At 65.1% G+C, this 56,341-nt stretch carries 53 protein-coding genes (2 of these 53 cut by a window edge); 16 read left to right on the plus strand and 37 right to left on the minus strand.

The window, feature by feature from the left end; all coding sequences use genetic code 11:
- From AC6LJY_RS04955 to AC6LJY_RS04980, 6 genes are all read right to left on the minus strand, one after another.
- Positions 1-566, minus strand: the 5' portion of a protein-coding gene (locus tag AC6LJY_RS04955; RefSeq protein ID WP_104144660.1) for a hypothetical protein. Its footprint begins 91 nt before the window's first position; only the first 566 of its 657 coding nucleotides appear in the window; its start codon is at positions 564-566; the stop codon falls past the left edge of the window.
- A 6-nt stretch (positions 567-572) separates the two neighbouring features.
- Positions 573-965 (minus strand): hypothetical protein, encoded by a 393-nt coding sequence (locus tag AC6LJY_RS04960; protein ID WP_498135407.1) that lies wholly within the window; start codon positions 963-965, stop codon positions 573-575.
- A gap of 119 nt (positions 966-1,084) precedes the next feature.
- On the minus strand, positions 1,085-1,960 hold the full coding sequence (locus AC6LJY_RS04965; RefSeq protein WP_498135408.1) for a leucine-rich repeat domain-containing protein: 876 nt from the start codon (positions 1,958-1,960) through the stop codon (positions 1,085-1,087).
- A 91-nt stretch (positions 1,961-2,051) separates the two neighbouring features.
- Entirely contained in the window at positions 2,052-2,459 is a 408-nt protein-coding gene (locus AC6LJY_RS04970) for an ASCH domain-containing protein (RefSeq protein ID WP_046804050.1), read from the minus strand.
- A gap of 215 nt (positions 2,460-2,674) precedes the next feature.
- Positions 2,675-3,922: an MFS transporter gene (locus AC6LJY_RS04975; RefSeq protein ID WP_498135409.1), complete on the minus strand. Its 1,248-nt coding sequence runs from the start codon at positions 3,920-3,922 to the stop codon at positions 2,675-2,677.
- On the minus strand, positions 3,919-5,073 hold the full coding sequence (locus AC6LJY_RS04980) for an alpha/beta fold hydrolase (protein WP_314355870.1): 1,155 nt from the start codon (positions 5,071-5,073) through the stop codon (positions 3,919-3,921). The genes AC6LJY_RS04975 and AC6LJY_RS04980 overlap by 4 nt, the downstream gene beginning before the upstream one ends.
- Positions 5,074-5,197: 124 nt before the next feature.
- Between AC6LJY_RS04980 and AC6LJY_RS04985 the strand changes: the two genes are divergently transcribed.
- The gene (locus AC6LJY_RS04985) at positions 5,198-6,088 is read left to right on the plus strand and encodes a LysR substrate-binding domain-containing protein (RefSeq protein ID WP_314355869.1); all 891 of its coding nucleotides are present in this window, start codon (positions 5,198-5,200) and stop codon (positions 6,086-6,088) included.
- A gap of 91 nt (positions 6,089-6,179) precedes the next feature.
- On the opposite strand, the gene AC6LJY_RS04990 is transcribed toward AC6LJY_RS04985, so the two are convergent.
- Positions 6,180-6,800, minus strand: coding sequence for a LysE family translocator (locus tag AC6LJY_RS04990; protein WP_498135410.1), 621 nt, complete (start codon positions 6,798-6,800; stop codon positions 6,180-6,182).
- A gap of 133 nt (positions 6,801-6,933) precedes the next feature.
- Between AC6LJY_RS04990 and AC6LJY_RS04995 the strand changes: the two genes are divergently transcribed.
- Positions 6,934-7,401 carry an Lrp/AsnC family transcriptional regulator gene (locus AC6LJY_RS04995; protein ID WP_485798226.1) on the plus strand — a complete coding sequence of 156 codons (468 nt, stop codon included), beginning with the start codon at positions 6,934-6,936 and terminating at the stop codon, positions 7,399-7,401.
- A 75-nt stretch (positions 7,402-7,476) separates the two neighbouring features.
- Positions 7,477-8,115, plus strand: a complete 639-nt coding sequence (locus tag AC6LJY_RS05000) for an ABC transporter ATP-binding protein (protein ID WP_498135411.1) — start codon at positions 7,477-7,479, stop codon at positions 8,113-8,115.
- 104 nt (positions 8,116-8,219) lie between these two features.
- Here AC6LJY_RS05000 and AC6LJY_RS05005 read toward each other — a convergent pair whose 3' ends face one another.
- From AC6LJY_RS05005 to AC6LJY_RS05040, 8 genes are all read right to left on the minus strand, one after another.
- Positions 8,220-8,771, minus strand: coding sequence for a type 1 glutamine amidotransferase domain-containing protein (locus AC6LJY_RS05005; RefSeq protein WP_046803960.1), 552 nt, complete (start codon positions 8,769-8,771; stop codon positions 8,220-8,222).
- A 129-nt stretch (positions 8,772-8,900) separates the two neighbouring features.
- Positions 8,901-9,275 (minus strand): glutaredoxin family protein, encoded by a 375-nt coding sequence (locus AC6LJY_RS05010; RefSeq protein ID WP_046803959.1) that lies wholly within the window; start codon positions 9,273-9,275, stop codon positions 8,901-8,903.
- A 62-nt stretch (positions 9,276-9,337) separates the two neighbouring features.
- Positions 9,338-10,573 carry an MFS transporter gene (locus AC6LJY_RS05015; RefSeq protein WP_498135412.1) on the minus strand — a complete coding sequence of 412 codons (1,236 nt, stop codon included), beginning with the start codon at positions 10,571-10,573 and terminating at the stop codon, positions 9,338-9,340.
- 275 nt (positions 10,574-10,848) lie between these two features.
- The gene (locus tag AC6LJY_RS05020) at positions 10,849-12,876 is read right to left on the minus strand and encodes an ATP-binding protein (protein WP_314355864.1); all 2,028 of its coding nucleotides are present in this window, start codon (positions 12,874-12,876) and stop codon (positions 10,849-10,851) included.
- Positions 12,877-12,947: 71 nt separating this feature from the next.
- Positions 12,948-14,555: a carboxyl transferase domain-containing protein gene (locus tag AC6LJY_RS05025; protein ID WP_046803957.1), complete on the minus strand. Its 1,608-nt coding sequence runs from the start codon at positions 14,553-14,555 to the stop codon at positions 12,948-12,950.
- A 230-nt stretch (positions 14,556-14,785) separates the two neighbouring features.
- Positions 14,786-15,967, minus strand: coding sequence for an acetyl-CoA C-acetyltransferase (locus tag AC6LJY_RS05030; RefSeq protein WP_046803956.1), 1,182 nt, complete (start codon positions 15,965-15,967; stop codon positions 14,786-14,788).
- A 2-nt stretch (positions 15,968-15,969) separates the two neighbouring features.
- The gene (gene aceK / locus AC6LJY_RS05035; RefSeq protein ID WP_498135413.1) at positions 15,970-17,901 is read right to left on the minus strand and encodes a bifunctional isocitrate dehydrogenase kinase/phosphatase; all 1,932 of its coding nucleotides are present in this window, start codon (positions 17,899-17,901) and stop codon (positions 15,970-15,972) included.
- A gap of 22 nt (positions 17,902-17,923) precedes the next feature.
- A complete protein-coding gene (locus tag AC6LJY_RS05040; protein ID WP_498135414.1) occupies positions 17,924-19,102 on the minus strand; it encodes an isovaleryl-CoA dehydrogenase in 1,179 nt (392 codons plus the stop codon).
- Between the two features lie 247 nt (positions 19,103-19,349).
- Here AC6LJY_RS05040 and AC6LJY_RS05045 point away from each other — a divergent pair, with 247 nt between their 5' ends.
- Together AC6LJY_RS05045 and AC6LJY_RS05050 are read left to right on the plus strand one after the other, a co-directional pair.
- Complete coding sequence (locus tag AC6LJY_RS05045; protein ID WP_498135415.1) at positions 19,350-20,528, plus strand: M20 aminoacylase family protein; 1,179 nt, start codon at positions 19,350-19,352, stop codon at positions 20,526-20,528.
- A 59-nt stretch (positions 20,529-20,587) separates the two neighbouring features.
- Positions 20,588-21,559 (plus strand): Bug family tripartite tricarboxylate transporter substrate binding protein, encoded by a 972-nt coding sequence (locus tag AC6LJY_RS05050; RefSeq protein ID WP_046803952.1) that lies wholly within the window; start codon positions 20,588-20,590, stop codon positions 21,557-21,559.
- Here AC6LJY_RS05050 and AC6LJY_RS05055 read toward each other — a convergent pair.
- From AC6LJY_RS05055 to AC6LJY_RS05065, 3 genes are all read right to left on the minus strand, one after another.
- Entirely contained in the window at positions 21,546-22,619 is a 1,074-nt protein-coding gene (locus AC6LJY_RS05055) for a hypothetical protein (protein WP_104144671.1), read from the minus strand. The genes AC6LJY_RS05050 and AC6LJY_RS05055 overlap by 14 nt on opposite strands.
- A 262-nt stretch (positions 22,620-22,881) precedes the next feature.
- Positions 22,882-23,214, minus strand: coding sequence for a YnfA family protein (locus AC6LJY_RS05060; RefSeq protein WP_185975325.1), 333 nt, complete (start codon positions 23,212-23,214; stop codon positions 22,882-22,884).
- A gap of 10 nt (positions 23,215-23,224) precedes the next feature.
- Positions 23,225-23,605: a MerR family transcriptional regulator gene (locus AC6LJY_RS05065; RefSeq protein WP_046803951.1), complete on the minus strand. Its 381-nt coding sequence runs from the start codon at positions 23,603-23,605 to the stop codon at positions 23,225-23,227.
- Positions 23,606-23,678: 73 nt separating this feature from the next.
- On the opposite strand from AC6LJY_RS05065, the gene AC6LJY_RS05070 reads away from it, so the two are divergent.
- Complete coding sequence (locus tag AC6LJY_RS05070; protein ID WP_104144672.1) at positions 23,679-24,746, plus strand: MBL fold metallo-hydrolase; 1,068 nt, start codon at positions 23,679-23,681, stop codon at positions 24,744-24,746.
- Positions 24,747-24,779: 33 nt separating this feature from the next.
- Here the strand turns inward: AC6LJY_RS05070 and AC6LJY_RS05075 are convergent, their stop codons facing one another.
- Positions 24,780-25,406 carry a LysE family translocator gene (locus tag AC6LJY_RS05075; RefSeq protein ID WP_046803949.1) on the minus strand — a complete coding sequence of 209 codons (627 nt, stop codon included), beginning with the start codon at positions 25,404-25,406 and terminating at the stop codon, positions 24,780-24,782.
- 114 nt (positions 25,407-25,520) lie between these two features.
- Here AC6LJY_RS05075 and AC6LJY_RS05080 point away from each other — a divergent pair, with 114 nt between their 5' ends.
- Together AC6LJY_RS05080 and metC are read left to right on the plus strand one after the other, a co-directional pair.
- Positions 25,521-26,342 carry a nitroreductase gene (locus AC6LJY_RS05080; protein WP_498135416.1) on the plus strand — a complete coding sequence of 274 codons (822 nt, stop codon included), beginning with the start codon at positions 25,521-25,523 and terminating at the stop codon, positions 26,340-26,342.
- A gap of 83 nt (positions 26,343-26,425) precedes the next feature.
- Positions 26,426-27,619 carry a cystathionine beta-lyase gene (gene metC / locus AC6LJY_RS05085; protein WP_498135417.1) on the plus strand — a complete coding sequence of 398 codons (1,194 nt, stop codon included), beginning with the start codon at positions 26,426-26,428 and terminating at the stop codon, positions 27,617-27,619.
- A gap of 85 nt (positions 27,620-27,704) precedes the next feature.
- Here metC and AC6LJY_RS05090 read toward each other — a convergent pair whose 3' ends face one another.
- From AC6LJY_RS05090 to argS, 5 genes are all read right to left on the minus strand, one after another.
- A complete protein-coding gene (locus tag AC6LJY_RS05090; RefSeq protein WP_498135418.1) occupies positions 27,705-28,724 on the minus strand; it encodes an alpha/beta hydrolase in 1,020 nt (339 codons plus the stop codon).
- The gene (locus AC6LJY_RS05095; protein ID WP_498135419.1) at positions 28,703-29,920 is read right to left on the minus strand and encodes an ABC transporter substrate-binding protein; all 1,218 of its coding nucleotides are present in this window, start codon (positions 29,918-29,920) and stop codon (positions 28,703-28,705) included. Before AC6LJY_RS05095 ends, AC6LJY_RS05090 begins: the two co-directional genes overlap by 22 nt.
- 167 nt (positions 29,921-30,087) lie before the next feature.
- Positions 30,088-30,720, minus strand: a complete 633-nt coding sequence (locus tag AC6LJY_RS05100; protein WP_046803945.1) for a thiol:disulfide interchange protein DsbA/DsbL — start codon at positions 30,718-30,720, stop codon at positions 30,088-30,090.
- Between the two features lie 81 nt (positions 30,721-30,801).
- The gene (locus tag AC6LJY_RS05105; protein WP_219991517.1) at positions 30,802-31,536 is read right to left on the minus strand and encodes an SPOR domain-containing protein; all 735 of its coding nucleotides are present in this window, start codon (positions 31,534-31,536) and stop codon (positions 30,802-30,804) included.
- A gap of 9 nt (positions 31,537-31,545) precedes the next feature.
- Entirely contained in the window at positions 31,546-33,231 is a 1,686-nt protein-coding gene (gene argS, locus AC6LJY_RS05110; protein ID WP_104144676.1) for an arginine--tRNA ligase, read from the minus strand.
- Positions 33,232-33,535: 304 nt separating this feature from the next.
- Between argS and AC6LJY_RS05115 the strand changes: the two genes are divergently transcribed.
- Positions 33,536-33,877, plus strand: a complete 342-nt coding sequence (locus tag AC6LJY_RS05115; RefSeq protein ID WP_314355853.1) for a DUF1840 family protein — start codon at positions 33,536-33,538, stop codon at positions 33,875-33,877.
- A gap of 79 nt (positions 33,878-33,956) precedes the next feature.
- Positions 33,957-34,274, plus strand: a complete 318-nt coding sequence (locus AC6LJY_RS05120) for a hypothetical protein (RefSeq protein WP_046803941.1) — start codon at positions 33,957-33,959, stop codon at positions 34,272-34,274.
- Between the two features lie 112 nt (positions 34,275-34,386).
- On the opposite strand, the gene AC6LJY_RS05125 is transcribed toward AC6LJY_RS05120, so the two are convergent.
- The 6 genes from AC6LJY_RS05125 to AC6LJY_RS05150 form a co-directional block, all read right to left on the minus strand.
- Positions 34,387-35,187 carry a carbohydrate ABC transporter permease gene (locus tag AC6LJY_RS05125; RefSeq protein ID WP_046803940.1) on the minus strand — a complete coding sequence of 267 codons (801 nt, stop codon included), beginning with the start codon at positions 35,185-35,187 and terminating at the stop codon, positions 34,387-34,389.
- Positions 35,184-36,059, minus strand: a complete 876-nt coding sequence (locus AC6LJY_RS05130) for a carbohydrate ABC transporter permease (protein ID WP_046803939.1) — start codon at positions 36,057-36,059, stop codon at positions 35,184-35,186. The genes AC6LJY_RS05125 and AC6LJY_RS05130 overlap by 4 nt, the downstream gene beginning before the upstream one ends.
- 13 nt (positions 36,060-36,072) lie before the next feature.
- A complete protein-coding gene (locus AC6LJY_RS05135; RefSeq protein WP_314355852.1) occupies positions 36,073-37,368 on the minus strand; it encodes an extracellular solute-binding protein in 1,296 nt (431 codons plus the stop codon).
- Between the two features lie 34 nt (positions 37,369-37,402).
- Entirely contained in the window at positions 37,403-38,458 is a 1,056-nt protein-coding gene (locus AC6LJY_RS05140; protein ID WP_314355851.1) for an ATP-binding cassette domain-containing protein, read from the minus strand.
- 137 nt (positions 38,459-38,595) lie between these two features.
- On the minus strand, positions 38,596-39,393 hold the full coding sequence (locus AC6LJY_RS05145; RefSeq protein ID WP_046803936.1) for a phosphodiesterase: 798 nt from the start codon (positions 39,391-39,393) through the stop codon (positions 38,596-38,598).
- 28 nt (positions 39,394-39,421) lie between these two features.
- Complete coding sequence (locus AC6LJY_RS05150) at positions 39,422-40,435, minus strand: substrate-binding domain-containing protein (RefSeq protein ID WP_314355850.1); 1,014 nt, start codon at positions 40,433-40,435, stop codon at positions 39,422-39,424.
- A gap of 320 nt (positions 40,436-40,755) precedes the next feature.
- Between AC6LJY_RS05150 and AC6LJY_RS05155 the strand changes: the two genes are divergently transcribed.
- Positions 40,756-42,084 (plus strand): amidase, encoded by a 1,329-nt coding sequence (locus tag AC6LJY_RS05155; protein WP_120153403.1) that lies wholly within the window; start codon positions 40,756-40,758, stop codon positions 42,082-42,084.
- 185 nt (positions 42,085-42,269) lie between these two features.
- Here AC6LJY_RS05155 and leuA read toward each other — a convergent pair whose 3' ends face one another.
- From leuA to AC6LJY_RS05170, 3 genes are all read right to left on the minus strand, one after another.
- Entirely contained in the window at positions 42,270-43,982 is a 1,713-nt protein-coding gene (leuA, locus tag AC6LJY_RS05160) for a 2-isopropylmalate synthase (protein ID WP_046803933.1), read from the minus strand.
- Positions 43,983-44,451: 469 nt separating this feature from the next.
- Positions 44,452-45,429 carry a tripartite tricarboxylate transporter substrate binding protein gene (locus AC6LJY_RS05165; RefSeq protein WP_498135420.1) on the minus strand — a complete coding sequence of 326 codons (978 nt, stop codon included), beginning with the start codon at positions 45,427-45,429 and terminating at the stop codon, positions 44,452-44,454.
- 189 nt (positions 45,430-45,618) lie between these two features.
- A complete protein-coding gene (locus tag AC6LJY_RS05170) occupies positions 45,619-46,263 on the minus strand; it encodes a hypothetical protein (RefSeq protein WP_046803931.1) in 645 nt (214 codons plus the stop codon).
- A gap of 16 nt (positions 46,264-46,279) precedes the next feature.
- Here AC6LJY_RS05170 and rpoN point away from each other — a divergent pair, with 16 nt between their 5' ends.
- The 4 genes from rpoN (at position 46,280) to bfr (ending at position 50,028) form a co-directional block, all read left to right on the plus strand.
- Positions 46,280-47,707 carry an RNA polymerase factor sigma-54 gene (gene rpoN, locus AC6LJY_RS05175; RefSeq protein ID WP_485132656.1) on the plus strand — a complete coding sequence of 476 codons (1,428 nt, stop codon included), beginning with the start codon at positions 46,280-46,282 and terminating at the stop codon, positions 47,705-47,707.
- 121 nt (positions 47,708-47,828) lie between these two features.
- Positions 47,829-48,110, plus strand: a complete 282-nt coding sequence (locus AC6LJY_RS05180; protein ID WP_006216781.1) for a (2Fe-2S)-binding protein — start codon at positions 47,829-47,831, stop codon at positions 48,108-48,110.
- Between the two features lie 154 nt (positions 48,111-48,264).
- On the plus strand, positions 48,265-49,173 hold the full coding sequence (locus AC6LJY_RS05185; protein WP_498135421.1) for a DMT family transporter: 909 nt from the start codon (positions 48,265-48,267) through the stop codon (positions 49,171-49,173).
- A gap of 378 nt (positions 49,174-49,551) precedes the next feature.
- Positions 49,552-50,028, plus strand: coding sequence for a bacterioferritin (gene bfr / locus AC6LJY_RS05190; protein ID WP_006216785.1), 477 nt, complete (start codon positions 49,552-49,554; stop codon positions 50,026-50,028).
- A 97-nt stretch (positions 50,029-50,125) separates the two neighbouring features.
- On the opposite strand, the gene AC6LJY_RS05195 is transcribed toward bfr, so the two are convergent.
- The 4 genes from AC6LJY_RS05195 to AC6LJY_RS05210 form a co-directional block, all read right to left on the minus strand.
- A complete protein-coding gene (locus AC6LJY_RS05195; RefSeq protein WP_104144683.1) occupies positions 50,126-50,812 on the minus strand; it encodes a hypothetical protein in 687 nt (228 codons plus the stop codon).
- A 24-nt stretch (positions 50,813-50,836) separates the two neighbouring features.
- Positions 50,837-52,444, minus strand: coding sequence for a peptide chain release factor 3 (locus AC6LJY_RS05200; RefSeq protein WP_046803926.1), 1,608 nt, complete (start codon positions 52,442-52,444; stop codon positions 50,837-50,839).
- A gap of 112 nt (positions 52,445-52,556) precedes the next feature.
- A complete protein-coding gene (locus AC6LJY_RS05205; protein WP_046803925.1) occupies positions 52,557-53,186 on the minus strand; it encodes a LysE family translocator in 630 nt (209 codons plus the stop codon).
- Between the two features lie 57 nt (positions 53,187-53,243).
- Positions 53,244-54,770: a DEAD/DEAH box helicase gene (locus AC6LJY_RS05210; RefSeq protein ID WP_046803924.1), complete on the minus strand. Its 1,527-nt coding sequence runs from the start codon at positions 54,768-54,770 to the stop codon at positions 53,244-53,246.
- A gap of 305 nt (positions 54,771-55,075) precedes the next feature.
- Between AC6LJY_RS05210 and AC6LJY_RS05215 the strand changes: the two genes are divergently transcribed.
- Positions 55,076-56,341 carry the 5' portion of a YdgA family protein gene (locus AC6LJY_RS05215; RefSeq protein ID WP_046803923.1) on the plus strand. 207 nt of this gene lie beyond the right edge of the window, so 1,266 of the gene's 1,473 nt are visible here — the first part of the coding sequence; its start codon is at positions 55,076-55,078; its stop codon lies beyond the right edge, outside the window.

Here is a 56,341-nt window from a genome sequence, read left to right on the forward strand (position 1 = left end):
GCAAGGCGTTCGAATTTCTCGTTGTTGCGCATCTCGTAATCAAGCAGCAGCCAGTCGCCTTCGCATGCCACGATGCCTTGCAGCGTGGCGCGTTCGGTCAGCCAGTCGTGGCCCAGGTCCAGCAGCCGTTCGGTGGCGATGTCCGGGCGCGCGTAACCCCGCGCCGACTGGATGCCGACTTGCGCATCCGCCGCTTCGATCCAGCCTTCGCCGCGATACACGGGCCGGGGCTGGCTGACGTCGCCACCCGTCATGTCGTCGCTGGCATTCTTGATCTTGAGCCAGCCGTCGCGCGCCTCGGTGACATCGAACGTGACGCTGTAGTAATCGATATCCGGATCGGGGCCATCGCCCAGCGTAGTGGGCAGGCTGCCCAGCACGTCGGACGTGGCGGACGCCTCGGCGCGCACCAGAATTTCGGGCTTCTGGTTGGTGGTCCAACCTGAAAAGGCGCATGCCGTCGGGCCTGGCGGCGTCCAGGCGGCAACGCTGGACGGGGCTTGCGCGCCCACAAGGGGCGGCAGCGTCAGCGCGGCAAGCAGCACAAGCGTACGTTGAACGGTCATTGGGAATTACCGCTGAAGGCAGCTGCCGATGTCCGAAGCTAGCCGGGCCATTTCCTTATCCACGCCCAGGTCCGTGCAATAAGCGCCCGCGCCGCGCAAAGACAGATTCAGGGTGGACGTCTTCTTTGAGACCTCGGCCCGCAGACGGAAGCCGCCGGTGTTGGGCGTGCTGTAATTTTTTGACTCCAGCACGCCGGATTGCGTGTCGCGGATGGCGTAGCCGCTGTCGAACAGCGAACCATGGTCTTTGCTGGAGACGCTTGCCTGATCGATGCAGGCGAACACCCCTTCAACGGATGCGTTCTGCGGCACCGCGATCGACGCGCTTTTGCTTGGACCGAATGCGTCGCACATGCCGGAAGACAGAGAACAAGCGCCCAGCAATACGGCAATACCCAACGTCAATGCCAGGCGGCCCGATCGCTGCCAGCTTGCCTACGCCTTGCGATTGCATTGCATATCCTTGATCTCCTGAAGTGCCATGACGTGCCATGACGTGCCATGAAGGGGCACCGTGGTTACCGTGTCGCAGCGATATTCGCGCGCCGCAACGAGGCGCGCAACGTGTGTTCCAGCTGGCCCAGACCCACATTGCCGCAGCCAACCAAGGTCAGTTCCTGCAAGCGTCGCAACGTTGCCAGCACGCTGATGTCCGCAATGCGCGCGCAGTACTGGATGTTCAGAAATTCCAACTCGGCAAGGGCTGCGATCGGGCTGATCGTATCCAGCAAGGGTAGGTTCTTCAGACGCAGCGAACGCAGGCCGGGCAGCTGTTCAATGCCGGAAAGCGTTGTCAGGGTCCGCCCACCCAACAGGCCAAGCGCGACCAGCGGCAGCGGCGCCAGGCGATTGAACAGCGACGAATCGAACGGCACGTTCCACAGGTTCAGTTCTTTCAACGCCAGCTGCAACGCGCTATCCACCAACGCGCCGCGCCGATCGGGAATGGCCGATAGCGATATCAACGCGGGGAAGTCCTGTGGGTCCAAGCGCAGCGTTGCGCCGACGGTCAGGGATTCCAGGCGGGGCATCGGACCCGCCTGCCAGGTATAGGTGCCCGATTGGGGATGCATGGACAAGTGGCGCAGGCTGGCGGGCAGCATATCGGCGCGCAGCCCCTTTACGACGCTGGGCAGGATGACGCCCGGTCCAATCGACAAATGGACCAGCGAGGGCAGCCGGGCGATGAGCTCGGGCAGGACTTGCAGGGGATCTTCGTGCGGCGCCCACAGGTGCACGTCTGTGATCTGGGCCAGCGTGGCCTCGTCCGGTGGCGCATCGTAGAACACGATGCGCGCATCGCCGCCGGGAAAGTGCGCGGACTGGCGGCTATGCATGAAGCGCCAAGTCTGATCCCGGCCGGGCAGGGGCGTCGAAAACGGGATGGGCGACATGCGGTTTTCCAAAGGAATTTGGATCGCCAGTTTACGACGCGAATCAAGGCCGCGATCACTCATGTGTAGCGCGGCCTGGGCTCTTTGGACCTTATGGAGCCGACCTGTCAAAAACGTGAACGACGCGGAAGCGCTCACACACCAGCATCATGTCCGGCGAGTAACCGCCATTGCGTTCGAAGTAGGCAATGTGTTCGTCGCGCCAGACCGGGTACGGGCCTTCGCCTTCGGCGACGGCGAACGCTTCGTCGACCTGGTCAAAGCGCTGGATCAATACGCCGGTCGTCTCGATGACGCAGGCGGGGCGGCCCTGGCCGTCCAGCACGACATCGCGCCGGCCCGCTTGGGGTACGGGCTCTTCGTCGCCGAAGTGGTGCAGCGCGCCGCAAGTGGCCGTTTTGGTTCCGGCCAGCACAAGGGCCAGCAAGGCGTCGGCAAGTTCCGGCGAATCGCCGAATTGAAACGTCACGGCGTCTTCGAAGGGGGCGGGTGGTTTCATGGTTGGCATGGGTGCTGCACCTGATTCGGGTCGGGGATGGACGTTGTGCGGTCCACGGCCAGGGGCGAATTTTCAACGCGGGCCGAGTACGAGACTGGAACGTGATGATGGCATTCTAGTGACTTTGACGCGGGCGAGCCGTGACCCCGCCGGCATGCCCATTACCTGCCACCGCCCAGAGGCCGCCCAGCCACCGCCTAGCTACCGCCCAGCCCCTACGCGCCTGCCGCCGCACGCGCGTGCGACCGTGACGTCAGAGTGGCCAGCATCGCCGCCACCAGCAGCACCACGGCGCTGACTGCAAAGGTGCTTCGATACCCGCTGTGGTCGAACAGCAGCCCCCCTATCGTCGACCCCAGCGCGATGGACAGCTGGATCACCGCCACCATCAAGCCGCCCGCGGCTTCGGCGGACCGGGGCATGGCTTGTGCCACCCAACTCCACCAGCCGACGGGCGCGGCAGTGGCCAGCAGCCCCCACAAGCCCAACAGTATCGCGACCACGGTCAGCGAGGCGCCGAACGGGATCAGCGCCAGGGCGATGACCGCCATCAACACGGGGATGACGATCAGGGGCGGATACAGGCCTTTTTTGAGGACCGTGCCAATCAGGCCGGTGCCCACGACGCCCGCCACGCCAATGGCCAGCAAGACCAGCGACAACGACGACACGCCCACGTGCGTGACGGTTTCCAGGAAAGGTCGCAAGTAGGTGAACAGCGCGAATTGCCCCATGAAGAACGCACCGCAAGCGGCCATGGCCAGCGCAACAAAGGGGCGCTTGAGCAGCGTGAAGGCGTTGCCCGACGCTCGCGTAGGCGGCTCGGCTTGCATGGCGGGCAGGCTGACCCATTGCCACGCCAGCGCCAGTGCCGCCACCGGCACCAGGCACAGGAAGGCGCCGCGCCACCCTATCGCCGCCGACAGGTAGCTGCCCAGCGGCGGCGCCACGACGGTGGCCAGCGCATTGCCGCCATTGAAGACGGCCAAGGCGCGGGGCACCTGGCGCGGCGGTACCAGCCGCATGGCGGTCGCCGCCGACATCGACCAGAAACCGCCGATGACCACGCCGATCAGCGCGCGGCCCACCATGTACACCGGGTAATTCGGCGCTAGCGCCACGGTGGCGCCAGAGACGGCCATCAGCGCCGTCAATCCCAGCAACAGCGACTTGCGGTTCATGCTGCCGGCCAGTCTGCCGATGGACAGGCTGGTCAGTACGGCGAACGCGCCCGAAATGGCAATGCCCTGCCCCGCCAGCCCTTCGCTGACCTGAAGGTCCGTGGCGATCAGGGTCAGCAGGCTGACCGGCATGAATTCCGAGGCGATCAGCGCAAAGACGCATAACGTCATCGCAAAGACGCCGCCCCAATGGGCCGGCGCATCGGGGCTGACGTGCCCAGCGCCGGGGGCGTCGTGATCCGGCGTGCCGGCCGCCGTGGCCTGCTGCGTGGATGTGGTCATGACGCCTCCACACGCCCCAGATGCTTGTCGAAGAATGCGTTCAACGTCGCCCACGGAATCAACGTGACGCGGTCGTAGAGGTCGACATGGCCGGCACCGGGAACGATGTGCAGGGTCTTGGGCTCGGCCGCCCGGCGATAGGCGTCTTCGCTGAACTCGCGCGAATGCGCCTGGTCGCCGGTGATCAACAGCAGCGGGCGGGGCGAAATCGTTTCAATGTCGTTGAACGGATAGAAGTTCATGAACTTGACGTTGCTGGTCAGCGTGGGGTGCGTCGTCAATGCGGGTGAGGAGCCGGCAGGCGTGAATTGCCCGCGCGGCGTGCGGTAGAAGTCGTAGAACTCGCGGTCCACAGGCGTCGAATCGGCAGTCAGCTGATGCACGCTGCCGCTGGTGTACTTTCGTTCGCCACCGGCGAATTCCACATCGCGCTGTTGCGCGGCGTCGGCAATGATGGCCTGGCGTTGCGCAGGCGTCAGCGTGCGGTTCAACGCGTGGCGGTTGGCGGCGCCCATGTCGTACATGCTGACCGTGGCAATGGCTTTGATGCGCGGGTCGATCTTGGCCGCGCTGATGACGAAGCTGCCGCTCCCGCAAACGCCGATGGCGCCGACATGGTCCCGATCAACCATGGGCTGCGCCCGCAGGAAGTCCACGGCCGCGCTGAAGTCTTCGGCGTAGATGTCCGGCGATACGGCGTTGCGCGGCTGGCCGGCGCTTGCGCCCCAGAACGACAGGTCCAAAGACAACGTGACGAAACCCTGCTCGGCCATCTTGGTGGCATACAGGTTTGCGCTTTGTTCCTTGACGGCGCCCATGGGGTGGCCGACCACAATCGCGGGCGTTTTTTTGCGGCGGTCCAGATCCTTGGGGGTGAACAGGTTGCCGGCCACCTCCATCTGGTATTGGTTCTTGAACGTCACCTTCTGGACCGTGACGCGGTCGCTGGTGTAGAAGTTATCGGCGCCTTCGGGCGTTGCGCCTGCCGGTTGCGCGGCAGCGGCCAACGCGGCGCTGCCCGTGGACGACAACGCGCCCAGCGCTGCCATGCCGGTGCCGATGCCGGCGGCCTTTAACAAGGTGCGGCGGTAGGCATCGGGTTGACGGGCCGGATCGACAGCGGCGGTTTCAAGGGGGTTGGACGCTTGCATGGCGGCTTCCTTCACGGGAATTGACGGGATGGTCTCCATTTTGAAGATGAGCGATAAGCTAGACTAGGTAATGAATCCTTAATTAGCCTATTAGCCCAGCTAATAAATAAGACGAGCCGCGCGCATGGCGAAACGCAACCTGAACGATCTGCTGGCCTTTGTTACCGTGGCGCGGGAACGCAGCTTCACGCGCGCGGCGGGCACGCTGGGCGTGACGCAATCGGCGTTAAGCCAGGCGGTGCGCGGCCTGGAAGAACGGCTGCAAATCCGGCTGCTGACGCGCACCACGCGCAGCGTGTCGCCCACGCCCGCCGGCGAACGGCTGATGCAGGCCATCGGCCACCGCTTTGACGAGATCGAAGCGGAGCTGGATGCGCTGACCGAACTGCGCGACAAGCCTGCCGGCACGGTGCGCATCACCTGCGGCGATCACATCCTGCGGTCCGTGCTGTTGCCCCGGCTGGCGCCGGTACTGCGCGATTACCCCGAAATCAATGTCGAGTTCGACGTCAGCTATGGGCTGCGCGATATCGTCGCCGACCGCTTCGATGCAGGCGTGCGCCTGGGTAACACCATCGACAAAGACATGATCGCCGTGCCGATCGGGCCGGTGCTGCGCATGGCGGTGGTGGGCTCGCCCGACTACTTTTCCCGGCATCCCATACCGTTGACGCCCGACGACCTGACCGCGCATCAATGCATCAATCAGCGCATGCCGACGTCTGGCGGCTTGTATGTGTGGGACTTTGAACGCCGGGGCCGGCAGTTGAATGTGCGCGTGGATGGGCAGCTGATCTTCAACACCGCACCGCCGCAGGTGGACGCGGCGCTGGCGGGGCTGGGCTTGGCCCTGCTGCCCGAAGATGAACTGATGCCGCACATCGAAGCCGGCGCACTGGTGCGCGTGCTGGAAGACTGGTGCCCGACGTTCACCGGCTATCACCTTTACTATCCCAGCCGCCGCCAGCCCTCGCCGGCGTTTTCCATCGTGTTGAAGGCGCTGCGACGCGGGTGATGTGTGATCGGCGCTGCGTTATCGATGTTGCGCTATCGATGTTGCTTTATCGACGTTGCGTTATCGGACCCACGCGCTTGGCGCGCTCGGATCAGCGCACGTCCGTCGCCAGCTTGACGCTCAGGCCGATCAACGCCAACCCGGCCAGCCGCCTCGCCACAGTCCGGGCGCCCGGCAATGCCGAGCAGCGCCGCGCCACCCGGTGGCCGATCGACACCAAGGCGGTTTGGTAAAGCAGGCTTAGCACCGTCACGTGCAGCATCATCGCCAACAGCGTTGCAGGGCTGGCTTGCGGCTTCAGGAACAAGGGAAAGAACGCAACAAAGAACAGCATGACCTTGGGGTTGGTCAGGCTGACCAGGAACGCGCGGCGAAAGGCGGCCCGCGCCGACACGCGCCTGGCAGGCGCCCCGCCATCCATCGCGGCCTGTTTGCGCAATAGCTGCACGCCCAGCCACAACAAGTACGCAACGCCGGACCATTGCAGCGCCCGGAAGATCAGCGGGTGCGCCTGCATGATGGCGGCCAGGCCCGCCACGGCCGCCACCATGAACAGCAGGTCGCCCACCAGCGTGCCCATCACCGCGGCCATGCCCGCGCGCTTGCCGTTGCGCGCGGTGGCGTCAAGAATGGCGATCGTGCCCGCGCCGGGCACCGCCTGGAATATCAGGATGGCAACGATGAAACTGCCGTAGTGCTGGATATCGAGCATGCTGTTTTGGTTCAGCCGTCTGCGTTGAGGAACTCAAATTATCGAGTTCACCCCAGGCTTCGATACAGTACATTCTTCTTCTGAAAAGCGATTTTCCTGTCGTTTTTTCTTGTGAAAACCGGGCTGCGCAAGAATGGATAAAAATGAACTGGATGACATCGCGTGGCGTCTGTTGCGCGCGCTGCAAGAGGATGCGCGCGCGCCGTTGAAGACCTTGGCCCAAGCGGCCGGTTTGTCGGTGGCGGCCACGGCGGAAAGACTTAAGCGCTTGCAGGACGCGGGCATCGCGCAGCGTTTTTCGGTTGAGGTGGACGCCGCAAAAGCGGGATACCCGGTAAAGGCCATCGTTGGCATCACGGCGACGCAGCCGGGCAAGAAGGCGCTTCTGGATCGCTTGCGCCAGGCGCCCGAAGTGCTGGAGTGCCATCACGTCGCCGGCGCGGATTCCTACATGATGACGGTGGTGGCCACTGGCCTGGCGGATCTGGAACGCTTTATCGGCACGATCAACGGCTATGGCGAAACCCGAACATCCATCGTTTTCTCCACGCCGATTGAGCGCCGGGGCGTGGTGCCGCCCGGCGTTGGCAAGCGAACCTAGCGCCCGGCCGCTGCCGCCTGCGCGCGCGGCACGGGCTTCTGGTCGAACGCCCGTTCCTCTGGCAAACTTCCCGCCATGCTACGCATCGACAACCTCAGCAAGCGCTACGGCGACTACCTTGTATTCCAAGGCCTGACTCATACGTTCGAGCCCGGCTGCATGGCGCTGTGCGAAGAAGACAGCACCGGAAAATCCAGTTTGCTGGGCATCATCGCGGGCGTGATCCCGCCTGACGGCGGAGACGTCTGGATAGACGGGCATTCCCTTGAGCAAGCACCGCGGCTCGCCCGGTCGCGCGTGGCTTATGTGCCGGACAACTGCCTGGAATTTCCCACGCAGACCGGGCGCGAGTTCCTGTTGAAAGCGGCGGCGGAAAAAAACGTCAGCCTGGATGACAGCGTGCTGGATCTGGCATCGCGCCTGGGCTTGGAGCCGCATCTGGACAAGCGCTTTGAGCAGATGTCCACAGGCACGCGCCGCAAGGTGTACCTGACGGCCGCCGGGCTGGGCGAGCCGGCCGTCGTGGTTGCCGACGGTGCCAGCAACGGGCTGGACGCGCAGGCGCGCGCCGTGCTGGCCGACGTGTTCAAGATCTGGGCGCGCGACCGCGTCGTGCTGTTTGCCAGCCACGACCCCGAACTCGTGCAAGCCTGCAACGCGCGCATGCTTAACGTGGCCGATCTGCGCCAGGCAGCGGGGCCAGCTAGCCGCTAGCCGCTAGCCGCTAGCCGCTGGATTTTGACTGTTCACCGCCAGCCGAAGCCGCAAGCCGTTAGCCGATAGCCGTTATCCCACAGCCCCCCACGCCTGGAAACACATCAGCGCTTGGACGCCTGCAAGACCTCGATGAACGCCTTGCTGAATGCAGGGATGTCGTCGGGTTTGCGGCTGGATACCAGCGTGCCGTCCACCACCACTTCCTGATCCACCCAGTTGGCGCCGGCGTTACGCAGGTCGTCCTGTAGCGACGGCCAGCTGGTCATGGTGCGGCCGCGCACGACGTTCGCGGACACCAGCAGCCACGGCCCGTGGCAGATAACGGCAACGGGCTTGCCCGCGTCCAACATCGCACGAACAAAGTCCTGCGCCTTGGGATGCATGCGGATTTCGTCCCCGTTCATTACGCCGCCGGGCAACAGCAGCCCGTCGAATACCGAGGGTTCCGCTTCGGCCTGCGTGAACGTCAGGTCCACGGGAAAGCGGTCGCCGGGTTTGTCGTGATGCATGCCTTGAATCGGCTCGCTGCGCGCCGATATCAACACGGTGCGGGCGCCTTCCGCTTGCAGACGGTCGCGCGGACCGGTCAGTTCTACCTGTTCGAAACCATCCACGGCCAGAATCGCGATGGTCATGTCGTTAAGAGTTGCCATGATTGCTCCCTGTGCGGGGCCCCGTGCGAGCGACACGCGGCGGGCCGGGGCCGCGCCCGCCGAGTCGTTGGCGCAGCAAGTGCCATGCCGACAGCGCGCGAGGGCTAGGGAATATCAGGCGCGGACTGCTCAGGCCACGTTGGCGAAACGCTGGTCCAGATACGCAATGATCTCGCTGGATTCATACATCCAGCGCGTGCCGGCGGCCTCGTCGATACGCAGGCAAGGCACCTTGATCTTGCCGCCGCCGGCCAGCAGCTGTTCACGCGCCTGGGGGTCGTTCTTGGCGTCGTGCAGCGTTACGGGCACGTTCAGGCGGTGCATGGCCCGACGCGTTTTCACGCAGAACGGGCAGGCCTTGAATTGGTAGAGCGACAGCGCGGCGGCTTCCGCGTTGACGCTGGCCTGGCCTTGGGCCGATCGCTGTTGCGGGCGCGGACGAGTCAGCGCGTCGCCAATGACGATCAGTTGACCCAGGCCGACACGCAGGGCTTTGACTAGCATGGAGAATGGACTCACAACAAAGGAAAGAGGCGGTCAGTCTACTCTTTCGCCGCGCCCCGCCCTCAGGTCTGTGCCGACTCGTGGCCGTGCAGGGTCTTCAGCCTTCGCAATTCCGGAAACCACCGCATCCACAGCCCGGCGACCGCAATCGTGCCCATGCCACCCAGCACCACGGCCGGCACCGCGCCGAACAGCTCGGCCGTCAAACCGGATTCAAATTCGCCCAGCTGGTTCGACGCGCCGATAAACAAGGTGTTCACCGCGCTGACACGGCCCAGCATGTGGTCGGGCGTGTTCAGCTGCACCAGCGAGGACCGCACCACGACACTGACCGCGTCGGCCGCGCCCAGCACGACCAGGGCCGCCACGGACAACGGAATTGACGTGGACAAACCAAATACGGTCGTCGCCAACCCGAACACGATCAGCGAACCGAACAGCAGCCGCCCGACGTTGTCGCCCAGGCTTAAGCGCGCCAGCGTCAACGACATCAAGGCCGCGCCGCACGCGGGCGCCGCACGCAAGGCGCCCAAGGCCCATGGCCCGGCATTAAGGATGTCTTTGGCGAACAGCGGCAGCAAGGCCGTGGCGCCGCCCAGCAGCACCGCGAATAGATCCAGCGACAAGGTGCCCAGCAGCAGCCGGCGTTGGAAGATGAAGGTGATGCCCGCGAACAGCGTGCGCCAGGTTGTGGGTTCTTTGCGCGGCGGCGCGCGTTCGATGACCAGGGTGGCAATGGACGCGAATGCCGTCAGGTACAACGCGGCTGCCACGCAATAGATCCAGCCGGCGCCCAGGCTGTAGCCGATGCCGCCCAGCGCGGGTCCGGCGATCTGGGCGATCTGCCCGCCCGATGATGACAGTGCCGTGGCGCGCGGCAGCCATGCGCGCGGCACCACGGCGGGGATGAGCGTGGACAAGGTGGGCGCTTCGAACGCGCGCGCCGAACTCATGATGATGATGGTGGCGTAGATCAGCGTCTTGCCGCCCACGCCATGCAGCGCGGCAATGGCCAGCACCAGCGTCGCCAGCGTTTCCATCGCCATGCACGCGGCGACGATCTTGCGGCGGTCGTAGCGGTCGGCCACGTGGCCCACCACCAGTGTCAGCGCGGCCATGGGCAGGAATTGGGCCAGGCCGATCAAGCCCAGGTCCATGGCGCTGCCGGACAGCGCGTAGATCTGCCAGCCGACCGCTACCGAGACGATCTGGAAGGCCAGTGACGCGCTGACGCGGGCGAACAGGAAGTGCAGGAAAGGTGGGCGGGTAAGCGGACTGGGGGAATCGGGGGCGGGCATGAGAGCGTGCGCGGCAGGCGCGCGGGCGGCGCCGGAAGGCACATTCTAGTGACAGCCGGCTGACGCGAAACTAAAGCGACACAGCCGGCGGGGCAATGCGCAGCGGTCAAGACGGCAGAGCGCGCCGCGCAGGCCATGCCGCCGAGGGCGCCGCCAACCCGTGCCACCAACCCGCGCCACCAACCCGCGCCACCAACCCGCGCCACCCCTCCGCGCCACCCCTCCGCGCCACCCCTCCGCGCCACCCCTCCGCGACCGTGTGCGGCGATTCTCGCTTACGCCCCGATCGACACCAGCTCGGCGCCTTCGGTGACCTGGTCGCCCACGCCGTAGAACACCTCTTCGACCTTCCCGTCGCCCGGCGCGGAAATGGTGTGCTCCATTTTCATGGCTTCCATCACCAGAAGCGGTTGGCCCTTTTCGACCGTGTCGCCCGCCTTGACCGAGATCGAGATGATCTTGCCCGGCATCGGCGCGGTCAGGCCGCCGGCATGCTCGCCCTGCGTGTCCTGCGCGTGCGCCAGCGGGTCGTACAGTTCCAGCACGTGTACGCCGCTGTCGCCAAAGACGTGGGCGCGGTCGGCGTGCAGCACGACGGTGCCGGCGTTTTCATGGCCGGCCAGCGTAATGCGCAGGCCGTAGGCCAGGTTGGGATTCGCGCTGGCATGCGCGCGCCACAGGAACGGCTGCGGACCCGCGCCGGTGTCCAGCGTCCACGCGCCGCCTTGGCGCGCAACGGTGACGCGGCGCGTCTCGCCGTTGTCCACCCATTGCAGGTGGCGCTGATACTGGCCGCCCAAGCGCCAGCCGTCGCGTGCGTCCCAAGGGTCGGCGGGGCCTTTGCCGGCAGACGTTGCGTTCGGCTGGGCCAGGCCCTGGCGCACCAGCACGGCGGCCGATGCCAGCGCCAGCGTGGCGGCGTCGGCGGGCTGCGGTTCGGGCAGCAGCGTGGCGCGCTGGCGTTCGATCAGGCCGGTGTCCAGGTCGGCCGCGGCAAACGCGGTGTCTTTCATCAGCCGCGACAGGAAGGCCACGTTGGTCTGCACGCCCACGGCCTGCGTTTGCGCCAACGCCTGCAACATGCGCTGGCGGGCCTGGTCGCGGTCGGCGCCATGCACGATCAGCTTGGCGATCATGGGGTCATAGAACGGCGTGATCGTGTCGCCCGTGCGCACGCCACCATCGACGCGGATGTCGGCGTTGGCGAACGCGGTGTGCGGCGGCAGGCCCAGGTAGGCCAGGGTGCCGATCGACGGCAGGAAGCCCTTTTCAGGGTTCTCGGCGTAGATGCGGGCCTCGATGGCATGGCCGTTGATGCGCAGGTCTTCCTGGCGCGCCGGCAGCGGCTGGCCGGCGGCCACGCGCAGCTGCCATTCCACCAGGTCGTGGCCGGTGATCATTTCCGTGACCGGGTGTTCGACTTGCAGCCGCGTGTTCATTTCCATGAAGTAAAAGCGGCCGTCGGGCTCGGCAATGAATTCCACCGTGCCCGCGCCCACATAGCCCACGGCGCGCGCGGCGGCCACGGCGGCTTCGCCCATGGCGCGGCGGCGCTCTTCGGTCATGCCGGGGGCGGGGGCTTCTTCAATGACTTTCTGGTGGCGGCGCTGCACCGAGCAATCGCGTTCAAACAGGTAGACGCAATTGCCCTGCGTGTCCGCGAACACCTGGATTTCAATGTGGCGCGGCTTTTGCAGATAGCGTTCGATCAGCACGCGGTCATCGCCAAAGCTGGATGCCGCTTCGCGTTGGCACGAGGCCAGCGCGTCCAGGAATGCACCGGAAGATTCCACGACGCGCATGCCCTTGCCGCCGCCGCCCGCGCTGGCCTTGATCAGCACGGGGTAGCCGATGCCGTCCGCCTGCGTCTTCAGGAATTGCGGGTCCTGGTTGTCGCCGTGATAGCCGGGCACCAGCGGCACGCCGGCTTTTTCCATCAGCGATTTGGCGGCTGATTTGCTGCCCATAGCGGCAATGGCGGATGCTGGCGGGCCCACGAACGCGATGCCGGCCTGTTGAGCGGCTTGCGCGAACGCTTCGTTTTCCGACAAGAAGCCATACCCCGGGTGGATGGCGCCCGCGCCGGTGTCGCGCGCGGCTTGCAGGATGGCGTCGGCGCGCAGATAGCTGGCGCGCGGTTCCGATCCGCCGATGTACACGGCTTGATCGCAAGCGGCCACGTGGCGCGCGTTGGCGTCCGCGTCTGAATAGACGGCGACGGTGCGGATGCCCATGCGGCGGGCAGTGGCGGCGACGCGGCAGGCGATCTCGCCGCGATTGGCAATCAGCAAAGTGTCGAACATGAATGTCATCCTGGCTGTAATTCTTCTTGAACTGCAAGCGCTGCGGTAAGGGGCGCGATGGGGCCGACGCCCTACATGCGGAAGACGCCGAAACGCGTGTCTTCGATGGGCGCGTTCAGCGCGGCCGACAGCGCCAGCCCCAGCACGCGGCGCGTGTCGGCGGGCGCGATGATGCCGTCGTCCCACAGCCGCGCGGTGGCGTAGTACGGATGGCCTTCGTGTTCGTACTGTTCGCGGATGGGCGCCTTGAACGCGGCTTCTTCGTCGGCGGACCACTGGCCGCCGCGCGCTTCGATGCCGTCGCGCTTGACGGTGGCCAGCACGCTGGCGGCCTGCTCGCCACCCATGACCGAGATGCGCGCGTTGGGCCACATGAACAGCATGCGCGGGGAATAGGCGCGGCCGCACATGCCGTAGTTGCCGGCGCCGAACGAGCCGCCGATCAGCACGGTGAACTTGGGCACGGCGGCGGTGGCCACCGCCGTCACCATCTTGGCGCCGTGGCGCGCGATGCCTTCATTTTCGTACTTGCGGCCGACCATGAAGCCGGTGATGTTCTGCAGGAACACCAGCGGAATCTTGCGCTGCGCGCACAGTTCGATAAAGTGCGCGCCCTTTTGCGCCGACTCTGAAAACAGGATGCCGTTGTTGGCGACGATGCCCACGGGCATGCCCTGGATATGCGCAAAGCCGGTCACCAGCGTGGGGCCGAAGCGCGCCTTGAATTCATCGAACTCCGAGCCGTCCACGATGCGCGCGATGACTTCGCGCACGTCATAGGGCTTGCGCGTGTCGGCGGGAATGATGCCGTTCAGTTCGCTGGGGTCGTAGCGCGGTTCGCGCGGCGCGATGGTGGCCAGTTGCGCGGGCTTCTTGCGATTGAGCCGCGCGACGGCGTTGCGCGCCAATTGCAGCGCGTGCATGTCGTTGGCGGCCAGGTGGTCCACCACGCCGGACAGGCGCGTGTGCACGTCGCCGCCGCCCAGGTCCTCGGCGCTGACTTCTTCGCCCGTGGCCGCCTTTACCAGCGGCGGGCCGCCCAGGAAGATGGTGCCCTGGTTCTTCACGATGATGGATTCATCGCTCATGGCGGGCACGTAGGCGCCGCCGGCGGTGCACGAGCCCATCACCACGGCGATCTGCGAAATGCCCTGCGCGGACATCTGCGCCTGGTTGTAGAAGATGCGGCCGAAGTGTTCGCGGTCGGGGAACACTTCGTCTTGCTGCGGCAGGTTGGCGCCGCCCGAATCCACCAGGTAGACGCAGGGCAGATGGTTTTGCGCCGCGATTTCCTGTGCACGCAGGTGCTTCTTGACGGTCATCGGGTAGTACGTGCCGCCTTTGACGGTGGCGTCGTTGCAGACGATGACGCATTCGGTGCCCGACACACGCCCGATGCCGGTGATGACGCCCGCGCCGGGCGCGTCGCCGTCGTACATGCCGTGCGCCGCCATGGGCGACAGTTCCAGGAACGGGGTACCCGGATCGATCAGGTTTTCGACGCGGTCGCGTGGCAGCAGCTTGCCGCGCGCCACGTGCTTGGCGCGCGCGGCTTCACTGCCGCCCAGCGCGGTCTGCGCCAGTTTCTGATTCAGATCATCCAGCTGCGCCTGCATGGCGCGCGCGTTATCGGTGTAGTCCTGCGACCGCGGATTGATGCGGGATTCGATGATGGGCATGGGGTTCCACCCGTCCTGCGTGATTGGAATTTGAAGGCGCTCTGGTCGAGCGGTTTGTCTCTGCTTCCCGGTGGGCCGGGCATTCTTGTCGAATGGGTTTTCGTTGCGCCTTTCCCGGCATGACCCGCGACTCGTGGTCGCGTCCGGAAGACATACAAGAAAGGCGCGGCGAAAAACCAATCGGGAGACGGAGATGATTCCGTCTCCCTGGTCGTGATTCAGGCCGTGATTTAGACCATTTCGATAGCCATCGCCACGGCTTCACCGCCGCCGATGCACAGCGTGGCAACGCCGCGCTTGCCGCCGGTCTTGCGCAATGCGCCGACCAGCGTGGCCATCAGGCGCGCGCCCGATGCCCCGATGGGGTGGCCCAGGGCGGTGGCGCCGCCATGCACGTTGACCTTGTCGTGCGGCAGCTTGAAGTCGTTCATGGCGGCCATGGTGACCACCGCGAAGGCTTCGTTGATTTCGTACAGGTCCACGTCCTCGGCCTTCCAGCCGGTCTTGGCGAACAGGTTTTTCAGCGCGCCAACCGGCGCGGTGGTGAACCAGCCCGGCTCTTGCGAATGCTGGCTGTGGCCGACGATGCGGGCCAGCGGCTTGACGCCGAGTTTTTCGGCGGTAGACGCGCGCATCAGCACCATCGCGGCGGCGCCGTCGGAAATCGACGACGAGTTGGCGGCGGTGATGGTGCCGTCTTTCTTGAAGGCGGGCTTGAGCGTGGGGATCTTTTCCGGCATGGCCTTGGTGGGGGCTTCGTCGGTGTCGATCACCGTGTCGCCCTTGCGGCCCGCAACGGTAACGGGCGCGATTTCCCACTTGAAGCTGCCGTCTTCGGTGGCGGCTCGGGCGCGGCGCAGCGATTCCAGCGAGAAAGCATCCTGCTGTTCACGCGTGAATTCGTACTTCGCGGCGCAGTCTTCGGCGAACACGCCCATGGCCTTGCCCTTGTCGTAGGCATCTTCCAGGCCGTCCAGCGCCATGTGGTCATACACGGTGTTGTGGCCGAAGCGGTAGCCCTGGCGTGCCTTGAGCAGCAAGTACGGCGCGTTGCTCATGCTTTCCTGGCCACCCGCCACCACCACCTGCGCGCTGCCGGCAGCCAGCAGGTCGTGGCCGAACATGGCTGCCTTCAGGCCTGAACCGCACACCTTGTGGATCGTGGTGCATGCCACGCCCAGCGGCAGGCCGGCACCCAGCGCCGCCTGGCGTGCGGGCGCCTGGCCCTGGCCGGCTTGCAGCACGTTGCCCATGATGACTTCGTCGACCTGGTCCGGCTTGATGCCGGCGCGTTCGATGGCGGCCTTGATGGCCACCGAACCCAGCTCATGCGCGGCCAGGCCGGACAGGCTGCCCAGCATGCCGCCCATGGGGGTGCGGGCGATGGAAACGATAACGATGGGATCTGACATGACTAACTCCTGTGGGGGTCGGGACAGCGTCTGGGTGTCGGCGCTGCGCGGTCGCCAGAAAGGCGTGCCGGACGCAGGCGTCTGTCCGTATCGTAAGGGAAAAATTCTTCAATACGGCCCTGCGCCACTTGGGCGCGGCAGGCTTGCCACCAGTCCGGTTCCAGCAGGTCGGCATGGTGACGCATGAAGGCGCCGCGCACGCGCGCGTCGCCCAGCAGGAAGCGGCCGAATTCTTCGGGAAATACGTCGTTCGGTCCGATGGCGTACCAGGGTTCGGACGCCATTTCCGCTTCTTCGTTGGGAGCCGGCGGAATGCGCCGGAAATTCATCTCGGTCATGCGCTGGATTTCGTCGTAGTCATAAAAGACGACGCGGCCCAGGCGCGTCACGCCGAAGTTCTTGTAAAGCATGTCGCCGGGGAAGATATTGGCGGCGGCCAACTGGCGGATGGCGTCGCCGTATTCACGCACGGCGGGGTCCAGCAAGGCGTCGGAGGCCTGGCGCAGATAGATATTGAGCGGCGTCATCCGCCGTTCGATGTAGACGTGGCGGATGACCACCGTGTCGGCCGTTTCTTCGATCAGGCTGGGCACCAGGCGGCGCAGTTCGTCCAGCAAGGCGGGCGCGAAGCGGCTGCGCGGCAACGCCACCTGCGAATACTCCCAGGTATCGGCCATGCGGCCCACGCGGTCATGCAGCTTGACCATCTGGTACTTGCGCCGCACGGTGGCGTGGTCCATGCCGTCTTTGTCGATGCGGTCCTTGATGAGCTTGAACACATAGGGGTAGGACGGCAGCGTGAACACGCACATCACCATGCCCTTGATGCCGGGCGCAATGTCGAAGGCGTCGCGCGAATGGGCCAGGTGATGCAGGAAGTCGCGGTAGAACAGCGTCTTGCCCTGCTTTTGCAGGCCGATCATGGTGTAGAGCTCGGCCTTGGGCTTGCGCGGCAACAGGCTGGCCAGGAAATTCACCACGGCGGCCGGCGTTTCCATGTCGACCAGGAAATAGGCGCGTGTGAAGCTGAACAGCGTGCTCAGGTCGTCGGCGCCCAGCAGCAGCGCGTCCAGCGTGACCTGGCCCGCCGGGTTGCGCGTCAGCGCCACGGCAAAGGGGTAGACGGTAGTCTGGTTGATCAGGCGGCCGACAATGTAGGCGCCCTTGTTGCGAAAGAACAGCGAGCCCAGCGCATGGATCTGGCAATCGCTGGCGATGCGCCGGCCCACGTGGCGCGGCAGCAGCGTGCGCAATTGCGCGACGGCGGCGCGCGCCAGCATGCGCGTATCGCGCGGCAGGTCTTCGAAAGGCAGCGCCAGGCCGAAGTCGGCCACCATGCGGATCAGGCTTTTTTCCAGGCCGTCGGTTGCCGGGTAATACACCCGGTACGACGGGGTGCTGCTGTCCAGGTAGTCGGTTGCAACGGCGGGCCGAACGAACAGGAAATCGTTGTGAAAATAGTCGCGGTGCAACAGGCGGCACGAGACTGAATTGAAGAAGGTCTCGGCGCATTCCGGCTGCTTGTGCTCGCCCAGCAGGCCCACGAATTCCTGCTTGATCTGTTGCCAGTAGGCGGTCTGGGCGCCGGTCAGGGCGGGTACGGCCACGCCGTTGCCGTTGGCGTTGCCGTTGGCGTTGCCGTTGTGGCCGGGGATGTCGTCCAGCGCGCCTTCCGGGCGGCCGCGCAGCACCGCTTCCAGCTGCGTGGCGCATTCGCGCACACGCATGTCGTAGTACTCGATGCGTTCGCGCGACAGGTGCTGGATGCCGTGCCAGTCGCCCGATTCGAACAGCGCCTTGGCCCGCTGTGCGCTGTAGCGAAACAGCGCGTAGTGGCGGTCAAACCCGGCCAGGATGATCCGCGCCACGTCCAGCGCCGAGGGCCCCGGGGCGGGGGCCTGCTCGATATGCTGGACATCGGACATGCGGATCATGGTGGGGCGCTCGGCCGGCGTGTCAGGCGGTTTCGTTGAACAGTTCGCGGCCGATCAGCATGCGGCGGATTTCGCTGGTGCCCGCGCCAATTTCATACAGCTTGGCGTCGCGCCACAGGCGCCCCACCGGGTATTCGTTGATGTAGCCGTTGCCGCCCAGGATCTGCACGCCTTCGCCCGCCATCCACGTGGCCTTCTCGGCCGTGTACAGGATCAATGCGGCGCAGTCCTTGCGCACCTGGCGCACGTGTTCGGCGCCCAGTTTGTCCAGGTTCTTGCCGACCTGGTAGCAGAAGGCGCGGCTGGCTTGCAGCGTGGTGTACAGGTCGGCGACCTTGCCCTGGATCAGCTGGAATTCGCCGATGGCCTGGCCAAACTGCTTGCGGTCATGGATGTAGGGCACCACCACGTCCATCACGGCCTGCATGATGCCCAGCGGGCCGCCGGACAAGACGGCGCGTTCGTAGTCCAGCCCGCTCATCAGCACCTTGACGCCGCCGTTGACCTGGCCCAGCACGTTTTCTTCGGGGATTTCGCAGTCCTGGAACACGAGTTCACCCGTGTGGCTGCCGCGCATGCCCAGCTTGTCCAGCTTTTGCGCCACCGAGAAGCCCTTGAAGCCTTTTTCGACCAGGAAGGCGGTGATGCCGCGCTGGTGGGCCTCGGGGTTGGTCTTGGCGTAGACCACCAGCGTGTCGGCGTCGGGGCCGTTGGTGATCCACATCTTGGTGCCGTTCAGCACGTAGCGGTCGCCCTTCTTGTCGGCGCGCAGTTTCATGCTGACCACGTCCGAGCCGGCGCCCGGTTCGCTCATGGCCAAGGCGCCCACGTGTTCGCCGGAGATCAGCTTGGGCAGGTACTTGGCCTTTTGCGCGGTCGTGCCGTTGCGGTTGATCTGGTTCACGCACAGGTTCGAGTGCGCGCCGTACGACAGGCCGACCGAGGCGCTGGCGCGCGAGATCTCTTCCATCACCACCATATGGGCCAGGTAGCCCATGTTGGCGCCGCCGTATTCTTCGTCGGCCGTCATGCCCAGCACGCCAAGCTCACCGAATTTGCGCCAAAGGTCCATCGGGAACTGGTCGCTGCGATCCACCTCGGCAGCGCGCGGAGCGATCTCGGCCTGCGCAAAATTGCGCACGGCGTCGCGCAGCATGTCCAGGTCTTCGCCCAGGTCGAAGTTCAGGCCGGGAAGGTTCATCGGTGTCTCCGTGATAGTGGGTACTTACATTCTTATGGGCGCCTGTGGCCAGCGCCGTGCCGCCATCGTGTGGCTCATCATGCGCCGATCCGGTGTCGCCGCGCAATGATGCACCGCAAATATTACGTTTACGTAAACGTAAATTGGAGTCGGGTTATCCCTAGGAAATTGCCGCTTTCATGGGGAAGAACGCTGTTTACTATGCCTGCCTGTCCCCCGAATTTGCCTGACCGAAGCGGAGTGTGCCGTGCTTGAACTATCCAATCTGGACGAAATTGTGGCGCTGCGGCGCGATATCCATATGCACCCGGAGCTGTGCTACGAAGAGCACCGAACCGCCAAAGTGGTGGCGGACACGCTGCGCGGCTGGGGCATCGAGACGCATACGGGCATCGCCAAGACCGGTGTGGTGGGCGTGATCAAGCGTGGCACGTCGGACCGGGCCATCATGTTGCGCGCCGACATGGACGCCCTGCCCATGCAGGAAGAAAACCAGTTTGAACACCGCTCGCGCCATGACGGCAAGATGCACGGTTGCGGCCACGACGGCCACACCGCCATGCTGCTGGCGGCGGCGCGGCACTTGCAGACGGCCGGCGGCTTTGATGGCACCGTCTACCTGTGTTTCCAGCCTGCCGAGGAAGGCGGCGCCGGCGGCCGCGCCATGATCCAGGACGGCCTGTTCACGCGCTTTCCCTGTGAAGCCGTATTTGGCATGCACAACTGGCCGGGCCTGCCGGCCGGTGCGTTCGGCGTATGCGCCGGCCCGATGATGGCGGCGGCCAATGGCTTCAAGATCACCGTCAAGGGCAAGGGCGGCCACGCCGCCGCGCCGCAGGATTGCAACGACCCGGTGCCCGCCCTGTTCGCCATCGGCCAGTCGCTGCAAACCATCCTGACCCGCAGCAAGCGTCCGCTGGACGCGGCGGTGCTGTCGATCACGCAGGTGCAGGCAGGCGGCAGCGTCATCAACGTCATTCCGAACACGGCGTGGCTGGGCGGCTCGGTGCGGGCGTATCGCACCGAGGTCGTCGACCTGATCGAACGCCGCATGAACGAAATAGCCGGCAACATTGCCGCCGCGCACGGCTGCGAGGCCGACGTGTTCTTCGAACGCCGCTACCCGGCGCTGGTCAACACCGTGGCCGAAACGGAATTCTGCATGCAGGTCATGCGCGATGTGGTCGGCGACGAACGCGCGCTGACGATCGAACCCGCCATGGCATCGGAAGACTTCGCGTTCCTGTTGCAGGAAAAGCCGGGCTGCTATGTCTTCCTGGGCAACGGCGATGGCGAACACCGCATGGCCGGCCACGGGCTGGGTCCGTGCATGTTGCACAACGCCAGCTATGACTTCAATGATTCGTTGATTCCGGCGGGCGCGTCGTACTGGGTTCGCCTGGCGCAACGCTATCTGACGGCCTGACGGGCCTGTTCGCCCGACGCTTTACCTCACGCAGTGCTACGCAACATCACCAGGACAATATGAAAAAGAAGACTTTGCTGATCAAGGCCGCGGGGGCGGCCCTGGCAATCGTGGCAAGCGGCGCCATGGCCCAAGGCTGGCCCGCCAAACCCATCACGCTGGTGGTGCCGTACACGGCGGGCGGTAGCGCGGACGCCATCGGCCGCCGTTTGGGCGACGTGCTGCGCAAGGAAGCCAACGTTACCGTCATCGTTGAAAACAAGCCGGGCGCGGGTGCATCGGTGGGCACAGACTTCGTCGCGCGTTCGCAGCCGGACGGCACGACGCTGCTGCTGGCGTCGACCAGCCCGCTGACGATCTTCCCGCATCTGGCCAAGACCAACTACGACCCGATGAAGGACCTGACGCCGGTGGCCAGCGTGGCCGTCGCGCCGGTGGCCATCGTTGCCACCAAGGCCCTGCCGGTCAAGGACTTTGCGGGCTTGATCGACTACGCCAAGTCGCATCCGGAAGGCGTGCGTTACGGCACGCCGGGCCAGGGCACCGTGGCGCATATCGGCATGGCCGCCGTCACCAGGCAGACCGGCACGCAGATGCTGCACGTGCCCTATCGGGGCAACAGTCAGGCGCTGACCGACGGGCTGGGCGGCGTGGTGGAATTGCTGGTGGTCAATAGCGACGTGGTGCTGCCGCACGTGGCTAACGGCGCGTTAAAGCCGCTGGCGGTGATGGCGCCGCAACGCCTGGCCGCATGGCCCGATGTGCCGACGATGGCCGAACTGAAGTTGCCGCAGGCGCAGTACTACTCGAACTTCGGCGTGTTTGCGCCCGCCAACTTGCCGCCCACCGTGTCCCAGCCGCTGCTGGCGGCGCTGACGCGCGCGGTGGCCAGCGCTGATTTCCAGGACCTGCTGGCCAAGTCGTATCTGCAACCGGGCACCGCGACCGGCGAGGCGTTTGCCAAGCAGGTGCAGGCGGAATTCACCAACAACGCCCGCCTGATCAAAGAAGGCAATATCAAGGCCGATTAAGCCTGGGCTTGTGGGGAAGCCCGCGGTCATCCACCGGCAGCCCCATGACCCGATAACGCATGGCGGCCAACGATTTGGCATTGGTGATGCGGGCCATGTGGGCGCACTGCGCGCACCAATGGCCCGCGCGAATCGACGCGAACGGCGCATGCCAATCGTGACCGCGATGACACAGCCAGTGCATTTTTCGGGTGGTGTTCAAGTACACGGACGTCAGGCATTCGCCACCGCGATCGCGGGCCGCCTGATGCGCGGCCTCGATGCCCAGCCGCTTGTTCAAGTTGGCGCAAACGCCGCACCAACTGCCCAGCAGAATCTTGCCGCCGGTGGTCAGCCATTCGTGGCCGTCGGCGCAGCGGAATCGATACCGCACGCCCAGCCCGCGATACGCGTCCGACAGGCACAGGCCGCCGCGCTCTTTGGCCTTGCGTTGCAGGCGGGCCAGGCCGTCGGGATGCCGATAGCCTTCGACCTTGCGCAGGCGCGCGCATTCCGGGCACCAGGTTCGACGCAGCACATCCGCACCCGCCGCTTCCCATTCGTGCCCCGCGCCGCAGCGGAACTGAAAGCTCTTTTGCCCGCGCGGGCTGGCGGTATCCAGGCACTGCCCGCCGCGCGCGATGGCGGTCTTCTGGATACGCACCAGCAGGTCGTCGCGCCGACGCCGGTAGCCCGCGTCGCGCCCACACACGGCGCAACCGATACGTTGCAGCGCCTTGTTGCCCTTGCGGTTCCAGGCGTGGCCGGCGTCGCATTGAAAGCGATGCGGTACATCCCAGCCCAGCCAGTGCGGCTCCAGGCAGGTGACCCCGTTCTTCTGCGCCAGTTCGCCCAAGCGTGTGAAGTTGGCCTCGGCCGCGCATAACGGGCATTTGACTTGCAGCGCGCGGCCGAAAGTTTGCAGCGTGCGCTGGAATTGGTGCCCTGCGTTGCATTGGAAACGGTACATCGCCGACAAGCCCCGCCAATGCGTATCCAGGCATTCAAAGCCGGCCGCGTCGGCGGCGATGCGCAATTGCGGTTGGCGGTCGAGGATGGGGTGTTGGGGCTTCGTGTGCATGAGGAATCCTGTTGCCAGAGACACCGCCATTGACCACCGTGCGCCGCCGCAAGAACCCGGCAAGACAGAAGCAAAGCCGAAGGAAGGCGCGCAAGGGCTTCGGGCAATCACGGCCGCGATGCAGCGGGGATGGCGATTGCCGATCTTGCCTTCCTGTCGGACGCAAAGATATTGGATAAGTCTTATTTTTGATCGGAACTTTCTGAGGCGCCGACGGGGGGAGGTCGGGCTGTGCAGGTCGGGCCGAGTAGGTAGGGCCGCGTCAGGTCGGGCGGGGTCCGAACATGATCACAAGCATGCCCGCCAGGCACAGGCCCACGCCCAGCCAGTCGCTTGCGCTGGGCCGCACGCCGTCAACCGCCCACAACCACATCAACGCCATGCCGATGTACACGCCGCCGTAAGCGGCGTAGACGCGGCCGGAGGCGGCGGGGTGCAGCGTCAGCAGCCACGCGAAAAGCGCCAGGCTGGCCGCGGCCGGGGCAAGCAGCCAGATGGAATGGCCCTTGCGCAACCACAGGTATGGAAGGTAGCAGCCGATGATTTCGGCCAGCGCCGTCAGGACGAACAGCGCAAGGGTTTGCAGGGCCGCCACGTGCGCGCCTTCAGGGTTTTTGCGCCAGCAGCGCGCGGCATTCGCGTTCCTGCTGCGCAATTTCCTGCAAGGTGTCTTCGATGTCGCGGCGCTGTTGTTCCAGCGTGTCGCGGTGCTGCTCCAGTACGCTGAGGTACTGGCGCAATTGCACTTCGGTATCGCCGGGGCCGTCGTACATGTCGATCAGCGTCAGGATTTCAGACAGCTGCAGGCCCAGGCGTTTGCCCCGTAGCGCCAGTTTCAGGCGCGTGCGGTCGCGCGGGCCAAAGATGCGGTTGCGGCCCTCGCGCGCCGGGCTGACGATACCCTGGTCTTCATAGAAGCGGATCGTGCGGGGCGTGACGTCGAACTCGCGGGCGAGCTCAGAGATGGTCCAGGTTGACGAGGGCATGCGGCGTGTGGCAGTTTACGTAAACGTAAATTATGATGACTTGACGTCAACGTCAAGCGTGGAGCAAGAGGCAATGAACCCCAACGAACAGAAATTGCAGTACCCCTGGGCGGACTTCCAGCCCGAAGCCGGCCGGGCCCATGTGGTGGCGGAAGGCGTCAAGTGGATCCGGATGCCGCTGCCGTTCGCGCTGGATCATATCAACCTCTGGCTGCTGCGCGACCGCATCGACGGCCAGGACGGCTGGACCATCGTTGACTGTGGCATCTCGCGCGACGAGGTCAAGGCCTTGTGGGAAGACGTCTTCAAGAACGAACTTGAAGGCCTGCCCGTGCTGCGCGTCCTGGTCACGCATATGCACCCCGACCACATCGGCCTGGCGCATTGGCTGTGCGAACGCTGGGACGCGCGGCTGTGGATGACGATGACGGACTTCATGGTGGCCTCGTTGTGGTCGTCGCGCCGCAACGAAGCGGGCGGCGGCCCGGGCGGCCAATCCGCCGTCGAACACTTTGCGCGCCATGGCCTGACGGACCTGGACGCGCAAGAGCAGATCCGCCAGCGCGCCAACTACTACCCCAACCTGGTGCCGGCGGTGCCCGCCCGCTACACGCGCATCATGCACGGCGATCAGGTGCGCATCGGTGACCACGACTGGCGCGTGATCGTGGGTTACGGCCACGCGCCGGAACACGCCTCGCTGTACAGCGCCGACCTGAACGTGCTGATCTCGGGCGACATGGTGCTGCCGCGCATTTCCACCAACATCAGCGTGTTCGATTACGAGCCCGACGCCAACCCCTTGCCGCTGTACCTGCGGTCGCTGGACGGCTACGCCGGCCTGCCCCGCGACGCGCTGGTGCTGCCCTCGCACGGGCGGCCGTTCAAGGGCCTGCACGAGCGCATTGCGCAGCAGCACGAACACCACCGCGATCGTCTGGCCGAAGTGCTTGAGGCATGCGCCGCGCAGCCGCAGTCAACGACGGACATCTTGCCGGTGCTGTTCAAGCGCAAGCTGGACCTGCATCAGCTGACCTTCGCCATGGGCGAAGCGCTGGCGCACCTGCATGCGCTGTATTTCGAGGGCAAGCTGCGTCGTGCCACCGGCGACGACGGCATCGTGCGGTTCACGGCTGCGTGATCGACAAGCGCGGCGGGTTCATGACCGGACCCGTCAGCGTGTCGCCGTGGCCAGCCTGACGGCAAGGCCCACGAACACCAGGGCGGCGATGCGATTGAGCCAACGCTTGGCCGTGACCGAGCGTTGCAGCAGTTCGCCGAACGCGCCGGAAAAGAACGCGATGGCGCCGAACACCAGCAACGTCGACACCATGAACACGGCGCCAAGCTGCATGACCTGCAAGCCGACCGGGCCCAGCGCGGGCGTGGTGAATTGCGGCAGGAAGGCGAAGAAGAACAGCAGCACCTTGGGGTTGGTCAGGTTCATGACGATGCCGCGCCGGTACAGCGCGCCGGGCTTGAGCGGTTCGGGCCGTTTGCCGTCTTCCGATTCCACGGGGGCGCGCAGGATCTGCCAGGCCAGGTATGTCAGGTACGCCGCACCCGCCAGCTTAAGCGCCGTGAACGCCATGGGCGAGGCCGCGAACACGGCGGCAAGCCCGAGGGCGACGGCGGCCGTGTGGCCCAGCAGACCGGTGCACAGCCCCAGCACCACCAGCATGCCCGCCTTGCGTCCCCAGATAGCGGACTGCATCAGCACGAACACATTGTCCGGCCCGGGCGTCAGCGCCAGCAGCACGGCAATGCCGAAAAAAGCGATCAGGGTGTCGAAGGGCAGCATGGGACGTGGCCTGGTGGAGGTGGGCGCCGGGTAGCCCGGAGAATGGCATCATAAGGGCAAATTCCCCGCAGTTCAGCGCTGCCACGGAACCCCAAGGACAGAGAGAGACACGCCATGACGACAAACGCCGCGCAGGCATCGCAAGCATCGCAAGCATCGCAAGCGCCAGAAGCATCGCAAGCGTCCGAAGCATCGCAAGCCGCCCCGGCCCGACATGCCTCCCACGCCGGCCCCGGCCTCGACACCGCAGCCGGCCCCGACGCCGCGCTGCACGCCCTGCTGCTGGCCCGGCACAGCTGCCGTGCCTTCCTGCCCGCGCCCGTGCCGCGCGACGTCATCGAACGCATCCTGACGCTGGCCCAGCGCACGGCGTCATGGTGCAACTGCCAGCCCTGGCGGGTCGCGGTGACCGAAGGCGCGGGTACCGAGCGCTTGCGCGCCGCGCTGCTGGCGCGGGCGCAACAAGCCGATGCGTCGTCGGGCTTTACCCCCGACTTCCCCTTCCCCCGCGAATACCGCAACGAATACCTGGCGCGCCGCCGCGAATCGGGCTTTCAGCTGTACGGCGCGGTGGGCGTGGCGCGCGGTGATCGCGACGCCTATCGCCAGCAAGAATTGCGCAACTTCCAGCTGTTCGATGCGCCGCACGTAGCCATCATCACCACCGACGAGGCGCTGGGCGAATACGGCGCGATGGATTGCGGCGGCTACGTCGCCAACTTCCTGCTGGCGGCGCAGGCCAACGGCGTGGCCACGGTGGCCCAGGCGTCGCTGGCGATGTACCCCGAGGTACTGCGCGACGTGCTGGGCATCAACGCCGACCGGCGCGTGGTCTGCGGCATCTCGTTCGGCTATGCCGACGCCGATCATCCGGCCAACAGCTACCGCACGCGCCGCGCCGACCTGCCCGAAACGGTCAGTTGGGTCACGGCCTAGGGACAGGCGCCGCCGCGCCTGATATGGTTCACCCTGTTCGCCCCGAGTCCGGCCCTGTTCATTTCTCCAGCGTTCCTTCGAAGATGACCTCCAAACACATCGATACGGTTTTGCAGCACGCGGGCACCGCCCCGTTCGACCCCCAGACCGGTACCGCGCCCGTGCCGCTGCCGCCGATGCGCGCCAGCACCGTGCGGTTCCAGAACCTGGCCGCGCTGGAACAGGCGCAGCGCAGCAAGGCCGAAGGCGGTCGCGCCACCACCTATGGCCGCATGGGCATGGACACCCACGCCGCGCTGGAACAGGTCTTTACGCAGCTGGAAGGCGGCACGCATTGCTACCTGGCGCCCTCGGGCTTGTCCGCGATGACGATGGTCATGATGGCGCTGTGCTCGGCCGGCGACCACGCGCTGATCTCCGATTGCGTCTACGGCCCGATGCGGGAACTGGACGACGCCGTGCTCAAGCGCATGAACATCGACATCACCTACTTCGCGGCCGACGACGACCTGGACGCGCTGGTGCAGCCCAACACGAAGCTGCTGTACGTGGAATCGCCCGGCTCGCTGCTGTTTGAAATGCTGGACATGGGCGCCATGGCCGCCTTCGCCAAGCGCCACGGGTTGGTGCTGGCCACCGATAACACCTGGGGCTCGGGCTACATCTACCGTCCGTTGACGCTGGGGGCGCAGGTGTCGATCATTGCCGGCACGAAGTACGTGGGCGGGCACTCGGACCTGATGCTGGGCGCGGTGGTGACCAACGACGAAGGCATTGCCAAAAAGCTGAACCGCACGCAGTACGCGATGGGTTATTCCATCAGCGCCGACGACGCCTGGCTGGCGCTGCGCGGCGTGCGCACGATGCCGATCCGCATGGCGCAGCACGCGCGCCATGCCTTGCAGGTGTGCGAATTCTTCAAGAGTCGCCCCGAAACCGTGCGCCTTTTCCACCCGGCGTTGCCCGAAGATCCCGGCCACGCGCTGTGGCAGCGCGATTGCTCCGGGTCCAACGGCATGCTGTCGGTTGAGTTGCGCCTGTCGCCCGCCGCCGCGCGCGTGTTCGTGGATGCCCTGACGTTGTTCGGCATCGGCTTTTCGTGGGGCGGCTACGAAAGTCTGGTGCAGCTGGTGTCGCCCAAGGATTTGTCCAAGCACCGCTATTGGGGCGAAGGCGTGAACGCGGTGGTGCGCTTGCACATCGGCCTGGAAGCGCCCGAGGACATCATCGCGGACCTGACCCAGGCGCTGGAAAAGGCGGCGGCGGTCAGCGCATAGCGCCGCCGGCTTATGTGACGCCGCCGCGCCAGGCGTGGCGGCGCGCGTAGTCCCCCGGCATAGTCACCCCAGCTTAGGCGCCCGCTTAGTCGTCCGCTACCGCGCCGCGGATCCACGCGCCGATGCGGGCGGCGATGTCGTCGCTGTTGTCGTCCATCATTGGCATGTGCGAATTGCCGGCGATACCCATGTCGGCCAGCCGCCACGTGTCCACCCGGGCGCCGTGGCGTGCCAACGATTCTGCATAGTCCCGCGCGCTTGCGCACAGGCGTTGCCATAGCGGCGTGGCGTCCAGATAGTCGCCATAGACGAACAGGAACGGCTTGTTCGCCACGGCGGCGGTCGTGACGTCGGCGGAGTAGCCCGACGGTTCGATGCCGATCACACCACGCACCAGATCGGGCCGCGCATGAAGCGCCCGGTAAGCGACCTCGCCGCCATGGCTGTGCGCCACGACCACGCAGGGTCCGATGCGATCCAGCGCCGCGCAGAAACCGTGCAACGCCGCCTCGTTGTTGCTCAGCCAGCGCGGCACCGCGTGCCGGATGAAATCGTCGAACGCACCCACCGGAAAGCGCTGCCCCGCGAAGGGACGGCGCATCCCGAAATCCTCGGCGCGGCCCAGACGGAACAACGACCAGCTTTCTTCGGCGGTACGCATGATGGGCGCCTCGGGCCACACCTGCTCAAACGGCGCCCAGCCGGCGCGGCCGCGTTCGACGTTGTCCACCACATACACCGCGTGGCCCTGGCGCAGAAAGTGCTGCATCCAGCCCGCGCGACCGTCCGGCGTCTGTTCCCACATCGCGCCCGTCATGCCGCCGCCGTGCAGCAGCACGATGGGCAGCGGATGCGCCAAGCGCGCCGGGATGAAGTACTGCACATACGCCTGCTCGAAGTGGTACAGGCCATTCGGGTCATACGCTAGCGACGCGCTTTTTGTGAAAGCAATCTCGCGCTGCGGCAGCCCGGCCACGCGCACCGGCCTGCCGCCCGCGTAGAAGCTGCCGAAGTCGGCCAGCGTGACGGCATCGGCCCGGGGCTGCGCGCGCGGGGCAGCCCCGGCGTCAGGCTTGGGCCGCGTCATCGCTTGACCTGCGGGCATTGGCTGTCCGACAGCGGCCAGGCCAGCGTGTCGCCGGGAATGCTGCGCACGATGTTGTAGTAGTCCCACGGGGCCTTGGACTGCGCGGGGGTCTTCACTTGCGCCAGCATCATGTCGCGCACCACCAGGCCGTCTTCGCGGATGCGTGCGTTCATGCTGAACGGGTCATCGATGGGCAGCGATTTCATCTTGGCCATCACTGCGTCCGAGTCCGCCGTGCCGGCCGCCTTCACCGCTTGCAGGTAGTGCCGCACCTGGCCGTACACACCGGCTTGCAGGAAGGTGGGCGGGCGGCCGACGCGCGCCTCGAACTTCTTGGTGAAGGCGCGCGTGCCCTCGTTCATGTCCCAGTACGACGGCACCGTCAGGTAGGTTTTCTGCGCCGCTTGCAGCCCCAGGCTGTGCACGTCTGTGATCAGCAGCAGCATCGCCGCCAGCTGTTGTGCGCCGCCAATGCCGAATTCCGCCGCCTGCTTGATAGCCGAAATCGTGTCGCCGCCCGCGTTCGCAATGGCAATGATCTGCGCCTTGGAGCCCTGCGCCTGCAACAGGAACGACGCAAAGTCCGACGCGTTCAGGGGGTGGAACACGGTGCCTGCGACTTCGCCGCCATTGGCTTTCACGACGGTTTCCGTGTCCGCCGCCAGCTGTTTGCCGAAGGCGTAGTCCGACGCCAGGATGAACCAGCGCTTGTTGCCCTCGTTCACCACGGCGGTGGCGGTGCCGCGCGACAAGGCGTAGGTGGTGTACGTCCACTGCACGCCGTAAGGCGAGCACTGCGCCTGCGACAGCGCGGTGGTGCCGGGGCTGGAGAACAGCACCAGTTTTTTCTTTTCGCGCGCGATGCCCTGCACCGCCAGCGCGACCGAGGAATTGGGCACGTCCACCACAACGTCCACGCCGTCGGTGTCGTACCACTTGCGGACCATGCTGCTGCCGATGTCGGGGCGGTGTTGGTGGTCGCCCGAGACCAGCGAGATGGGTTTGCCCAGCACCGTGCCGCCCATTTCTTCGATAGCCAGTCGGGCGGCTTCCACCGAGCCCTTGCCGGTGGCGTCGGCGGTAACGCCCGCCATGTCCGTCAGTACGCCGATCTTCACGCCGTCCGCCGTGTTGGCGTGCGTGGCGATGGCGGTCAATGCCAGGCACAGGCCCAGCGCTTGTGCCGCGCGTTTACGCAGGAATTGCTGCTTCATTTGTCTTCCACCCTTTTGATGCCGTCGTCGCGGCGAATTCTTGTGGCAAAAGTGTAGCCCCGGCAAATAAGAAAGATGGAAGACTTCCTCAACGATTTCCCAAAGAAAAACGCCCCGGCCATGTGGCCGAGGCGTTTTGCACGATGAAGCGAAGGGGGGCGCGTGACTTACTTGTTGCGCGCCATCGGGACCAGCTTGTCGACTTCCTTCAGGGCGCCTTCATAGCTGTTGCCCGCCATGACCGGCGAGGTCATGAACTTGCCGCCAACGGCAAACGACGGGGTGCCGTCGATGCGGTAGGCGTCGGCCAGCTGCGTGGCGCGCTGCACTTGGGTTTGCACGCTGAACGAGTCAAACACGGAATCGAACTTGGCGCGGTCCACGCCTTGCGAGGCGGCCCATTCGCCCATCGACTTCTTGTCGAACAGGCGCTTGTTTTCGCCGTGGATGGCGGTGAAGAACTTGGCGTGCAGGTCGGGGCGTTCCAGGGCCATGAACGTGTAGTAGACCTGTTGCAGCGGTTTCATGCCGGCATTGAAGGCGATGGGCACTTGCTTGAGGACGACGTCCGACGGCGCGGTCTTGGCCCAGGCTTCGACCATGGGTTCCATGGCGGCGCAGTGCGGGCAGGTGTAGGCGAAGAATTCCAGCACTTCCACTTTGCCCGGGGTATCGGAGGGCAGCGGCGGGTTGATGGCCACGTAGGCTTGGGTGCCTTGGGCGTGGCTAACCGGGCTGAAGAACGCGGAGGCGGTCAGCGCGGCCGCGGCCATGATGCGAACGATCTTGGGGGACAACATGGATGAGAGGTTCCTGAGTAAAAAGTTACAGACAGGCCCGGGGCCGGATTAGTTCAATGAAAAAAATGGCGCCGCATCGCGCTACTGGCGCACCACGGCGGTTTCGATCTTGTTTTCGCCCAGGCGGCCGCGCGCCCGGTTCATGTCGTCCAGCCGCGCAAACGGGCCGACGCGCACGCGGTTCAGCGGCTTGCCGTTCACTTCGGCCTTTTGCACGGCAACCGGCAAGCCCAGCAGAATAATGCGGGCTTTGAGCGATTCCGCGTCGTTTTCGCCTCGGAACGCGCCGGCTTGCAGGTAGTACGTGCCGGTTGCGGCCGGCGCGGCGGCCTTGGCCGCAGGAGCCGGCGTGGGCGCTGGTGCGGGCTTGGACAGCGGCGTGGGGGCGGTGCCGGGGGCGCTGGCCGCAGGCGCGGCGGCTTGCGGTTTGGCGGTGGAAGGTAGCGTGGCGATCAGCGCGCCCAGATCGTCCAGCCGGGACGGGGTTTCGTCAGGCTTGGACGCGGCGCCCGATCCCGTGCCCGCGCCCGGCAGCGGCGCCGGAGCGGTGGCGGTGGGGCCGGTGGGCGGCGCGCCCGCCGCGCCGTCGCGGCCGTACAGGCCCGCGTTGGGGTCCGGCGCCTGGCGCGGATCGGGTAGCTTGCCGGGGTCGCCCTGGCGAGTGGCCCGGTCCACGAAGGGGATCGGCGCCTTGGTGACGTAGAAGGCCACGACGGCGGCCACGATCAGACCGATGAGCAGGCCGGCGAGCGCCCCGTAAAGGGTGCTGCCGCTTTCGCCGGAGGAACGGCGGGTGGTTTTGCGCTTTGTTGCCATGAACCGATGTTACATCCGCTCGGGCGCGGATACGCCCATCAGTTCCAGGCCGTTGGCCAGGACCTGACGCGTGGTGGCGGCCAGGCGCAGGCGGGCCAGCTTCAGGGCCACGTCGTCAACCAGCACGCGTTCGGCGCTGTACCAGGCGTGGAAGTCCGAGGCGCAGTCGCGCAGCCAGAACGCGATGTGGTGCGGCGACAGGTCTTGCGCCGCCAGCGCCACCACGTTGGGGAATTCGGCCAGGCGTTGCATCAGCGCGAATTCGGACGGCGCGGTCAGCAAGGACGTATCGGCGGCGGCCACGTCAGCGGCGGGCATGCCGGCGTTGTTGATCATCGTGCAGATGCGAGCGTGCGCGTACTGGATGTAATAGACGGGGTTCTCGTCGCTTTTCGACAAGGCCAGGTCCACGTCAAATACAAATTCGGTGTCGGCGCGGCGCTGGATCAGGAAGTAGCGCACGGCGTCGCGCCCGACCCAGTCGATCAGGTCGCGCATGGTGACGTAGCTGCCGGCGCGCTTGGAGATCTTGACCTCTTCGCCGCCGCGCATCACCTTGACCATCTTGTGCAGCACGTACGACGGGTAATCCTTGGGGATGCCCTCTTCCAGCGCCTGCAAGCCGGCGCGCACGCGGGCCACGGTGCCGTGGTGGTCGCTGCCCTGGATGTTCACGGCGCGGTGAAAGCCGCGTTCCCATTTGGCCTTGTGATACGCCACGTCCGGCACGAAGTAGGTGTAGCCGCCTTCGCTTTTGCGCATGACGCGGTCTTTGTCGTCGCCCGTGCCCAGTTCGGTGGTGCGCAGCCACAGCGCGCCGCCTTCTTCATAGGTATGACCGCCGGCAACCAGCGCCTTGACGGTGGCTTCGACGCGGCCCGACGTGTACAGCGAGCTTTCCAGGTAGTAGTTGTCGAACGCCAGGCCGAACGCCTGCAAGTCCAGGTCTTGTTCGCGGCGCAGGTACGCTACGGCGAAAACGCGGATGTCGTCCAGGTTGTCGATGTTGCCGGTGGCGGTGACGGGTTCGCCGTCGGACGGCTGGATGGTCTTGCCGGCCTGGAAGTCGCGCGCGATGTCGGCGATGTAGTCGCCCTTGTAGCCGTCTTCCGGCCAGTCGGGGGATTCCGTCGTCAGGCCACGGGCACGCGCCTGCACGCTGATGGCCAGGTTGTGGATCTGGTTGCCGGCGTCGTTGTAGTAGAACTCGCGGGTGACGTCCCAGCCGATGGCGTCGTACAGGCGGCACAGGGCGTCGCCCAGCGCGGCTTGGCGCGCGTGGCCCACGTGCAGCGGGCCGGTGGGGTTGGCCGACACGAATTCAACCAGGATCTTCTCGCCGCTGCGCGGGGCGCGGCCAAAGCTTGCGCCCTGCTCGGCCACGGCGGCGATGACGGCCTGGCGCGCGGCGGCGGTGATACGCAGGTTGATGAAGCCGGGGCCGGCGATTTCAGCGCTGTCGACCAGATCTCGGGCACCGGGGGCGGCCATCAGCGCGTCCACGATGGCCTGGGCCAGTTCGCGCGGGTTGCGGCGGGCCGGCTTGGCCAGTTGCATGGCTACGTTGGTGGCGACGTCGCCGTGGGCGGCAACCTTGGGGCGCTCAAGCAGCACATTGGCCTGGGCGTCGGGAAGGCTCTGCGCAACGGCGGCCTGGATCAGGGAGATAAGCTGTTTTTGTTGCTCGGGGAGCATGGGCGTCTGAAGAAGTTCTGGGTGAGTGACCAAGGCGGGGATCAAACGGACGGTGTCCGGGCCGGCAGTGTCACGGGAATCATCCGGAATGATAGTTGATTTGGCGGCCCAATCGGGCGGATCGGGCGTGCAAACCGTCCGGCAAGCGTTCGCGCGGCGGGCGGAACTCTGAACAAAATCAAATGCCTAGCCAGCGGCGCGGGTGCCCGGTGTCCGGGCCGTGTCGCGCGCGCGAGGGCGCCAGTTGGCATCCCTGGGGCGTTGCGGTAGTGTATGTAACGTATTCAATAAGGGAGACCGCAATATGCTGATTACCTTTCACTCCAAGGTCGTGGCCGAGGTCCTGATGCTGTCCGACCACGCCGGCCTCATTCTGCAGGCAGCGGGCAAACCCATCGGCGACAAGATCCCCGAACGCGGCGTTTTCACGGTGGAGCAACTGGGCCCCGCCATCGCCGGCATCGAACACGCCATCGAGGTCGCCGAACGCCCGCTTGACGACGAAGACGACGAAGACAAGGCGCCCCGTTCGGCCATGGCGCGCACGGTGGGCCTGAAGGAACGCGCGTTTCCGTTGCTGGACATGCTGCGGCAATCACAGGCAGCGGGCGTCGAAGTCACCTGGGAAGCCTCGCGCGGGTGGTAAGCAATGTCGCCGGGCGGACAATCCGACCGGTGTTTTTTGCCTTACCCTTGCGGCCTGACGCCCTTTCAAGGAAACCCTTATGCGCAGCGACATCACCATTGTTTTCGACCCCCGCCGGTCGCTGGACCTGACCGCCACGGTAGAGCCGTCCCCGCAGCGCCAGAGCGACGCGCGCGATTGGTTCGACGGCGCCTGGGAAACCCTGGGCTGCGAACCCTTGCGGCCCAGCGGCAAAGTGTTGTTGCTGGATAAGGTGCTGGGCGTGGCCGATGCCCTGGGCTACGACACCCTGTCCACCGACACCAAGGAAGCCCGCGAGTTCGCCGAGCACCTGGCGCTGGCGCTGGAACGCCCGCGCATCACGGTGGACCTGCCGGGGCTGACCGTCGGCTACTGACGGCGCGGCTCTCGGCAAGCGCCACAAAACAAATCCCCGCTCAAGGCGGGGATTTTTTCGGGTGCGGGGCGCCGGCCGCACAGACCGCAGACCACAGACCACAGACCACAGGCTAGCGGATCCCCGCCCGCATGAACGACTGCACGAATTGCCGTTGGAACAGCAGGAAGGCAATCAGCAGCGGCGCCGCCGACATCAGCGTGGCGGCGGTAATGACCGACCAGTCGATGCCCTGGTCCGTGGACGAGAACACCTGCAAGCCCACCGTCAGCGGCCGGGATTCCACCGAGTTGGTGATGATGAGCGGCCACAGGAAGTTGTTCCAGTGGTGGCTGACCGACACCAGCCCGTACGCCACGTAGATCGGCTTGGCCAACGGTACATACACCTTCCACAGAATCTGCATGGGGCCCGCGCCTTCCATGCGCGCCGCCTCTTCCAGTTCGCGCGGCACCGTCTTGAAGGTCTGGCGCAACAGGAAAATGCCGAACGCCGACGCGAAGTACGGCAGGCCGATGGCGAACACGGTGTCGCGGACGCCCAGCTGGCTCATGGACCGGTAGTTCTCTACCAGCAGCACGTCGGGCATGATCATCAGCTGTAGCAGCACCAGCATGAAGACGAAATCGCGGCCCCGGAATTCGAAGCGCGCGAACGCGTAGCCCGCCAGCGTGGACAGCACCAACTGCGCTGCCAACACCATCGTCACCAGCAGGAAGGTGTTCAGGAAATAGCGCGGAAACGGCGCCGCGTGCCAGGCACGCACGAAGTTATCCAGCGTCAACGGCGCGAACAGCTCGAAGCGGGTTGCGTAGGCGGGCGGGTGGAATGCCGCCCACATCGCGTAGGCCAGCGGCAGGATCCACAGCAGGCCAAGCGCCCAGGCGCCCAGGGTATCTAGCTTGTCTTTCATTGATAGTGCGTCCTGCGATCCAGCCAGCGGAACTTGAACAGCGCGGTCAGCGCCAGCACCACCAGCAACACGACGGTCAGCGTGGCGGCGTAAGCCGTGTCCCAGAAACTGAAACCCACCTGGTAGATGTAGTACAGCAGCAGGGTGCTGGCGTTATCCGGCCCGCCGCGCGTCATGACGACCACGTGGTCCACCAGGCGGAAGGCGTTGATCAGCGCATTGATCAGCACGAACAGCGTGGTGGGCATCAACAGCGGCCACAGGATGCGGCGGAAATACTGCCAGCGCGAGGCGCCTTCCAGCATCGCGGCCTCGCGCAGCGACGGCGACACGGTCTGCAAGGCGGCCAGGTAGAAGATCATGAAGAAGCCGGATTCTTTCCACACCGTGACCAGCATCAGCGCGGGCAAGGCAGTTTCGCGGTTGCCCAGCCAGTTCGGGCCGGGCGAACCGAACCAGCCCATCACCTGCGCGATCAGCCCGTACTGCGGCGTGTAGAAGAACAGCCAGATGTTGGCCACCGCCACCATCGGCAGCACGGTGGGCGTGAAGTACGCCATGCGCAAAAAGCCGCGGCCGCTCAGGTTGCGGTTCACCCACAACGCCATGATCAGCGCGATGCCGATGGACGTGGGGATCGTGCCCAGCGCAAACCACAGGTTGTTCCACAGCGACTGCCAGAACACCGGGTCGTCACGCATGACGGCGTAGTTCTCCAGGCCCACGAAACGCGCCGGACGCGCGCCCTTGGGCGTGGAAAAAAAGCTGTGCCAAAGCGTCGCCACCGCCGGGTAATGCGTGAAGGCGGCGAGCAGCACGATGGCTGGCAGCAACAGCAGCCAGCCATAAAGCGCATGTAAAGAGCGGCTCATCGTGCTTGTCGGTTTATTTGTAGGAACGCAGGATGCGGTCGGCCTCGCGCTGTGCGTCGGTCAGCGCCTGCTGCGGCGTCTTCGAACCCGTCAACGCCGCTTGCAGCGCGTCGTTCAGGGTCTTGGTGACGCGCTGGTTTTCATGCGTGGAAAATTCCGCCACGCTGACTTCCAGTTGGTCGCGCGCGACCGTGGCGGCCGGCACTTCCTGCGCGTACTTCTTCATCTTTTCGGTTTGCCAGGCGGCCGGCGTCACGGCCACGTAGCCCGTGGCGATGCTCCAGTCGGCCGCGCGTTCCGGCGTGGTGACCCACTGCGCGAACTTCAGCGCGGCCTGCTGCTGCGCCGGCGTGCCGCTCTTGAAGATATAGAAGTTGCCGCCGCCCGTGGGGCTGCCGCCCCGCTTTTGCTGCGGCATCATCGCCACGCCGAACGGGAAGTCGGCGTTCTTGCGGATGTTGGTCAGGTTGCCGGTGGTGGTCCAGACCATGGCGGCCTTCTTTTCCAGGAAGTCCTTGGGCGTGGTGCCCCAGTCAATGGTGCCGGTGGGCATGATCTTGTGCTTGGCCGACAGGTCGCGCCAGAACTGCGCGGCTTCCACGACGGCCGGCTTGTCCAGGTAGACCTCGTTACCGGCTTCGTTCATCAGGATCGCGCCGTTCGGCGTGGTCAGCGCCTGGAACAGCCAGTACGCAAACGCGCCGCCCGACGGGATCTCGATGCCCCACTGCGTGGTGTTGCCCGAGGCGTCCTGCTTGGTCAGCTTCTTGCCGTAATCGACCAGCTCGGCCCAGGTGCCGGGCGCGCGTTCGGGGTCCAGGCCCGCTGCCTTGAACAGGTCCTTGTTGTAGTACATCACGATGGTCGAACGCTGGAACGGCACGCCCCAGGTGTGGCCGCCCGAGCGGCTGTTCTGCATGAACGCGTCGTAGAAGCTGCCCAGCCACTTCTTGTCGGCGTCGCTTTTCGCCAGCGAATCGATCGGCACGATGGCGTCTTCATCAATCAGCGTGAACATGTCGGTGGACAGCAGCACGGCCAGTTGCGGCGGCGTGCCGCCCTTGAGCGCCGTCAGCGCCTTGGCGATCGAATCCTGATACGAGCCGGCGTAGATCGGCTTGATCTTGATGTCGGGATTTTCCTTCTGGAAGTCCGCGACCATGTCGTCGACGATCTTGGTGATCGGGCCGCCAACGGCAACCGGGTAATAGAACTCGACCTCGACGGGTTTGTTTTGCGCCTGTGCCGGCAGGGACAGGCAAGCGGCGGCCAGGCTGGCGGCCAGGGTCTTCAGTACGATGCGTCGCATGGTGGCGTTTCCTTTCCTGTGCAATGGGCGTCTTCTAGCGCCCGACGGTGTTGATCACCGCCGAATCGGCGGCAAAGAAATGCTGTTGCCCGTCCTGCCAGGACAGGTTCAGGGCCTCGCCGGCGCGGGCGCGCAAATGGCCGCCCACTCGTACGGCCACGCCGCTGGTGTCGCCTACTCGGCACACCACGATGGAATCCGCGCCGAAGTATTCAACGCTTTCGACAATGGCCGGTATGCCGGTGCTGTCGATGCGGATGTGTTCCGGGCGCACGCCCAGCTTGACGGCGCCGGCCGGTGCGTTGGCGATCACGGGGCCTTGCGTGCCGGCGATAACGGCGGCGCCGTTCGCGGCGGCAAGCCCGATCAGATTCATGGGCGGCGTGCCGATGAAACGCGCGGCGAACTCGGTGGCCGGCCGTGCGTACAGGCCGTCGGGCGTGTCGTGTTGTTCGATCTGACCGCCGCGCAACAGCACCACCTGGTCGGCCATGCTCATCGCCTCGGTCTGGTCGTGCGTGACGTACACCATCGTGATGCCCAGGTCCTGCTGCAAGGCGCGGATCTCGCGGCGCATCTCGTGGCGCAGCTGCGCATCCAGGTTGGATAGCGGCTCGTCCATCAGGCACACCGGCGCTTCGGAAATCACCGCGCGCCCCAGCGCCACGCGCTGCTGCTGGCCCCCCGACAACTGCGACGGCTTGCGGTCCAGCAGATGCTCCAGGCCCAGCAGCCCGGCCACACGCTGCAAGCGGCGGTCGAAGTCGCGCGCGGGTTCCTTGCGGACCTTGAGGCCGAACAGGATGTTCTCGCGCACCGACAAATGCGGGAACAGCGCGTATGACTGGAACACCATGGATATGCGGCGCTTGGCCGGTGGCAGTTGCGTAACGTCGCGATCGCCGATGCGGATGGTGCCCGATGTGGGCGTGTCCAGGCCGGCGATCATGCGCAGGGTGGTCGACTTGCCGCAGCCGGATGGGCCCAGCAGCACCGTGAAGCTGCCCGCCGGCACCGTGAAGCTGACGCCGTGGATGGCGGCGGCGCCGCCGTACTGTTTGGTGAGGTTATCCAGAACGATGGATGACATGCTGTCTCGACGATCTAATTGTTAGATCCGCATTGTTGCCTGTTATGAAAACCTTTTCATTGTGCAGCGCAAACATGACGGATTCGTGGCAAGCCAAACGGCTACAAACAACGCTGCGCGCCCCTTCGGCGCAGCGCTCAGGCAAACGGATAGGGCCCGGGATATTCCCCAAGCACCGCGTGGTGCGTAACCAGGTTCGTGCCTTGCCACCAATGCAGCTGGTAGCCAGGCGGTTCCATGATGTATTGCAGCGTGGGACGCGGCCCCAGCTCCAGCGCCAACTGATGTGCCGTGCCCGGGCAGGTTGACGCGATCGTGCCGCCGAAGCGCTGGAAGATGGTCCGGTGCAGATGGCCGCACAGCACCCGTTCTACATTGGGAAAGCGCGACACCACGCGTTCCAGCTCCGGCGCGCCGGCCAGAAGGCCGATGGCATCCATGTGTTCGATGCCGGTCAGGAACGGCGGGTGGTGCATCAACACCAGCGTCGGCCGGTCCGGCTGTTCGGCCAGGCGCGCGGCCAGCCAGTCCAGGCGGTCCTGGCAAAGTTCGCCATGGCTTTTCATCGGCACCACCGTGTCCAGCGCCAACAGGCGCAGCGGATAGGTTTCGATGGCGTACTGAATGAACGGCCCGCCGCCTTGCAGGTAATCGTGGTCGGGAAAGGCGGCGCGCAGTTGCGCGCGGTCGTCATGGTTGCCGGGCAGCAGAAAGTACGGAATCTCCAGCGCTTGCAGATGGTCGCGTAGCACCTGGTATTCGTGCGGGCGGCCCAGGTCGGTCAGGTCGCCTGTGATCAGTACGCAGTCGGGGCGCGGCGTCAGCGCGTTCAGCGCGCGCACGGCCGGCGCTAGGAATGCGGCCGGGTCGATGATGCCGTAGGCCTTGTCGCCCGGGGTGCGCATGTGCAGGTCGGTGATTTGGGCAATGAGCATGATGCGTGCGTTGTCGTAATTGAAGAGATCAGCGGCGTACGGACGCCGCGGTACCGCCCACCACGATGCAATGCGGCAAGCGGTTCGATTGGGCAGGTTGGCCATGGATCTGCGCCAGCAGGTTCGAGCAGGCCGTCTGGCCGATGCCGTCGCTGGGTTGCGCCACGGTCGTCAGCGGCGGCGTCAGCAAGGCGCCGAAACGCATGCCGTCAAAGCCGCACACCGAAATGTCGGTGGGCACGCGCAGGCCCAGCGCCACCAGATCGGCGATGACGGCAGTGGCCAGCAAGTCGTTCGAGCAGAACAGGGCGGTAGGCGCCTGTTTGCCGCGCAGCGCGGCCTTGAGCACGTCGGCATCGCTGCCGGTGTGCGAGCTCATGGCGATGTGCTGCACGGTGTCCAGGTTCAGCTTTTTGGCGCAGGCGCGGGCGCCGGTCAAACGGCGGCGGGCGCGATCCGAGGCGGTCAGCGGCCCGGTCACCAGCGCAATGCGGCGGTGCCCCAGCGCGGCCAGATGCGCGACCATGTCGCTGGCAGCGGCGCGGTTGTCCACCGACGCAAACGGGTGCGTGGACGACTCGTTGTAGACCAGCACATAAGGCATGCCGGCGCTGTCCAGATCGTCCAGCGTGGCGCTTTTGTTGACGTCGGCCACGGTCAGGATCAGGCCGTCGACTTGATGGTCGATCAGGCCTTGGACTGCGGCAGATTCAACGGCGGGGTCATACCCGGTGGCGGTCAACATGACGCTGTAGCCCGATTCGCGCGCACGGCGCTCGGCGCCTTCAAAGCACTCGGCGAACACGGGATTGGACAGGGTGGGCAGAATCAACCCGATGGTGCGGGTGCTGCCGGAGCGCAGGCTGCGGCCAACGCGGTTCGGCCTGAACCCCGCGCGCTTGGCCACGCTGCGGATGTGCGCCAACGTGTCGGGATGGACGATCTCGGGTTGATTGAATGCGCGCGAAACCGTCGCCGGCGATACGCCTGCCTTGCGGGCCACTTCAATGATGGAAAAGCGGGGCGACGGGCGCGTAGCCATACCGGGATTACTGTCTGTTTGCTGAAAACGTTTTCATCTTACAAGACAAATATGACCTTTGTGTTGCACGGGTTTGCGCTATGCTGGTGTGAACGCAACAACATAAAGCCTAGGCGCGGCGCAGTCGTTTCACCCGGGAAAACACGGTGTTTTTGGTGTTTTTCCTAATTGACGCGGCGCGCACAATGGCAGGGATCGGTCCGCATGGCCCACGGCGCAACAACGCCGCCGGCAACGCAAGGGCAGACCCCTCGGTCAAGGGGACCGGGTGCGTAATCAGCTGCCACGCCTTGCGCGGCGCCGGTAAAGAGGAAAGGAAAATGTCTACTGCCTTAAACAGCCTTGGCGCGGTTCAAGCCGCGCGCAAGCTGCAACGGCGCGAGTTAACCGCGGTGCAACTGGTACGAGCCTGTTTTGCCCGTATCGAGCAGCGCGAAAATACCATCCACGCCTGGACCGCCCTGCAAAAACAGGCGGCGCTGGACGTTGCACAGGCCCTGGACGATGGCCCTTTGCAGGGTCCGCTGCATGGCCTGCCGATTGGCGTGAAAGACCTGTTCGACACGGTCGATCTCCCTACCCGCTACGGCTCGCCTATTTATGAGCGCCACCGCCCCGGCCTGGACGCCGCCGCCGTGGCGCTTTGCCGTGGCGCGGGCGCCATCGTGGTGGGCAAGACGGTCACCACTGAATTTGCGACCTATCAAGCCGGCCCGACCCGCAATCCGCGCAACGAGGCCTACACGCCTGGGGGCTCCTCCAGTGGCTCGGCCGCCGCGGTCGCGGACGACATGGTGCCCTTCGCATTGGGCTCGCAAACGGCGGGTTCCATCATCCGCCCGGCGTCTTATTGCGGCATCGTCGGCTTCAAGCCCACGTTCGGCGCCATTCCCCGCGCGGGCGTAAAAAGCCTGGCCGAATCGCTGGACACGGTGGGCGGCTTTGCCCGTTCGGTGCCCGACGTGGCCTTGTTTGCGTCCGTGATGATGCGCGATGCCCGCATGCAGGACCTGTCCTACGATGCCAAGCCGCGCGTGGGCATGTGCCGCACGTTGCAGTGGCGGCACGCGCAGGCCGAAACGAAGGAAGCGTTCGCCCAGGCGGCGGCGACCTTGTCGCGCGCGGGCGCCACCGTGAAAGAGGTGCCGCTGCCGTCGCAGGATTGCATGCTGGTGCAGCTGCACGCCGACATCATGGCGTACGAGGCGTCGCAGTCGCTGGCTTTCGAGCGCCTGCAACACGCCGGCCAACTTAGCCCGAAGATCCAGGCGGTGCTGGAAGCGGGCGCGCAGATATCGGCCGAGCAACACATCAAGAACCTGGCGCGCGCCGAAGAGTCGCGCATTCGGGTGAACAGCTGGTTTGACGACTGCGACGTGTTGCTGGCGCCCAGCGCCGCCGGCGAGGCGCCATTTGCCGACCTGGGCACGGGCGATCCGCAGTTCTCGCGGCCCTGGACGCTGTTCGGCCTGCCCTGCCTGAATCTGCCCTTCGCCACGGGCCCGCAAGGGCTGCCCGTGGGGTTGCAGCTGATCGGGCAGCGCTATGACGACTACCGCACGCTGGCGATTGGGGCGTGGGTGCATGAGCGCCTGCTTGAGGCCAATGCGCCGGATATCGGTGCGTCGGACATGTGGCCGCGAGGCTGAACGCGGCGCGCGTTCAATCAAATGCAGAAAGCAGAAAGCAGAAAGCAGAAAGCAGAAAGCAGAAAGCCCGCCGATAAGGCGGGCTTTTTTGTGCCGGTCGCGCCAGGAAGAGGTGTGTTCCTGATTGTTGGCCGGCCCATGTTTCGGGCCGGCTTCGGGCGTTCAGTTCAGAAGGCGAGCGCGGATCACGCGGCCTCGGCGGCTTCCTGCTCGGCGGACGCCACGGCGCCCGCGTTGATGTGGCGGTTCACGGCGCTAAGGACGGCCTGGAACGAGGCCGTCACGATGTCGCGGTCGATGCCTACGCCAAAGCCCGTGGAGGACTCGCCCACGCGCAGTTCGACATAGGAGGCGGCGCGCGTGTCGGTGCCGGTGCCGATGGCGTGCTCGTGGTAGTCCATGATGCGCACGGGCACGTCCAGCGCCGCCACGAATGCCGAGATGGCGCCATCGCCCTTGCCCGTCACGATGCGCCGTTCGCCGTTGTATTCGAGTTCGGCTTCGATGCTGAAATGCTGGCCTTCGCCGGCCGACGGGTTGCCGTCGATGCGGTGGCGGATCAACTTCCAGGGCGCCTTCTGTTCCAGGTATTCGCGATTGAAGATGGTGTGCACGTCGTCGGCGGTGACTTCGCTGCCCGTCTCGTCCGTCACGCGCTGGATGGCGCGGCTGAATTCGATTTGCAGGCGGCGCGGCAAGACCAGGCCATGTTCCTGTTCAAGCAGGTACGACACGCCGCCCTTGCCCGACTGGCTGTTCACGCGGATCACGGCGTCGTAGCTGCGGCCCAGGTCGGCCGGGTCGATCGGCAAGTACGGCACTTCCCAGACGGCGTCGGCCTGTTGCAGCGCGAAGCCCTTCTTGATGGCGTCCTGGTGCGAGCCGGAGAACGCGGTGAAGACGAGGTCGCCGGCATACGGATGGCGCGGGTGCACCGGCAACTGGTTGCAGTATTCCGCGCAGCGGCGCACTTCGTCGATGTCGGAAAAGTCCAAACCGGGATGCACGCCTTGCGTGTACAGGTTCAAGGCAAGCGTGACGAGGTCGACGTTGCCGGTGCGTTCGCCACTGCCGAACAGGCAGCCTTCGATACGGTCGGCGCCGGCCATCACGGCAAATTCAGCGGCGGCCACGGCGGTGCCGCGATCGTTGTGCGGGTGCACGCTAAGCACGATGCTGTCGCGGCGCGCCAGGTTCTTGTGCATCCATTCGATCTGGTCGGCGTACAGGTTGGGGCTGGTGGCCTCGATCGTGGCGGGCAGGTTCAACACCATCTTGTGGTCGGGCGTGGGCTGCCAGACATCGGCGACGGCGTTGGACACTTCCAAGGCAAATTCGGGCTCGGTGGTGCTGAACACTTCGGGCGAATACTCGTAGCTCCATTTGGTTTCGGGGCGCTGCGAGGTGTATTGCTTGATGAGGCGCGTGCCGGTCGTGGCGATGCCCTTGATTTCGTCCTTGGACATGTTGAACACCACCTTGCGGAAGGCCGGTGCGCAAGCGTTGTACATATGGACGATGGCTTGCTTGGCGCCCGCCGCGGCTTCCACCGTGCGGCTGATCAGGTCTTCACGCGACTGCGTCAACACGATGATGGTGACGTCATCGGGGATGCGCTTTTCGTCGATCAGCTTGCGCACGAAATCGAAGTCGGTCTGCGACGCGGACGGGAAGCCGACTTCGATTTCCTTGAAGCCGATCTTCACCAGTTGTTCAAAAAAGCGGAGCTTGCGCTCGACGCTCATGGGTTCGATCAACGCCTGGTTGCCGTCACGCAGGTCGGTGCTCATCCAGATCGGCGCCTTGGTGATGCGGCGGCTGGGCCACGTGCGTTCGGAGAAGTCGCGGGTGAACGGCGCGAAGGGGACGTATTTGGTGGCGGGGTTGGCAAGCATCATGACTACACCTCGATCAATCGGTTTCTTTTGAATCCCGTGAGCACTGAGTCTCGGCGGCGCGATGACCGGATGACGGTTTTGCGCCAGGGGTTGCCGTGATTAACCGGCAGGATTCACAAATAAAAGGGGGAAATCGCGTGTGGCAAACGTGGCTGCCGAGCTACCACGGGGACACTAGGCCCGGCAACCGATCGGTAGGTATAGCGATAGCGCGGCAGCGAAGAAGGAACGAGCGCGCAGGCCGGCGACCGGAGCGACGAAGCGTCCGGTGGCAATCGCGGGGAGGGTGCGGTGAGCGGCCATAGGGTGCTAGTCAAACATATTTTCTTTGCCAGCGCAAACGAAAACGTTGAAAAAAACCGGGGGCAGAGCGCGCCGCGATCTTTGATCGACAGCGGCGCGAGACCAAGAATCCGGCCCGCGCCCGATGTCGCAGCATGCCGCTGCGGCATCGGGCGGTGGCGTGCGTCTACTGCGTTTGCATGTGGCCGTTTTTCACGATCTTGCCCAGGCGTTCGCGTTCACTGGCTGCGAATTCCACAAAGCTCGCGCGCGAGCCGCCACCCGGTTCGATGCTGCTCTGGCGCAACGCGTCCTGCACTTCTTTGGTCTGGAGCGACTGTTCGACCGCTGCGTTCATTTTGTCCAACACGTCCGCCGGCGTGCCGGCGGGCGCGTACAAGCCCGCCCAGTGCCCGATGCGCACGGCGGGAAAGCCGGCTTCGGCGGTGGTGGGAATGTCAGGTGCGCTGGCCATGCGCTTGTCCCACGTGGTGGCCAGCGCCTTCAACTTGCCGCTTTGGATCAGCGGCAACGTCACGATGCTGGCTTCCGACGTGGCGTCGACCTGGTTGCCGATCACCGCCGTCACGCCTTCCGAGCCGCTCTTGTAGGCGATGGGCTCGATGGGCAGGCCCGTGGCTTCCTTGACCATTTCCGCCACGAAATGTGGCGTGCTGCCGTTGCCGGCGGTGGAAAAGGTGATGCGGTCGGTCTTGGCTTTCTTGGCGCGCTCGACGAAGTCCTTCAGGTCCTTGGCCGGGTTGGACGGGTTGGCCACGATCACCGAGGGCGTGATCGTCAACAGTGCGACGGGGGTCAGCTCGTCGTCCTTGTAGGGCTGGTCCGAGCGGATCAGGCTGTTGGTAACGGTGCCATTGCTACCGACCAGATAGGTGTAGCCATCCGCCGCGCTGCGAGCGACATGCGCGGCGCCCACGACGCCGCCGGCGCCGGGTCGGTTTTCCACAATGACGGATTGCTTCAGCGTCGTGCCCACTGCCTTGGCGATGATGCGGGCGACCAGGTCGTTGGCGCCGCCGGCGCTGAACGGCGCGACGAAGGTGATGGGTTTGTCGGGCCACGCGGCCATGGCGGGCGTGGCGGCTAATGCGGCCGAGCAGGCCACGAGCAAACCGGCGGCATACCGGATGGGGGTGCGGAACATGGTTTTCTCTCCAGGGGCCGGCCGCGCATCGGCAGGTCTCGGCTGCCGTTATGGTTTTGCTGGGTCTGTTGCGCGGCCTGCGGTTGCGCGAGCCTGGACGGGTCAGTATAGAAGGCGGAGCTGGCGCCGGACTGAAACAAAAAAGGCCGCCAGATCGGCGGCCTGTGTGGCAAAAAAGTCCGCGCCGCGTTAGCGGGCCGGGCCGATGCGAGGTTCGACGTAGCGGTCGCCGCGGGTCTCGCCCCGGACTTCGGTACGCGGGGCTCGGCGGCCGTCATCGCGCGGATCGCGCGACGGCGGGATGGCCGTGCCTTCCAAAATTTGCGCCTGTTCGGCCACCATGGCGATCTTGCCGCTGCGATTGTGGCGAATTTCAGACAGTGCGCGTCGCAAGTCGCCTACAGTGAAGGGTTCTTGGCGGTCGCCCCAGGTCCAGCGCAGCACGCCCAACGATTCTTCCGACAGGTTCGGCGCCAGATCGGCCAGCGTATCCGTGCCCACCGGGGTTGCCGCGCCCGAGGCCAGGCTGGCTGCAAACCAGGCGCGGACCGAGAAGAAGACGATCAGCGTCCAGATGCCGGCAACGACCCACCAGATATAGGGATTGACCTTCTGCGCCATATCCTGGGTTGGCTGGCCCAGCGTATGCAGGAAGTCATAGTTCATGCGTTTGCCGAAATCCAGTATCCACGAGGCAACGAGATACCAAAGGACGACGGCGACGGCGATGACTATCGCACGCACAACGATTCGGGGTAGCGCCAGTTTGAGCAGGGTCTGGCCGATAAGTCGGCTGTCCTGGCGAACGCTTGCGGGCGAAGTCAGATTCATCATGCAAAATATTGTACCTATGACCCGTCCAATTTTAGAACTGCGACCTGGCCAGCACCTGACGCTGACCCCTCAATTGCAGCAATCGATACGATTGTTGCAGTTGTCCACGCTCGACCTGGAAGCCGAGATCTCGCAAGTGCTCGCGGACAACCCCCTGCTGGAACGGGAAGACGACACCCCCGCCGCCGAGGCGCAAGCCGAATCCGAACGCGAATCCTCGGTCGATGACGACACCCCCGCAGCGGAACGCGATGCCCCCGTCGAAGAAATGCCTGGCTCGGGCGGCGTGTATTCGGATGATGACTCCGGGCTGCCCGAAGCGGCGCGCCCGGACACGTTGCGCGAACACCTGCTAGGCCAGCTGATGCTGACGCGGGCGGCGCCGCGCGATGCCGCCTTGGCGGCCTTGTTGATCGACGAGCTGGATGAAAACGGCTACCTGGGCTCGCCGCTTGAGGAAATCCTGACCTGGCTGCCGGCCGAAATGGAACCCGACCTGGATGAGCTCCGGGCGGCGCTGTCGCTGCTGCAATCGTTCGACCCCGTCGGCATCGGCGCGCGCGACATGGCGGATTGCCTGGTGTTGCAATTGCGCCACCCCGACCTCTCGCGTTTGCCCGAAGCGGCCGATCCCGCCGTCCTGGCCTGCGCCCGCGAAATCTGTGCGCGCCATCTGCCCTTGCTGGCCACCGGTAACGCTGCGCGCCTGTGCGCTGCCGTGGGCTGCGACGAGGCAATTTTCCGCGCGGCCCATACGCTGATCCTGCGGCTGGAGCCCCGGCCCGGACGCGCCTGGACCGTGCCTGCGGCGGACTACGCTGTGCCCGACGTCATCGTGCGCAAGGCGCGGCGCGGCTGGCAGGTCACGCTGAACAGCGCCGCCGTTCCCCGGCTGCAAATCAACGGGCTGTATGCACAGATGCTGGGCAACCAAAAGGAATCCGCGCACGCGGGCCTGCAAACCCAGTTGCAGCAAGCCAAATGGATGATACGTAACGTGGAGCAGCGCTTCGACACGATCCTGCGCGTCGCCCAGGCCATTGTTGAACGCCAGACGGCGTTTTTCAGCCAGGGGCCGTCGGCCATGCGTCCGCTGATCCTGAAAGACATCGCCGGTGAGCTCGGGCTGCACGAATCGACCATTTCGCGCGCCACAACGCAGAAGTACATGCTTACTCCGTTTGGCACGCTGGAGCTCAAGCGCTTCTTCGGGACGGGGGTCTCCACCGACGGCGGTGACGCTACGTCGGCCACGGCGGTGCAGACTTTCATCCGCCAAATGGTCGCGGAAGAGAACCGGGCCAAGCCCTTGTCGGACAGCCAGATCATGCAGAAACTGGCCGATCAGGGGATAGTTATCGCCCGTCGGACGGTGGCAAAGTACCGAGAAGCGCTGCGAATTGCCCCGGCTACGCTGCGCAAGGCGCAAGCCTCGGCGCGTTGAAATAGGGGACGAATCTTTGAGGATTCGTCCTTTGTTTCAAGGGGTTGCGTGACAATTGCGCTACAAATTTTTTTGCGTTCAGGGCTTGTCATCCGCCGAATAATTTTCGATAATCATTCGCATGTACATTTGCGTATGTAATGCCATCACCGAACGCCAAGTCCGCGCCAGCGTGGACGGTGGCGCGACGACGCTGTCCGACCTGCAATTCGAGCTGGGCGTGGCCACGTGCTGCGGCTGCTGCGCGGCAACCGCCGCCGAATACCTGCCAGGCGGCCGCTGCTCCAGCGTGTGCGACGTTCGCTCCATCGCCGTTCCGGTCAATGCGCCCGCCACCCTGGTTGAATCGGGTTCGGCTGCCAACAACAGCAGCTTCCCGATTCCGCTGGTCGCTGCCGGCTAACGCATTGCCGTCCCCTCCGGCTCGCTGAGTTCTTCGGCGGGCCGCGCTGCTTTCCGGACGCAGCCTTTCCCAAACTATTTGTCATTGCGCCAGGGCGCGAGCAGAATGCTTGATCCCTGCGCCATGCGTGGCGTGCCGTTCTCATGGACTCCCGATGAAGGCCACGCCCGCCACCTGCCCCCCGAACGCTCCTGCCGCCTCGGGCATCAGTTGGGTGCCGATTGCCGCGTTCTGTTTTCTGTGGAGTTCGGCCTTTGCGGCGGCCAAGATCGCGGTGCGCGATTGCCCCCCGTTGACCCTGTTGACCATCCGCTTTCTGATTGCCGGCGTGTTGATGCTGGGCATCGCCGCCTTCAGCCGCCGGGGCCGGCCACTGCAAGTGCGCGACCTCGCGTCCCTCATTCTGCTGGGCATCTTGAACAACGCGCTGTACCTGGGGCTGAGCTGGTCCGGCATGACGACCGTGTCGTCGGCATTCACCGCCGTGCTGATCAGCACCAACCCGCTGCTGATCGGCGTATTGGCCGGCCCTGTACTGGGCGAGCGGCTGACGTGGCGCAAGTTGCTGGGCCTGTGCCTGGGGCTGGTCGGGGTGGCCGTGGTGCTGCGATCACGCCTGACAGGCATGCAGGAAGACATGCACGGCACGCTGCTGGTCACGGGTGGCCTGGTGGCGCTGGTGGCCGGCACGCTGCTCTACAAGCGGCTCAAGCCGGCGGCAGGCCTATGGACGTCGACCGGCATCCAATCCCTGGCAGCGGCTGCCGCGTTGCTGCCGTTCGCGCTGATGAACGAAAGCCTGAGTGATGCGCGCCTGACGGCGAGCCTGCTGGCCAGCATGGCCTACATGATCGTGGCCGTGTCGATGGGCGGCTACTACCTGTGGTTCATGATCCTGAGCCGGGCCAGCGCCACGTCGGCCAGTGCGTTGCATTTCTTGATGCCGCCGCTGGGCCTGTTGTTTGGCTGGCTGGTCCTGCGCGAGCCGGTATCGTGGCTGGATCTTTTGGGCATCGTGCCAATCGCCTTTGGGATCTGGTTGACGACGCGCAAAGCGCGTTGAACCACTGAATAAGCAAAATAGCGCTAATAAGGTTGCGGATATGCAACCTGAGGGCATCAGTGGGATTTCGATGGAATGTCAGCCGTTTATCACGGGCTTATCGACACCATTAAAGAAAAGTACCGGACGAATGCGCCAGCTGACTCAGCGCTACGCCGCATAGGGCCTGCGTTGTGCACGCAAAGCATCACGCACGCATACTCATTCTCATTGGCTTGTCGCTTTCTGGTAGCGGTTCTAAAGCCGTTTACCAAATGCGGCGCAAGGCTAGGCGCGCCCCGCCGGCAGGTGGTAGTCTGCCGGGGTTGCGTACGCGCGGCATCGTGCGCTCCTTTGTCGCGATGCACTCGCGTCGCGCCTGACTGCAAGGAGTCCATTATGAAAGGCGACAAAACCGTCATCCAGTTCTTGAACAAGCAACTGACCAACGAACTGACGGCCATCAACCAATATTTCCTGCATGCGCGCATGCTGAACCATTGGGGCTTCGACAAGCTGGGCAAGCACGAATACGAAGAATCCATCGGTGAAATGAAGCACGCGGATCGCCTGATCGCACGCATCTTCATGCTGGACGGCCTGCCCAACCTGCAAGACCTGCACAAGCTGCTGATCGGTGAAGACGTGCCCGAGCTGCTTGCCTGTGACCTGAAGCTGGAACAAGCCGCGCACGCCACCGTCGTGGAAGCCATCGCCTATTGCGAATCGGTGCGTGACTATGTCTCGCGCGATCTGTTCCAGGACATCCTGGACGACACCGAAGAGCACATCGATTATCTGGAAACCCAGATCGATCTGATCGACAAGGTCGGCATCCAGAATTACCTGCAAAGCCAGATGTCCGTGCCCGAGTAATCGGCTGGGCCGCAAGGCAATAAAAAGGCGCCCCTTGGGGCGCCTTTGTCATATCCGCGTAAACAACGCGCGGCGTATTGATTGTTATGTGAGACGGTTATTGCGGGCGGGCCGGACATTCGGCCATCGTGCCCCAGGCGCGGTTCGGCGCACAGTATTTGTTGCGCGCGTTCCATGAGCACGAAGGCCGTTCAAAGAAGCCTTGCGTGGCGCACTGCGCCAGTTCGCGCTTGAGCGCGTCTTGCCAGCCCGGCGCGCCAGGCGCCGGCGACGTATTGGGCGGGGGCGGAGGCGCTTGCACCATCTGCGGCGTACCGTAGCCGTTGGCCTGCATCTGGCCGCCGTTGATGGCGGTGGATGTGCCGGGCACTTGCAAGTCCATGGTGGTGACGTCCGAGGTGCCGGAAGGCAGCGGCACTTCCGAGGCGGCCGCGATTTCGCGGGCTTGCTCGGGCGTGATGCGTTCGCGCGAAAGCTTCACGGCGGGATCGCTGACGGTGTCAAACAGCGACACCGTATTGACCTGCCATTGGCGGTCGGCCGGTTTGTCGGGAACGCCCAGGGTACCGTCGATGCGCGGCTGCGGCGGTTGCGCCACGTAAGGGCGTCCGTTGGCGTCCAGAACGGGCTGCTGCGAAGCTGCCGCGTCCTGACCAGGAGCCGGTGCCGCGGGCGGCGCATGCGCCACCAGCCAGTCACCCAATTGAATACCGCCCCAGGCCGACGCGCCAAGCGCGATCAGGAGCGTTGCGAATAATAAACGCCAAGACATTGCTACCCTCATCTGCCGTGCGGAACCCGAACGGGTCTACGCCTTGTCCCCGAAAACCTTGCCGCCGTGTTCGCGCATGGCATGGAATTTCACCTCGGGATACAGGTCCTCGGCTACGCGCAACTGCGCAGGGGAACTGATCAAAAACGCCGCCGCATCGACGACATCATAGGCGATATGAGCCGCATTGGCATCCATGAACTTGCGCAGCGCCTTGGGGTTTTCAGACGTAATCCAACGTGCCATTGTGTAGCGCGAAGGCAGCATTCTGGCGTCCGCGCCGTACTCGGTTTTGAGGCGGTGAGCCACCACTTCAAACTGCAACTGGCCGATTGCGCCCAGCAGCAAAGAGCCGCCCGCAGCCTCCGGACGGAACACCTGAATCGCGCCCTCTTCGCCCAATTGGGTCAGGCCGGTACGCAGCTGTTTGGTGCGCAGCGGGTCTTTCACTTCAACCGCCTGGAACAGCTCCGGCGCGAAGAACGGCAGGCCGGTGAATTGCAGCGTTTCGCCTTCGGTCAGCACGTCGCCCAATTGCAGCACGCCGTGGTTCGGGATACCGATCACGTCGCCGGCATACGCCTCGTCCAGAAGCTCGCGCCGCTGCGACAGGAAAGACACCACGTTGTTGGGGCGCATTTCTTTGTTGGTGCGGGCCACCTTCAAACGCATGCCGCGTTCAAAGCGGCCCGAGCTGACGCGCACGAACGCCACGCGGTCACGGTGGGCAGGGTCCATGTTGGCCTGCACCTTGAACACGACGCCGGTGAACTTGGGTTCTTCGGGCAGCACTTCGCGTTGCAGGGCGACGCGCGGGCCCGGGGGCGGCGCGTGGTCGACCAGCGCGTCCAGCACTTCCTGCACGCCGAAGTTGTTGATGGCGGAGCCGAAGAACACGGGCGTCTGCTTGCCGGCCAGGAACTGTTCACGGTCGAACGCGGGCGCGGCTTCGTTGATGAGTTCGATCTCGCCGCTGGCCTGTTCGAACGCCGAGCCGAAACGGCGGGCGATTTCAGGATTGCTCAGCCCTTCGATCACATCATCATTGTCCGAGCGGCGTTCCTGCCCGGGGCGGAACACGCGCATGCGGTCGCGGCGGATATCGAACACGCCGCCGAACGACTTGCCCATGCCCACCGGCCACGAGAACGGCACGGCGTCCATGCCCAGGTGGCCTTCGATCTCGGACAGCAATTCCAGCGGCTCGCGCACTTCGCGGTCCATCTTGTTGATGAACGTGATGATGGGCGTGTTGCGCGCGCGGCAAACCTGTAGCAGGCGGATCGTTTGCGGCTCGACGCCATTGGCGGCGTCGATGACCATCAGCGCGGCATCCACCGCCGTCAGCACCCGGTAGGTGTCTTCAGAGAAGTCCTGGTGGCCCGGGGTGTCGAGCAGGTTGATGACGCAGTCGCGGTATTCCATCTGCATGACCGACGAGGCCACGGAAATGCCGCGTTGCTTTTCGATTTCCATCCAGTCGGACGACGCATGGCGCGTGGCCTTGCGCGCCTTGACGCTGCCGGCGATCTGAATCGCGCCTGCGAACAGCAACAGCTTTTCGGTCAGCGTGGTCTTGCCCGCGTCAGGGTGGGAAATGATCGCGAACGTTCGGCGCCGCGCTACTTCGTGAGGGATGTTCATGGTCGGGGGATTGTACTTAACGCCGCTTTTGGAGCCGGCGCGGTACGGCTTCGTGCATGAAAAAGCCGTGGGGCACCCGCCGTCGCCAGCGAGCGCCCCAAGGCCGGAAAATTCAGGAATGGCGGCGGAACGACGCCAGGAAAACGCCCGCCAGGATGAACAGCGACCCGAAGGTGCGGTTCATCCAGCGGATGTGCTTGGCGTCGCGCAGCAAGCGCAACACGCGGGCCGCCAGCAGCGTGTACACGCCCATGGCGACCAGGTCGGTAAACGCCAGCGTGCCGGCCAGCGCCATGTACTGCGGCGTCAACGCCATCGCCGGGTCCACGAACTGCGGCACAACGGCCAGCAGGAACACGGTGCCCTTCGGATTCATGGTGTTGATCAGAAAGCCACGCATGACCAGGTCGCGGATCGACGCCTGCTTCGGGTCGCCCGCGTCCACCGCCACGGGCGCGGCGTCAGTACGAATCTGGCGCACGCCCAGGTAGATCAGGTAGGCCACGCCCAGGTACTTGACCACATTGAAGGCCATTTCGGACGTGGCCAGCACGGCGCCCAAGCCCACGGCCACCACGACGAACTGGAACAGGATGCCCATGATGAGGCCGGCCGTGTTCCAGTAGCCGCGTGCAAAGCCGTATTTCAATCCAGAGGACATCGCGGAAATCGCGCCCGCCCCGGGTGAGAACGAAATGGCCCAGGAGGCCAGGAAGAACGTCAACCAGGTGGATAAGGGCATGATGGCGCGGGTCCTAGGATCGCAGTATGGGGGTGCCGGGATATTACTCGCTTGGCTTTACTTGCCCAGCAACGCCGCGCGCGGACGGCCCGAACCGCCGTTGCCCGCCGGGCGCTGCGCGCCTTCGGGACGGCGCGGGGCCTGCTGCGGACGGCCATCGCCACGACCGGCGTGAGCCGGGCGGTCGGCGGGCTTGGCGTCGCGTTGGCCACCATTGCCACGGCCTTCGCCGCCGGCGCGAGCCGGTGCGGGGGCACGGCCGCCGGTAGCGGCGCGCGCCGGGCCTTGGGCCGGACGCGAACGGCCGGCGCCAGCGTTGCCGCCACGGCCGGCGTTACCGCCATTGCCACCACGACCGCCATTGCGATTGCCGCCGCGCGGGCTGCGCGCGTCTTCATCGCGTTCCTGGCGTTCGAAGGCGGCGGCGCTGGTGGGCGACGGGGTCCAGCCTTCAACGGGCTTGCGCTCGATCGTCTTCTTGATCAGGCGCTCGATGTCCTTCAGCAGCTTGATTTCGCTGTTGTCGACCAGCGAGACGGCAGCACCCGTGGCGCCCGCGCGGCCCGTGCGGCCGATACGGTGCACGTAGTCTTCCGGCACGTTCGGCAGTTCGAAGTTCACCACTTGCGGCAGTTGGTCGATGTCCAGGCCACGGGCGGCGATGTCGGTCGCCACCAGCACCGTCACGGTGCTGTCCTTGAAGCCGGCCAGCGCGCGGGTGCGAGCCGATTGGCTCTTGTTGCCGTGAATGGCGGCGGCGGTCAGGCCGTCCTTGACCAGCTTTTCAGCCAGGCGGTTGGCGCCGTGCTTGGTGCGCGTGAACACCAGCACCTGGTGCCAGCCGCTTTCACGGATGATGTGGCTGATCAGGTCGCGCTTGTGATGCTGTTCCACCATGTGCACCGTCTGGGTGACCAGTTCGGTGGCGGTGTTGCGCGGGGTGACGGACACTTCGCCCGGGTTGTTCAGGACGCCGCGCGCCAGCGTGCGGATTTCGTCCGAGAACGTGGCCGAGAACAGCAGGTTCTGGCGTTGCTTGGGCAGCAGGGCAAGAATCTTGCGGATGTCGCGGATGAAGCCCATGTCCAGCATGCGGTCGGCTTCGTCCAGCACCAGGATTTCAACGCCCGACAGGTCAACCGTCTTCTGGCCGCAGTGGTCCAGCAGGCGCCCCGGCGTTGCCACTAGGATGTCCAGCGGCTTGCGCAGCGCGGAAATCTGGGGGTTGATGTTGACGCCGCCGAACATCACCATGGACGTCAACGAGGTGTACTTGCCGTACGTCTGCACCGATTCGGCCACCTGCGCGGTCAGTTCGCGCGTGGGGGTCAGGATCAGGCAACGGGGGCGGCCGGGCTTGCGCACTTCGGGCTTTTGCTGCATCAGCAGATGCAGGATCGGCAGCGTGAAGCCGGCGGTCTTGCCGGTACCCGTCTGCGCGGCGGCGAGCAGGTCGCCGCCTTTCAAAACTTGGGGAATCGCCTGGGCTTGAATAGGCGTGGGTGCGGTGTAGCCGGTATCGGCAATGGCGCGCAACAGGGAATCAGCCAGCCCGAGGTCGGCGAAAGGGGAAGAGGTAGTCAAAACAACTCCAGCGGCAGCCCGTCGCTCAAGTTGAGAGACTCCAATCCAGGCGGACGAATAAGGAGAAAAGGGAAGCGCCCTGATGGGCGAAGCTTGGCAGCGAAGGGCCATAGCGGACGTGTGCAGATTGGCAAAGCACACTCGGCGATTGTAGCTGATGTGGCGGTGCAGCAGCGGACTGGATTCAGCCGTGCTGTATCGCCAAGTAACAACTTGCAGCGCTTATGAACCAAATACGTGTTTTCCCTAGTGCGCTCTCCCTATAATCGCTGCGCATCTATCCATTTGAAGAATAAAGGGTCGCTATGAAGAAATCGGCAATCGTGGGCCTCGTGGTCGTTCTGGGCGCGGCGTGGACCGGCACCGCCTGGTACACGGGCCAAAAGGCCGAGGCTTTCGTCAACCAGTCCATTGGCGAGGCCAATGTTGAACTGAAGAAGTTCAGCGATCAGTGGGGCATCGCCTCGTCCGTGGAGCTGGTTTCGTTCGAGCGCGGTGTGTTTTCGTCCACCGCCCGCTACCGCGTGAAGTTCACCACGCCGGCTGAACAAGGCAAGCCCGCGCAAGATCGCGACGTGCTGTTTGTGGAACACCTGTCGCACGGCCCCCTGCCGCTGTCGAACCTGAAGTCCGGCTCTTTCGCGCCGGCCATGGTCGCCAGCGACTTCGTGCTGGAAGAAACCCCGACCGTCAAGGAATGGTTTGCCGCCACCAAGGGCGCAACGCCGCTGTCGGGTCACTACAGCGTCAGCTACGCCAAGAACATCACCGGCAAGTTCAACCTGGCCCCCGCCGACGTCACCAAGGGCGACACCAGCCTGTCGTTCTCGGGCATGACGGGCAACGTCGACTACACGACGTCGAACAAGCACGGCATCTTCGACCTGAAGACCGACAAGCTGGTGCTGTCCGGCCAGAGCGAAAACAGCGACATCGTCAGCATGGCCCTGCAAGGCATTTCGCTGACCAGCGACATGACGCCGGCGTCCAATGACATGTACGTGGGCAGCCAGAAGCTGACGCTCAAGGACTGGACCATCACGTCCAAGGAAAAGCCGCCGGTTCAGTTCAAGGACACCTCGATCGCCGTCGACATGACCGAAAACGGCCCCGCCATGGGCGCCAAGATGGCCCTGGACTTCGGCATGATCAACGTGCAAGCCAAGGACGTTGCCGGCCTGAAGCTGGCGCTGGATGTGCAGAAGCTGGACTCCAAGGCGTTCAAGGCGCTGAACGACGTCTACGAAGCCGCCTCGCGCCGCATGATGCAAAGCAACGGCCAGGAACAACTGCCGCAGTTCACCGCTGAAGAGCAGCAGGTCATCAAGACCAACGTGGCGCAGATCCTGGCAGGCAACCCCACGCTGGCCGTGTCGCCGCTGGAAGTGCGCACCGCCAACGGCACGTCCACGTTCAACCTGAACCTGGACTTTGCCAAGCCGGCCTCGATGGACGGCGAAGTGGCCGACACGCTGACCGAAGCCGTGAAGAAGCTGGATGCCAAGCTGGTGCTGTCCAAGGGCAACCTGAGCGACTTGATGGCCGTTGAACCGCAAATGCGTGGCGTGCCG

It is taken from the genome of Achromobacter sp. RT286_PF (assembly GCF_059760425.1).

Coding starts and splice junctions, on each gene's coding strand:
- metC (WP_498135417.1), top strand. CDS start 26,426: ATGACCTCCAAACACATCGATACGGTTTTGCAGCACGCGGGCACCGCC.
- AC6LJY_RS04970 (WP_046804050.1), bottom strand. CDS start 2,459: ATGAAACCACCCGCCCCCTTCGAAGACGCCGTGACGTTTCAATTCGGC.
- AC6LJY_RS04990 (WP_498135410.1), bottom strand. CDS start 6,800: ATGCTCGATATCCAGCACTACGGCAGTTTCATCGTTGCCATCCTGATA.
- leuA (WP_046803933.1), bottom strand. CDS start 43,982: ATGATGCTTGCCAACCCCGCCACCAAATACGTCCCCTTCGCGCCGTTC.
- AC6LJY_RS04985 (WP_314355869.1), top strand. CDS start 5,198: ATGGCGAAACGCAACCTGAACGATCTGCTGGCCTTTGTTACCGTGGCG.
- AC6LJY_RS05125 (WP_046803940.1), bottom strand. CDS start 35,187: ATGAAAGACAAGCTAGATACCCTGGGCGCCTGGGCGCTTGGCCTGCTG.
- aceK (WP_498135413.1), bottom strand. CDS start 17,901: ATGATCCGCATGTCCGATGTCCAGCATATCGAGCAGGCCCCCGCCCCG.
- rpoN (WP_485132656.1), top strand. CDS start 46,280: ATGACCCGTCCAATTTTAGAACTGCGACCTGGCCAGCACCTGACGCTG.
- AC6LJY_RS05200 (WP_046803926.1), bottom strand. CDS start 52,444: ATGAACATCCCTCACGAAGTAGCGCGGCGCCGAACGTTCGCGATCATT.
- AC6LJY_RS05155 (WP_120153403.1), top strand. CDS start 40,756: ATGTCTACTGCCTTAAACAGCCTTGGCGCGGTTCAAGCCGCGCGCAAG.
- AC6LJY_RS05030 (WP_046803956.1), bottom strand. CDS start 15,967: ATGTCAGATCCCATCGTTATCGTTTCCATCGCCCGCACCCCCATGGGC.
- AC6LJY_RS05070 (WP_104144672.1), top strand. CDS start 23,679: ATGAACCCCAACGAACAGAAATTGCAGTACCCCTGGGCGGACTTCCAG.
- AC6LJY_RS05000 (WP_498135411.1), top strand. CDS start 7,477: ATGCTACGCATCGACAACCTCAGCAAGCGCTACGGCGACTACCTTGTA.
- AC6LJY_RS04965 (WP_498135408.1), bottom strand. CDS start 1,960: ATGTCGCCCATCCCGTTTTCGACGCCCCTGCCCGGCCGGGATCAGACT.
- AC6LJY_RS05050 (WP_046803952.1), top strand. CDS start 20,588: ATGAAAAAGAAGACTTTGCTGATCAAGGCCGCGGGGGCGGCCCTGGCA.
- AC6LJY_RS05075 (WP_046803949.1), bottom strand. CDS start 25,406: ATGCTGCCCTTCGACACCCTGATCGCTTTTTTCGGCATTGCCGTGCTG.
- AC6LJY_RS05205 (WP_046803925.1), bottom strand. CDS start 53,186: ATGCCCTTATCCACCTGGTTGACGTTCTTCCTGGCCTCCTGGGCCATT.
- AC6LJY_RS05065 (WP_046803951.1), bottom strand. CDS start 23,605: ATGCCCTCGTCAACCTGGACCATCTCTGAGCTCGCCCGCGAGTTCGAC.
- AC6LJY_RS05195 (WP_104144683.1), bottom strand. CDS start 50,812: ATGAGGGTAGCAATGTCTTGGCGTTTATTATTCGCAACGCTCCTGATC.
- AC6LJY_RS05020 (WP_314355864.1), bottom strand. CDS start 12,876: ATGTTCGACACTTTGCTGATTGCCAATCGCGGCGAGATCGCCTGCCGC.
- AC6LJY_RS04975 (WP_498135409.1), bottom strand. CDS start 3,922: ATGACCACATCCACGCAGCAGGCCACGGCGGCCGGCACGCCGGATCAC.
- AC6LJY_RS05150 (WP_314355850.1), bottom strand. CDS start 40,435: ATGGCTACGCGCCCGTCGCCCCGCTTTTCCATCATTGAAGTGGCCCGC.
- AC6LJY_RS05115 (WP_314355853.1), top strand. CDS start 33,536: ATGCTGATTACCTTTCACTCCAAGGTCGTGGCCGAGGTCCTGATGCTG.
- AC6LJY_RS05185 (WP_498135421.1), top strand. CDS start 48,265: ATGAAGGCCACGCCCGCCACCTGCCCCCCGAACGCTCCTGCCGCCTCG.
- AC6LJY_RS05090 (WP_498135418.1), bottom strand. CDS start 28,724: ATGCCCGCAGGTCAAGCGATGACGCGGCCCAAGCCTGACGCCGGGGCT.
- AC6LJY_RS05010 (WP_046803959.1), bottom strand. CDS start 9,275: ATGCTAGTCAAAGCCCTGCGTGTCGGCCTGGGTCAACTGATCGTCATT.
- AC6LJY_RS05055 (WP_104144671.1), bottom strand. CDS start 22,619: ATGCACACGAAGCCCCAACACCCCATCCTCGACCGCCAACCGCAATTG.
- AC6LJY_RS05120 (WP_046803941.1), top strand. CDS start 33,957: ATGCGCAGCGACATCACCATTGTTTTCGACCCCCGCCGGTCGCTGGAC.
- AC6LJY_RS05025 (WP_046803957.1), bottom strand. CDS start 14,555: ATGCCCATCATCGAATCCCGCATCAATCCGCGGTCGCAGGACTACACC.
- AC6LJY_RS05180 (WP_006216781.1), top strand. CDS start 47,829: ATGTACATTTGCGTATGTAATGCCATCACCGAACGCCAAGTCCGCGCC.
- AC6LJY_RS04980 (WP_314355870.1), bottom strand. CDS start 5,073: ATGCAAGCGTCCAACCCCCTTGAAACCGCCGCTGTCGATCCGGCCCGT.
- AC6LJY_RS04995 (WP_485798226.1), top strand. CDS start 6,934: ATGGATAAAAATGAACTGGATGACATCGCGTGGCGTCTGTTGCGCGCG.
- AC6LJY_RS05080 (WP_498135416.1), top strand. CDS start 25,521: ATGACGACAAACGCCGCGCAGGCATCGCAAGCATCGCAAGCATCGCAA.
- AC6LJY_RS05105 (WP_219991517.1), bottom strand. CDS start 31,536: ATGGCAACAAAGCGCAAAACCACCCGCCGTTCCTCCGGCGAAAGCGGC.
- AC6LJY_RS05040 (WP_498135414.1), bottom strand. CDS start 19,102: ATGAACCTTCCCGGCCTGAACTTCGACCTGGGCGAAGACCTGGACATG.
- AC6LJY_RS05005 (WP_046803960.1), bottom strand. CDS start 8,771: ATGGCAACTCTTAACGACATGACCATCGCGATTCTGGCCGTGGATGGT.
- AC6LJY_RS05095 (WP_498135419.1), bottom strand. CDS start 29,920: ATGAAGCAGCAATTCCTGCGTAAACGCGCGGCACAAGCGCTGGGCCTG.
- AC6LJY_RS05165 (WP_498135420.1), bottom strand. CDS start 45,429: ATGTTCCGCACCCCCATCCGGTATGCCGCCGGTTTGCTCGTGGCCTGC.
- bfr (WP_006216785.1), top strand. CDS start 49,552: ATGAAAGGCGACAAAACCGTCATCCAGTTCTTGAACAAGCAACTGACC.
- AC6LJY_RS05170 (WP_046803931.1), bottom strand. CDS start 46,263: ATGATGAATCTGACTTCGCCCGCAAGCGTTCGCCAGGACAGCCGACTT.
- argS (WP_104144676.1), bottom strand. CDS start 33,231: ATGCTCCCCGAGCAACAAAAACAGCTTATCTCCCTGATCCAGGCCGCC.
- AC6LJY_RS05100 (WP_046803945.1), bottom strand. CDS start 30,720: ATGTTGTCCCCCAAGATCGTTCGCATCATGGCCGCGGCCGCGCTGACC.
- AC6LJY_RS05135 (WP_314355852.1), bottom strand. CDS start 37,368: ATGCGACGCATCGTACTGAAGACCCTGGCCGCCAGCCTGGCCGCCGCT.
- AC6LJY_RS05140 (WP_314355851.1), bottom strand. CDS start 38,458: ATGTCATCCATCGTTCTGGATAACCTCACCAAACAGTACGGCGGCGCC.
- AC6LJY_RS05145 (WP_046803936.1), bottom strand. CDS start 39,393: ATGCTCATTGCCCAAATCACCGACCTGCACATGCGCACCCCGGGCGAC.
- AC6LJY_RS05130 (WP_046803939.1), bottom strand. CDS start 36,059: ATGAGCCGCTCTTTACATGCGCTTTATGGCTGGCTGCTGTTGCTGCCA.
- AC6LJY_RS05015 (WP_498135412.1), bottom strand. CDS start 10,573: ATGCCCGCCCCCGATTCCCCCAGTCCGCTTACCCGCCCACCTTTCCTG.